General features: G+C 41.2%; 52 protein-coding genes and 1 other RNA gene. 18 read left to right on the top strand and 35 right to left on the bottom strand.

The annotated features are described in order from the left end of the window. Positions 1 to 355: 355 nt before the first annotated feature. From folE to I8751_RS05365, 5 genes are all read right to left on the bottom strand, one after another. Positions 356 to 1,009, bottom strand: coding sequence for a GTP cyclohydrolase I FolE (gene folE / locus I8751_RS05385; RefSeq protein WP_214438138.1), 654 nt, complete (start codon positions 1,007 to 1,009; stop codon positions 356 to 358). A 103-nt stretch (positions 1,010 to 1,112) separates the two neighbouring features. Further along, positions 1,113 to 2,141 carry a CobW family GTP-binding protein gene (locus I8751_RS05380; protein ID WP_214438201.1) on the bottom strand — a complete coding sequence of 343 codons (1,029 nt, stop codon included), beginning with the start codon at positions 2,139 to 2,141 and terminating at the stop codon, positions 1,113 to 1,115. Between the two features lie 445 nt (positions 2,142 to 2,586). Next, positions 2,587 to 3,828 (bottom strand): FAD-dependent oxidoreductase, encoded by a 1,242-nt coding sequence (locus tag I8751_RS05375; protein ID WP_214438200.1) that lies wholly within the window; start codon positions 3,826 to 3,828, stop codon positions 2,587 to 2,589. 86 nt (positions 3,829 to 3,914) lie between these two features. Then, a complete protein-coding gene (hemB, locus tag I8751_RS05370) occupies positions 3,915 to 4,916 on the bottom strand; it encodes a porphobilinogen synthase (RefSeq protein WP_214438199.1) in 1,002 nt (333 codons plus the stop codon). 240 nt (positions 4,917 to 5,156) lie between these two features. Continuing rightward, complete coding sequence (locus tag I8751_RS05365; RefSeq protein ID WP_214438137.1) at positions 5,157 to 6,074, bottom strand: AEC family transporter; 918 nt, start codon at positions 6,072 to 6,074, stop codon at positions 5,157 to 5,159. Positions 6,075 to 6,175: 101 nt separating this feature from the next. Here I8751_RS05365 and I8751_RS05360 point away from each other — a divergent pair, with 101 nt between their 5' ends. Beyond that, entirely contained in the window at positions 6,176 to 7,009 is an 834-nt protein-coding gene (locus I8751_RS05360) for a M15 family metallopeptidase (RefSeq protein ID WP_214438136.1), read from the top strand. Positions 7,010 to 7,177: 168 nt separating this feature from the next. On the opposite strand, the gene I8751_RS05355 is transcribed toward I8751_RS05360, so the two are convergent. Continuing rightward, a complete protein-coding gene (locus I8751_RS05355; RefSeq protein ID WP_214438135.1) occupies positions 7,178 to 8,710 on the bottom strand; it encodes an energy transducer TonB in 1,533 nt (510 codons plus the stop codon). A gap of 254 nt (positions 8,711 to 8,964) precedes the next feature. Between I8751_RS05355 and I8751_RS05350 the strand changes: the two genes are divergently transcribed. Together I8751_RS05350 and I8751_RS05345 are read left to right on the top strand one after the other, a co-directional pair. Further along, positions 8,965 to 9,618, top strand: coding sequence for a MotA/TolQ/ExbB proton channel family protein (locus I8751_RS05350; protein ID WP_214438134.1), 654 nt, complete (start codon positions 8,965 to 8,967; stop codon positions 9,616 to 9,618). Beyond that, complete coding sequence (locus I8751_RS05345; RefSeq protein WP_214438133.1) at positions 9,602 to 10,006, top strand: ExbD/TolR family protein; 405 nt, start codon at positions 9,602 to 9,604, stop codon at positions 10,004 to 10,006. The genes I8751_RS05350 and I8751_RS05345 overlap by 17 nt, the downstream gene beginning before the upstream one ends. 128 nt (positions 10,007 to 10,134) lie before the next feature. Here the strand turns inward: I8751_RS05345 and I8751_RS05340 are convergent, their stop codons facing one another. Next, entirely contained in the window at positions 10,135 to 11,382 is a 1,248-nt protein-coding gene (locus I8751_RS05340) for an ABC transporter substrate-binding protein (RefSeq protein ID WP_404800418.1), read from the bottom strand. A 239-nt stretch (positions 11,383 to 11,621) separates the two neighbouring features. On the opposite strand from I8751_RS05340, the gene I8751_RS05335 reads away from it, so the two are divergent. Beyond that, entirely contained in the window at positions 11,622 to 11,927 is a 306-nt protein-coding gene (locus I8751_RS05335; protein WP_214438197.1) for a DUF2281 domain-containing protein, read from the top strand. 4 nt (positions 11,928 to 11,931) lie between these two features. On the opposite strand, the gene I8751_RS05330 is transcribed toward I8751_RS05335, so the two are convergent. Beyond that, entirely contained in the window at positions 11,932 to 14,388 is a 2,457-nt protein-coding gene (locus I8751_RS05330; RefSeq protein ID WP_318780295.1) for a CHASE2 domain-containing protein, read from the bottom strand. After that, entirely contained in the window at positions 14,381 to 16,501 is a 2,121-nt protein-coding gene (locus tag I8751_RS05325) for an AAA-like domain-containing protein (RefSeq protein ID WP_404800419.1), read from the bottom strand. The genes I8751_RS05330 and I8751_RS05325 overlap by 8 nt, the downstream gene beginning before the upstream one ends. A gap of 401 nt (positions 16,502 to 16,902) precedes the next feature. On the opposite strand from I8751_RS05325, the gene I8751_RS05320 reads away from it, so the two are divergent. Together I8751_RS05320 and I8751_RS05315 are read left to right on the top strand one after the other, a co-directional pair. Then, complete coding sequence (locus I8751_RS05320; RefSeq protein WP_214438131.1) at positions 16,903 to 18,096, top strand: NAD(P)/FAD-dependent oxidoreductase; 1,194 nt, start codon at positions 16,903 to 16,905, stop codon at positions 18,094 to 18,096. An 80-nt stretch (positions 18,097 to 18,176) separates the two neighbouring features. Further along, the gene (locus tag I8751_RS05315) at positions 18,177 to 18,839 is read left to right on the top strand and encodes an HAD-IA family hydrolase (RefSeq protein WP_214438130.1); all 663 of its coding nucleotides are present in this window, start codon (positions 18,177 to 18,179) and stop codon (positions 18,837 to 18,839) included. A gap of 238 nt (positions 18,840 to 19,077) precedes the next feature. Here I8751_RS05315 and I8751_RS05310 read toward each other — a convergent pair whose 3' ends face one another. The 3 genes from I8751_RS05310 to I8751_RS05300 all read right to left on the bottom strand — a co-directional run bounded on the left by I8751_RS05310 (position 19,078) and on the right by I8751_RS05300 (position 22,794). Continuing rightward, on the bottom strand, positions 19,078 to 20,310 hold the full coding sequence (locus I8751_RS05310) for a molybdopterin molybdotransferase MoeA (RefSeq protein ID WP_214438129.1): 1,233 nt from the start codon (positions 20,308 to 20,310) through the stop codon (positions 19,078 to 19,080). Positions 20,311 to 20,779: 469 nt separating this feature from the next. Then, entirely contained in the window at positions 20,780 to 21,958 is a 1,179-nt protein-coding gene (locus I8751_RS05305) for a GNAT family N-acetyltransferase (protein ID WP_214438128.1), read from the bottom strand. A gap of 104 nt (positions 21,959 to 22,062) precedes the next feature. Continuing rightward, complete coding sequence (locus I8751_RS05300) at positions 22,063 to 22,794, bottom strand: RibD family protein (protein WP_214438127.1); 732 nt, start codon at positions 22,792 to 22,794, stop codon at positions 22,063 to 22,065. A 294-nt stretch (positions 22,795 to 23,088) separates the two neighbouring features. On the opposite strand from I8751_RS05300, the gene I8751_RS05295 reads away from it, so the two are divergent. Then, positions 23,089 to 25,185 carry an ATP-binding protein gene (locus I8751_RS05295; protein ID WP_214438126.1) on the top strand — a complete coding sequence of 699 codons (2,097 nt, stop codon included), beginning with the start codon at positions 23,089 to 23,091 and terminating at the stop codon, positions 25,183 to 25,185. Between the two features lie 170 nt (positions 25,186 to 25,355). Here I8751_RS05295 and I8751_RS05290 read toward each other — a convergent pair whose 3' ends face one another. The 9 genes from I8751_RS05290 to groL all read right to left on the bottom strand — a co-directional run bounded on the left by I8751_RS05290 (position 25,356) and on the right by groL (position 32,976). Further along, on the bottom strand, positions 25,356 to 25,733 hold the full coding sequence (locus I8751_RS05290; protein ID WP_214438125.1) for a type II toxin-antitoxin system VapC family toxin: 378 nt from the start codon (positions 25,731 to 25,733) through the stop codon (positions 25,356 to 25,358). Beyond that, positions 25,723 to 25,947, bottom strand: coding sequence for a hypothetical protein (locus I8751_RS05285; protein ID WP_214438124.1), 225 nt, complete (start codon positions 25,945 to 25,947; stop codon positions 25,723 to 25,725). Before I8751_RS05285 ends, I8751_RS05290 begins: the two co-directional genes overlap by 11 nt. A 121-nt stretch (positions 25,948 to 26,068) precedes the next feature. After that, positions 26,069 to 27,106 (bottom strand): Gfo/Idh/MocA family protein, encoded by a 1,038-nt coding sequence (locus tag I8751_RS05280; RefSeq protein WP_214438123.1) that lies wholly within the window; start codon positions 27,104 to 27,106, stop codon positions 26,069 to 26,071. Between the two features lie 53 nt (positions 27,107 to 27,159). Next, a complete protein-coding gene (locus I8751_RS05275; protein WP_214438122.1) occupies positions 27,160 to 27,537 on the bottom strand; it encodes a four helix bundle protein in 378 nt (125 codons plus the stop codon). Positions 27,538 to 27,616: 79 nt separating this feature from the next. After that, positions 27,617 to 28,336 carry a ribonuclease III gene (gene rnc / locus I8751_RS05270; protein WP_214438121.1) on the bottom strand — a complete coding sequence of 240 codons (720 nt, stop codon included), beginning with the start codon at positions 28,334 to 28,336 and terminating at the stop codon, positions 27,617 to 27,619. 208 nt (positions 28,337 to 28,544) lie between these two features. Then, an RNA gene (rnpB, locus tag I8751_RS05265) (RNase P RNA component class A) lies at positions 28,545 to 28,972 on the bottom strand. Between the two features lie 53 nt (positions 28,973 to 29,025). After that, positions 29,026 to 29,736: a hypothetical protein gene (locus I8751_RS05260; RefSeq protein WP_214438120.1), complete on the bottom strand. Its 711-nt coding sequence runs from the start codon at positions 29,734 to 29,736 to the stop codon at positions 29,026 to 29,028. A gap of 63 nt (positions 29,737 to 29,799) precedes the next feature. Then, positions 29,800 to 30,942 (bottom strand): magnesium/cobalt transporter CorA, encoded by a 1,143-nt coding sequence (gene corA / locus I8751_RS05255; RefSeq protein ID WP_214438195.1) that lies wholly within the window; start codon positions 30,940 to 30,942, stop codon positions 29,800 to 29,802. A gap of 363 nt (positions 30,943 to 31,305) precedes the next feature. Continuing rightward, a complete protein-coding gene (groL, locus tag I8751_RS05250; RefSeq protein ID WP_214438119.1) occupies positions 31,306 to 32,976 on the bottom strand; it encodes a chaperonin GroEL in 1,671 nt (556 codons plus the stop codon). 158 nt (positions 32,977 to 33,134) lie between these two features. Between groL and I8751_RS05245 the strand changes: the two genes are divergently transcribed. Further along, complete coding sequence (locus tag I8751_RS05245; RefSeq protein WP_214438118.1) at positions 33,135 to 34,217, top strand: MraY family glycosyltransferase; 1,083 nt, start codon at positions 33,135 to 33,137, stop codon at positions 34,215 to 34,217. A gap of 41 nt (positions 34,218 to 34,258) precedes the next feature. Here I8751_RS05245 and I8751_RS05240 read toward each other — a convergent pair whose 3' ends face one another. The 3 genes from I8751_RS05240 to fabG all read right to left on the bottom strand — a co-directional run bounded on the left by I8751_RS05240 (position 34,259) and on the right by fabG (position 37,102). Then, entirely contained in the window at positions 34,259 to 34,843 is a 585-nt protein-coding gene (locus I8751_RS05240; RefSeq protein WP_214438117.1) for a TetR/AcrR family transcriptional regulator, read from the bottom strand. 6 nt (positions 34,844 to 34,849) lie between these two features. Continuing rightward, positions 34,850 to 36,235, bottom strand: a complete 1,386-nt coding sequence (locus I8751_RS05235; protein ID WP_225893972.1) for a cytochrome P450 — start codon at positions 36,233 to 36,235, stop codon at positions 34,850 to 34,852. Between the two features lie 99 nt (positions 36,236 to 36,334). Beyond that, positions 36,335 to 37,102 carry a 3-oxoacyl-[acyl-carrier-protein] reductase gene (gene fabG, locus I8751_RS05230; RefSeq protein WP_214438116.1) on the bottom strand — a complete coding sequence of 256 codons (768 nt, stop codon included), beginning with the start codon at positions 37,100 to 37,102 and terminating at the stop codon, positions 36,335 to 36,337. Between the two features lie 247 nt (positions 37,103 to 37,349). On the opposite strand from fabG, the gene trxA reads away from it, so the two are divergent. Both trxA and I8751_RS05220 read left to right on the top strand, forming a co-directional pair. After that, positions 37,350 to 37,667 (top strand): thioredoxin, encoded by a 318-nt coding sequence (gene trxA / locus I8751_RS05225; RefSeq protein WP_214438193.1) that lies wholly within the window; start codon positions 37,350 to 37,352, stop codon positions 37,665 to 37,667. Between the two features lie 231 nt (positions 37,668 to 37,898). Further along, positions 37,899 to 38,063: a hypothetical protein gene (locus I8751_RS05220; RefSeq protein ID WP_214438115.1), complete on the top strand. Its 165-nt coding sequence runs from the start codon at positions 37,899 to 37,901 to the stop codon at positions 38,061 to 38,063. A 9-nt stretch (positions 38,064 to 38,072) separates the two neighbouring features. On the opposite strand, the gene prmA is transcribed toward I8751_RS05220, so the two are convergent. Together prmA and serA are read right to left on the bottom strand one after the other, a co-directional pair. Next, positions 38,073 to 38,993 carry a 50S ribosomal protein L11 methyltransferase gene (gene prmA, locus I8751_RS05215; protein ID WP_214438114.1) on the bottom strand — a complete coding sequence of 307 codons (921 nt, stop codon included), beginning with the start codon at positions 38,991 to 38,993 and terminating at the stop codon, positions 38,073 to 38,075. A 101-nt stretch (positions 38,994 to 39,094) separates the two neighbouring features. Further along, positions 39,095 to 40,675, bottom strand: a complete 1,581-nt coding sequence (gene serA / locus I8751_RS05210) for a phosphoglycerate dehydrogenase (RefSeq protein ID WP_214438113.1) — start codon at positions 40,673 to 40,675, stop codon at positions 39,095 to 39,097. A 952-nt stretch (positions 40,676 to 41,627) separates the two neighbouring features. Here serA and I8751_RS05205 point away from each other — a divergent pair. The 3 genes from I8751_RS05205 to I8751_RS05195 all read left to right on the top strand — a co-directional run bounded on the left by I8751_RS05205 (position 41,628) and on the right by I8751_RS05195 (position 44,541). After that, positions 41,628 to 42,359, top strand: coding sequence for a hypothetical protein (locus I8751_RS05205; RefSeq protein ID WP_214438112.1), 732 nt, complete (start codon positions 41,628 to 41,630; stop codon positions 42,357 to 42,359). Between the two features lie 141 nt (positions 42,360 to 42,500). Then, positions 42,501 to 43,268, top strand: coding sequence for a DUF1350 family protein (locus I8751_RS05200; protein WP_214438111.1), 768 nt, complete (start codon positions 42,501 to 42,503; stop codon positions 43,266 to 43,268). Positions 43,269 to 43,404: 136 nt separating this feature from the next. Beyond that, positions 43,405 to 44,541: a PP2C family protein-serine/threonine phosphatase gene (locus I8751_RS05195; RefSeq protein ID WP_214438110.1), complete on the top strand. Its 1,137-nt coding sequence runs from the start codon at positions 43,405 to 43,407 to the stop codon at positions 44,539 to 44,541. Here the strand turns inward: I8751_RS05195 and I8751_RS05190 are convergent, their stop codons facing one another. The 8 genes from I8751_RS05190 to I8751_RS05155 form a co-directional block, all read right to left on the bottom strand. Next, positions 44,542 to 44,874: an STAS domain-containing protein gene (locus I8751_RS05190; RefSeq protein ID WP_214438109.1), complete on the bottom strand. Its 333-nt coding sequence runs from the start codon at positions 44,872 to 44,874 to the stop codon at positions 44,542 to 44,544. Between the two features lie 365 nt (positions 44,875 to 45,239). Next, positions 45,240 to 46,988: a PAS domain-containing sensor histidine kinase gene (locus I8751_RS05185; RefSeq protein WP_225893971.1), complete on the bottom strand. Its 1,749-nt coding sequence runs from the start codon at positions 46,986 to 46,988 to the stop codon at positions 45,240 to 45,242. Positions 46,989 to 47,039: 51 nt separating this feature from the next. After that, positions 47,040 to 48,716, bottom strand: a complete 1,677-nt coding sequence (locus I8751_RS05180; protein WP_214438108.1) for a PAS domain S-box protein — start codon at positions 48,714 to 48,716, stop codon at positions 47,040 to 47,042. 262 nt (positions 48,717 to 48,978) lie between these two features. Continuing rightward, a complete protein-coding gene (locus I8751_RS05175) occupies positions 48,979 to 49,395 on the bottom strand; it encodes a putative toxin-antitoxin system toxin component, PIN family (protein ID WP_225893970.1) in 417 nt (138 codons plus the stop codon). Further along, positions 49,382 to 49,630, bottom strand: a complete 249-nt coding sequence (locus tag I8751_RS05170; protein ID WP_214438107.1) for a hypothetical protein — start codon at positions 49,628 to 49,630, stop codon at positions 49,382 to 49,384. The genes I8751_RS05175 and I8751_RS05170 overlap by 14 nt, the downstream gene beginning before the upstream one ends. Before the next feature lie 186 nt (positions 49,631 to 49,816). Next, complete coding sequence (gene grpE, locus I8751_RS05165; RefSeq protein ID WP_214438106.1) at positions 49,817 to 50,473, bottom strand: nucleotide exchange factor GrpE; 657 nt, start codon at positions 50,471 to 50,473, stop codon at positions 49,817 to 49,819. 120 nt (positions 50,474 to 50,593) lie between these two features. Continuing rightward, positions 50,594 to 51,085 carry a Dps family protein gene (locus I8751_RS05160; protein WP_214438105.1) on the bottom strand — a complete coding sequence of 164 codons (492 nt, stop codon included), beginning with the start codon at positions 51,083 to 51,085 and terminating at the stop codon, positions 50,594 to 50,596. A gap of 65 nt (positions 51,086 to 51,150) precedes the next feature. Next, positions 51,151 to 51,414, bottom strand: coding sequence for a ParB N-terminal domain-containing protein (locus tag I8751_RS05155; RefSeq protein ID WP_214438104.1), 264 nt, complete (start codon positions 51,412 to 51,414; stop codon positions 51,151 to 51,153). Between the two features lie 115 nt (positions 51,415 to 51,529). Here I8751_RS05155 and I8751_RS05150 point away from each other — a divergent pair, with 115 nt between their 5' ends. After that, positions 51,530 to 53,191: a SpoIID/LytB domain-containing protein gene (locus I8751_RS05150; RefSeq protein ID WP_214438103.1), complete on the top strand. Its 1,662-nt coding sequence runs from the start codon at positions 51,530 to 51,532 to the stop codon at positions 53,189 to 53,191. A 185-nt stretch (positions 53,192 to 53,376) separates the two neighbouring features. Here I8751_RS05150 and I8751_RS05145 read toward each other — a convergent pair whose 3' ends face one another. Beyond that, positions 53,377 to 53,673 (bottom strand): ferredoxin, encoded by a 297-nt coding sequence (locus tag I8751_RS05145; RefSeq protein ID WP_214438102.1) that lies wholly within the window; start codon positions 53,671 to 53,673, stop codon positions 53,377 to 53,379. Between the two features lie 306 nt (positions 53,674 to 53,979). Between I8751_RS05145 and I8751_RS05140 the strand changes: the two genes are divergently transcribed. The 4 genes from I8751_RS05140 (at position 53,980) to mltA (ending at position 57,443) form a co-directional block, all read left to right on the top strand. Continuing rightward, positions 53,980 to 54,996, top strand: a complete 1,017-nt coding sequence (locus tag I8751_RS05140) for a Gfo/Idh/MocA family protein (protein WP_214438101.1) — start codon at positions 53,980 to 53,982, stop codon at positions 54,994 to 54,996. Then, positions 54,996 to 55,766, top strand: a complete 771-nt coding sequence (gene map / locus I8751_RS05135; RefSeq protein WP_214438100.1) for a type I methionyl aminopeptidase — start codon at positions 54,996 to 54,998, stop codon at positions 55,764 to 55,766. The genes I8751_RS05140 and map overlap by 1 nt, the downstream gene beginning before the upstream one ends. Before the next feature lie 183 nt (positions 55,767 to 55,949). Beyond that, on the top strand, positions 55,950 to 56,204 hold the full coding sequence (locus I8751_RS05130) for a hypothetical protein (RefSeq protein ID WP_214438099.1): 255 nt from the start codon (positions 55,950 to 55,952) through the stop codon (positions 56,202 to 56,204). A 3-nt stretch (positions 56,205 to 56,207) separates the two neighbouring features. Further along, positions 56,208 to 57,443 carry a murein transglycosylase A gene (gene mltA, locus I8751_RS05125; protein WP_214438190.1) on the top strand — a complete coding sequence of 412 codons (1,236 nt, stop codon included), beginning with the start codon at positions 56,208 to 56,210 and terminating at the stop codon, positions 57,441 to 57,443. Positions 57,444 to 57,671: the final 228 nt, after the last annotated feature.

Below are 57,671 nucleotides of genomic sequence, written 5' to 3'. Positions count from 1 at the left end.
GAGAACAAGCTCTAAAGTCTCTTATTGTCTAGATTTTGTAATTCGTTTATGTACTAATCTAAGTAGCAATCGCTATATCATGTTCGGTAAATTACTTAAGATTAAGCTTCAATTTCAATCCTCTAATCAAAACCAAGTAAGCACATTTAATTTTGTATTTAAAATTACAGATTATTTTACTGAAGTATTTATAAATCAATAATTTGGTCATACAGCAGTTTTTATGTATTTAGACCCCATATTTCTTTATTTGCGCCTACTCTGCGAGTTCCGTCTTGGCGTATAATCCTTTGCGTCAAATCAAAAAGATGTGGTTTATTTACCTACAAACTGCTGCTTGAATATAGCCTTTTACTTAAGAGTGAAAATTAGTATTGTGTCGCACCAAATTCATAAACTCCTTACGAGTCCGCGCATCTTCCGCAAACACACCGCGCATGGCACTAGTGACAGTCCAAGAACCAGGTTTTTGCACGCCTCGCATCACCATACACATGTGGGTTGCTTCTATTACCACAGCAACACCTTGAGGTTTGAGTAAACCTTGTAACGCATCAGCAATTTGTAAAGTGAGACGTTCTTGCACTTGCAAACGCCGGGTATACATTTCACAAATACGGGCTATTTTAGATAATCCTATTACCTTACCATCAGGAATATAGGCAATATGAGCGCGGCCAATAATTGGCAAAATATGATGTTCGCAGGAGCTAAAAATATCAATATCCCGGACTAACACCATTTCATTAGCATCTTCTGTAAAAACTGCCCCATTTAGTAGTTCATCTAAAGATTCATGATATCCCTTGGTAAGAAACTGCAAAGCTTTGACAACTCGCTTGGGAGTATCTTTTAATCCTTCTCTCTCAGGATTTTCTCCTAATCCAATTAATAAAGTACGCACAGCCTGCAACATCTCTGTTTCAGTAACAGTTGGTAACTGCTGAGTAGATAAAGATGAAACCACTTGAGCAGCAGAATTTACATCGGGACGAATCGATAGAGTCATTATTTTTTATTTCATTGATTGGTATAGATTAATAAATTAGTTAATAGTCTAAGAGTTAGAAATGACTATTAACTAAATTAGACAATCACTTAACACTTTGTAATCATACCAAACATTCATTAAGTTGTGAGTAAATTTGACTAATATCTAACTTTTTACCAATAAAAACTGCTTGGTTTTTAGGTGGAGTCTGCCATTCATCAGCATGTAAGCTATAGCGAGGGCCACTCAGTTGAAAAATATGGCGCAGTTCACTATCACTAAACCACAAAATGCCCTTAGCCCGAAATACATCCTGTGGCATTTCTTCGATTAGAAATTTTTCAAATTTCTGAACATCAAATGGTCTATCAGTTTGGAAAGAAATCGAAACAAATCCATCATTCTCCAAATGATGTGAGTGATGTTCGTGATGATGGTCATGGTTATGATGGTGGTGTTCATGCTCGTGAGTATCTTTAGCATCATTGGCAATATACTCATCTGTTGGAGTTAAACCCACATCTAAAATTAATGGTAACGCCACTTCTCCATGTTTAGTGTGCAGAATTTTCGCACCATTTTTCATATCATGAATGAAATTTTCTACATTTTCTAGTTTTTCTGAAGTAACTAGGTCTGTTTTATTCAGAAGAATAATATCTCCATAAGTGATCTGTTTTAAAGCAGCTTCGCTCTCAAAATGAGCTTCATTAAATGTTTCAGAGTCTACTACAGTTATAATCGAATCAAGGTTTGTTAAATCCCTTAATTCTGTCCCCAAGAAAGTCAATATAATTGGCAAAGGGTCAGCAACACCAGTTGTTTCAATGACTAGATAATCAATACGGTCTTCTCGTTCTAAAACTCGATAAACTGCATCAACCAAATTATCATTGATAGTACAACAAATACAACCATTAGTAAGTTCGACCATATCTTGGTCTACAGAAATTAGTAATTGGCTGTCTATGTTAATGTCACCAAACTCATTTACAAGTACGGCAACTTTTAAATCTTGTTTATTTTTGAGGATTTGATTTAAAAGTGTAGTTTTACCACTGCCTAAAAATCCTGTAATAATGGTAACAGGCATTCCTTTTTTAGGAATATCAAAACTTGGGTTTGAAGTTAACGCCGTGAGTTGAGTCATAATCAATTCAAACTTTCCTAAGTTTCAAATTTTTAGTAGTCGTTAGTAATTGCTAGCAGTAAGTTTTTAAAAGTCATACTAACTAATAATTATTTCTATCGGGTGGAGATGTAATCCGCAGCAGAATACCTTTTTGTAAAACTTCTGGTCGTTCTTGTCGCACTACAATGCCATGATGACTGGCATAATATTATTCAGAAAATTGCAGTATGGCATTAGTACTTTCTAGTAGTAATCAATCACCAAACATTAGACTGAATTTTATTGAGTAGTTAAAGACAATGAAAATCATTATCATTATAACGCAAAAAAAGTTTGATAGTGCAACCTGGATGAAAAAAAGATAGAAGTTTTTACTTTAAGTACATTATTTAGATGATTGCAATGCAAGTCACTATAGAACTGACGTATGAAAACGAAAAATCAAGGGTTTGAGTATTTTTGGTTAGCCTGCTTGTACTCTGCTAAACGTGTAGGAAAGAGCTACACTTGGCTTGACAATCGCTGGGACGATTTTTTCACAAGCCATTCTCGCGCCCGATAAATTCCGTGCTGTTGGCCCGACAAGCATTGCAGCCAAGCCACCCATGATAAATAATTCACAACCAGGCCAACGCAGACAAGTATCTAAAACTGGTAAACCTTTAACAATTTTGATGGGGTAAGTAGCTAAAATATCTTTTAGCAAAGGTTCCGTGGTGACATCGAATTTAGTGCCAGTCGAAAGCCAAATGTAGTCACACTCATGCTGACTATCATCACTACATTCCACGCGCCAATTTTCATTTAACCATTCGGCTTTGACTACTTGACAATTTTCGTCAATTCTGATGTTACCATGACGTATCTGTTGCCGTAATTGGGTAGCGATCGCAGGTGTCATCGAGCCACCATTTCTAGCTTGCTGAATCATCATTACCCGTTGCCCCCAATCAGATTGAGCAAAAAAATCTTTCAGATACTTTGGCCCTAACCAACCCGGTTCAGCGTCAAATAACTTTTCTACTAATTGCCGCCGAATCATCAAATGCACCTTTGCACCACGAGAAATAGCACCCACTGCCAAATGTCCGCTTGTCAAACCGCCGCCCACAATCAATACTCTCTTAGCCATCAACTGTAATTTTCGTAAATCAATAGTTTGTGAGTGGCAAAGTCTATCTTGTGGGTAGGCTGTCTGAATCTGGTTTACCCAATCAGGTATTTGAATTTGAGCGCTACCCGTTGCTAACACTACCCGCCGTGCAATGACTTTTTGCCCATCTTGCAAGCAGAGGCAAAAGCGAGGACGCAAATGATGAGGTAAGGGTTCAATACTCTTAACTGCCAAAGGAATAACTTGCTCTTGCAGCTGCCAAACTCGAATCACATCCTGGCAAAAATCCTCAAATAGTTGTGTCCCTGGTAAGTCATAGGGAGGAAATAACTCATCAAGACGAGATTGGGCAAATTTCCTTAAAGCAAAAGGGTTTGGGTCGGGATGGTGGACGGCAGGGGAGCGTAAACTAGGGATTTCCAAAGCTTTAAATTGGTGTTCCCATTGACTCATCCATCTGCCACTAGGATCAAATACTAAAAATTTCCCCCTAATTCTTTGCCGTTTTTGCAACAGATGGGTAGTCAAGGTTAAAGCATGAGGCCCAGCACCAATAATCGCTAGGTCAATTTTTGCAGGGATAATGGTCATACTAATTCGTAATTCGTAATTCGTAATTAAGGCATAGAGAAAAAGACTTGATAGGGAATACTCTTTTGTCTTTCTCATCCCGTCAGCTAAATCAACATCAAAGCTACTTGTTTGGCAAAGTAAGTCAAAATTAAATCTGCGCCTGCGCGTTTCATGCTAGTTAAGCTTTCCAAAATTACCTGTTTTTCGTCAATCCAACCCATCTGGGCAGCGGCTTTAATCATGGCGTACTCGCCGCTAACGTTGTATGCCGCAACTGGTAAATTTGTAGCTTCTTTTACCCGGTGTATTATGTCTAAGTAAGCTAAAGCAGGTTTGACCATGACGATATCTGCACCTTCGGCAATATCTTGTTCAATCTCTTTTAAAGCTTCTTTGGCGTTAGCTGCATCCATTTGATAAGTCTTTTTATCGCCAAATTTGGGGGCAGAATCCAACGCATCACGAAAGGGGCCATAATAGGCAGAGGCGTATTTTGCAGAGTACGCTAGAATCCCGACGTTAATATAACCTTCTGCATTTAAAGCTTGGCGAATTGCGCCGACTCTACCATCCATCATGTCAGAAGGTGCAACGAAATCTGCACCAGATGCGGCTTGAGACAGTGCCATTTTTACTAACACTTCTACTGTCGGGTCATTTAGGATAGTCCCTTTTTCATCTACTAAACCATCATGACCATGAGTGGTGAAAGGGTCAAGGGCAACATCGGTAATCACAAGAATGTTTGGGAGTGCTTGTTTAATGGCTTTGACGGTTTGCTGTACTAATCCCTCTGGGTTGTAGCTTTCTGTACCTGTGTCGTCTTTTTTATTTTCGGGGATAACGGGGAATAGTGCGATCGCATTAATTCCTAACTCAGAGACTTCTGCTATTTCTTTGAGCAATAAATTTAAAGAATATCGATAACACCCTGGCATAGAGGAGATTTCTACTTTTTGCCCCTCCCCTTCGGTAACAAACATAGGATAAATCAAGTCATCTACGCTCAGAGTCGTTTCCCGCACCATCCGCCGTAGTGTTGTAGTGCGACGTAGACGACGGGGACGTTGGAACGGCTTGTCGGTAGTTGAAGAAGCAGGCAACATAGAACTTAAATTAAAATGATAATCATTATTGTAATGCTTCACAGGGATGTGTGTGAAGTAGCGAGCGATCGCCAACGCCCTCCATCAGTTGGGGAATATTGTCAAACTCTCAGTAATTCCTATATCGGTATCTGCGGATCTTGATGCATAAGGGGACGCAACCCATTTAACCCGGCTGCAATTGATTGCAATTAGTGTTTTAGTTATTTGGTTATTAGGGTTGATTTAGGAACTTTTAAATTAAAACAGCCATAGCCAAACTGGCAAAGTAACCAGCAATAGCATAGCCCCTCCTGCCAAAGCAGTAACTGCTAAGTCCCGATCCAGATTAAAGGTTTCGGCAATTACCAATGTGCCAAATGCAGGAGGCATTGCCATCTGTAATACCATTACCTGGGCAGCGGAACCAGTCACACCAAAAAGTGGTAAAGCAATGCCAATAATTAAGGGAACTAGAAGCATTTTAATTGCCAAAACTGTGCCTACCTGTGGTAATTTGTACCAAGAATTGAGCTTTGAAAGTCGCATTCCAATTAACACTAAAGATAAAGCAACAACACTCCAACCCATTTTTTCTAGAGAGAATTCAACTATATTAGGCATCATCAATTGTCGCAGTACCAAGCCAAAGCCGAAACTCCACAAGGCAGGATTAATTAAGATTGCTTGAGCAATTTGCCTAAAATTGCCAATACTCCCGCCAAAATGAGATGCTAGTGCCACACCCAAGCCGTAAGTTCCAAATAGTGATCCTAGTAAATCGTAGAATAAGGCCCAGCCAAAGTATTCTTTTCCTATCATTGCTAAAGTAATGGGAAAACCCAGATAACCTGTGTTACCCACCATTGCAGCTAAAATCAAACTACCTTGAGTTGGTTTTTGAGGAGTAGTATTTGTGAAATAGACTTGCCCTTTAATTCCTAGCCAAGCCAAAAACGCCCCTAGTAAAATAGCTAAATAAGCGATCGCAGGTGCAATCCAAATCTGCCCCGACAAATCGGCTTGCCGTAAAAAAGCTACGATGCTTATAGGTACTCCCACCCAGAAAAGAAATTGACCTAAACGAGTGGGAACTGCGGTAGGTAGTTTGCGTCCCAAAAGAAATCCTACTAGGACTAATCCCACCAGCTTGACGTATAGTTCTAAGAGATTTGTCAAGATTGCGCCTAAGAATTACAGATGTAAAATGTTACCTGTGATGTTTATTTTTTCCAGTCTACAATTTGTAATGGATATTGAACAAAAGTAGGAGTTGACCTTTGAATAAAGTTGGTTTTTCTGGACAACCGCAAAATTCATCGAGTAGCCCTGGTGACGAGATTCCGGTGGCTTTACGCGATACTCCTGATACAGCATCTAAAATACGATTGCAACCTCTAGTTTTGCTGGTAGGGGGACTAGCAGGGTTTGTTGTGCTGGCTGTAGTTAGTGGTTTTTTGTTTTTCGCCATTGCACCGAAAAAAACAACCGATTCTCCAACTTCGCTAACTCCTTCTGCTACTGTACCAACCTTAAAACCTAGTAATTCTGCCAACCCCCCAGGTAATAAGGACGATGTTATTTTGGGACACTTAGCGTATCCAGAAGCACCTGAGTCAGAACTAGCACCAATTACCGCAGATGGGCGAATTAAAATGCGAAAAACTGCTGCCGAAAAGTTTCGGGCGATGGTGCAAACGGCACGCAGTGCGGGTGTAATTTTAATACCAATTTCTGGCTTTCGCTCCGTGAAAGATCAGGAGCCGTTGTTTTTTGGCATTGGACAAGAGCGAAATCAGACTCCAGCCGAACGAGCTGCTGTCAGCGCTCCTCCTGGTCATAGTGAACATCACACAGGTTACGCTGTCGACATTGGAGATGGAGCAGTACCAGCAACTAATCTGCAAACTAACTTTGACAATACCAAAGCTTATAGATGGCTACAAACAAATGCAGCCCGTTTTGGCTTTGAATTATCGTTTCCCCAAAATAATGCTCAAGGCGTGAGTTATGAGCCTTGGCACTGGCGTTATGTGGGCGATCGCGATAGCTTAGAAATGTTCTATAAAGCTAAAAATTTACAGCCCGCTAAAATACCTCAATCACAGCCTTGATGTATTAAGAAAGTTGGCGGTAAAAAATCAAACTATGTTAAATAATGTAAAAAAATAGATCAGATTGTACTAAGGGCTAAGCCATTTTTTGTAAAGCCCTGCTGGCATAGCTGCACTTACCGCGTAGCATCTTATAGAGAAGAGAGGACTAAAGTCCTCACTACAAAACTATTCATTTTTATTCCCAGTCGAAGCAGGAGCATCTGATGATGACGGCTGAGATTGCTGTTGAGAACGACGCAAACTATTTCGCAACTTGTTTTGACTTGAAGATGGGGCTGGCTCTGTCCTCCGCCGTCGCCGATTTTCAGTTGGTTTTGGTTGGGTTGATGAATTATTAGTCACAGGTTTAGGTCTCACTCGACGTAGAGATTCTCTGACATTTCTCTGTGGAGTACGGGGTTTTGACTCTGTGGGTTTTGCTGTCGCTGCACTAGGTGCAGGTGTAGATTGCCTCTGCCTAACTCTAGGTGGTCTAGGGGTTTCTGGAGGAACATCCATAATAGTTGATGTCGTTGCCCGCCGTCTGCGTCTTGGAGTTTCCTCTGCTGAATTTGTATTTGCAGTTGCTGCTTGTTGTTTTTTCTCTTGTGCTGCCCGTTGTTTTCTCTCTTGTGCTTGTCGTCTTCTTTGTTCTTGGAGTTCACGGTGTCGCCGAGAACCTTCAATAGCATATTCAGTAGAAATTGACACTCCCTGTCTACCACCAGTAGCAGGTTTTAATTTCCAACTGCGTGCTTGCCTGATAGTCTCTTCATCTAAGGCACTGTTGCCACTGGAATTAACAACACGCACATTGGTAACATTACCTTTAGCATCGGTATCAACAGCTACCTCAACTTTACCTTCGATTCCTCGTCGTCTAGCTGATTCTGGATACTTGGTACCGCATTCACGGCAAGCTGCGCGGCCATTCCCTGAACCTGAAGAATTGCCATTACTTGATGGTGTTTCTATTTTAGCCGGGCTTGGTGCTGTAGATATTGTCCCACTGCTTCTTGGCCGTCTATTACTAGTACTTGAATTTACAGCAGTGTTAGAGCCTGTGCTACTACCTTGATTAGACTCAACTGCATTAGTATTATTACTGCTTCCTTCAGTAGCTCTAGAGTTTCTCAATCCATTCAACAACCCTGTCAATTTTTCACTACTTTGGTTGACCGTTGGAGACGACTGCTGGGTACTGGTAGATTCAGATGTTAGTACTTGAGGAGATGTGGCTGCTGGTTGTGGTTGTGTAGTTGATTCTTGATTTTGGACTGGAGGCGCTTTGGCTGCTGGTTGTGGTTGTGTAGTTGGTTCTTGATTTTGAACTGGGGCTGTTTCTAATTTCAGAGGCTGTTTCTGTTCAATGACAGGGGGTTTAAAAGGAGTTGGAGTGATTGCTTGATTTTGGGGTTGAGGTATGATTGCCGTTTCATTTGTATTACTAGTATTTTCAGCAACCTTTGCTGAAGAAGTTTCTGTTTCTTGTTTGATCTCATCTGGTGGCTTTTCTATTTCTAAAGTCGGAGAATCAATTATCGTCACTTCTATTGGTTCATCTTCTACTTCAGGCATTCTTCTCCCAAGATTAAATATACCTAGGGAAAGTACGCCGATATGCAAGGCTAGCGAACCAATCAGACTGTAAATCAGAAAAGACTTAATAGTCTCAGCTTCTTTGGAACGCTGTTCAACAGCTATGCCTGAAAAGGTCATAATTTATTGCAACCTAATCTTAGTAACCTAGACATACTAAAATGCTTAGATAGAAATATCAAGTAATCGATAATCACCTAATTAGGTTCCATAAACCAAAATAAAATCTCTAGAGAGCCTTGATTGGTAATCCTCTCAAGACAAATAATTGAAAAACATTTGCATAATACTTTACAGACTCTTGACAAAGAGTGTCAATTTACATCAGGATTTCTGGTAATCTGTCTGTTATTGATTCATTAATGAGGCTTTAAATGGGAATTAATAATCTGTTTACAGCTGGCGGCGTGGTGATGTTGCCGCTGCTGGGGTTTTCTGTGTTGGCGGTGGCCCTAATTATTGAGCGTATCAGGTTTTGGGTCAGAATCAATAACCGTCAAAGCCGTGTGGTCAGAGAGGTATTGAATCTCTATCGGCTAGAAAACGTAGTTGGTGCAATAGATAAATTACGGCAAAATGCAGATTTACCCCTGGCACGCATTTTTTTGGCAGCATTGGAATTAGAAGAACCGAATCCAGAAGAATTTCGTTTGGCATTAGAAAGTGAAGCCCAAGCTGAGATTCCTTTACTCAAACGCTTTCAAAATATCTTTGAGACAATAATTGGTTTAGCTCCATTATTGGGTTTGTTAGGTACAGTCTTAGGTTTGATTACTTCCTTTGCATCGTTAGATATTGGTGATGTGGGAGGTACAAAAACAGCAGGTGTGACTGCTGGGATTAGTGAAGCTTTGGTATCCACAGCATCAGGATTAGTAGTTGCTATATTTACACTTTTATTTGCCAACTCCTTTCGGGGATTGTATGTACGTCAAATAGCACTGATTCAGGAGTATGGGGGACAACTAGAGTTACTTTACCGCCGTCGCTACGAACGAGGAGAGAAAAGTTATGCGTCTACCAGATGAAGCAGATATACCAACGCAGATCAACATTGTGCCAATGATTGATGTGATATTTGCGATTTTGACGTTTTTTATCATGTCTACGCTGTTTTTAACTAGGTCGGAAGGATTGCCAGTGAATTTACCGCAAGCGGCAACAGCAAAACAACAGCAAGTTTCTACTAAAGTTACGGTAACAGTAGATGACAAAGGACAGGTAAGCCTGAATCGCCAACCAATTCAGATTAATAATTTAACCAAGCAAGTAGAGGCTTTAATTGGCTCTGACTCAGAAGCTTTAGTGATTATTAATGCTGATGCTAAAGTTGGTCACGGTCAAGTAGTAGAGATAATGGATAGGTTACGTCAGGTAAAAGGGGCAAAATTAGCGATCGCCACCCAAAAGCCTTAAATTAAAAGTTGTCAGTTGTCAGTTGTCAGTTGCTAGTTGTTTTTGCTCCACTGACCACTGACTACTGACCACTGACTACTAACCACTAACCACTGACAAAACCCTATCCCACAAGTGGTGTGGAGTTTTTATTCCATTGCTTTAATTTGCTGATTTGCTGCTGTTTGCGCTCTTTGCATTGCCTGCTGTAATGGTTGTTGCCCTAACAAGGCGCTGACAAATTGATTATCAAAGTTATTGACGATCGCAGTTGGATACTTTCCTACCTGCCAAGGTGTAGCATAATCTATTCCGGCTACCAAAGGCGATCGCAAGGAGTCTTTGTCATAACCCAACTTCTGAGCTACCGATTTACGTGTTGGCAATGCAAACCCTGTCCCTGTCCATTTTTGCATTCCGGCTTTACCAGTAAGGTAAGAAATTAATTCCCAGGCTGCTGCTTTGTGTTGTGATTGTTTATTCATCACGTAGGCAACTGTAAAGACCATTGTACCTTTTTTATTATTAATGGTTGGTATTTCTGCGGTAGCAAACTTGAGTTGAGGAAAGGTTTCTTGGAGGTAAGGAATTGCCCAGTTACCTTCAATGACCATTGCCACCTTACTTTGACCAAACATTTCACTACCTGAGTTAGTTCCAACATCAGATTTTTGGGCAGAGGTACGGTCTTTTTTATACTGGTCTACCACTAACTGTAATCCTTGCAAAGCGGCTGGACTGGCAAAAGCAGCATTACCGTTTTGGTCTACCACTTGCCCACCAAAAGCTATAATTTTGTAAGCTTGACGCGCTAATTCTGGGCTGACACCAAAGCCGTATCTGTTCAGTTTGCCTGTTAATTGTTGGGAATAATTGCGTAGTTCATCCCAAGTAGTCGGCGGATTACTCAAACCAGCAGCAGCGAAAGCTGTTTGGTTATAAAACAATGCGAGGGTGGAATAGTCTTTAGGCAAACCATAGATTTGGTTTTGGTATTTGAAACTGTTTAGTAGGGTAGGCTCAAAGTCTGCTAAATCAAATTTTGGGGTGATGTAAGCATCTAAGGGTTCTAGAACATTTTGGCTCATTAAAAAAGGAGCTTCTAAGGCATCGAGATAAAAAACATCGGGAGCAGCCTCTCCAACCAAACGGGTTTTGATGACATCCATGTATTGGTCGGAAATCACTTCATATTTGACTTTGATTGTGGGATGTTGCGCTTCAAAGTCTTGTAATACTTGTTTTAATAGTTTTTGCTCCACCGGGGAACCTCCCCAACCACTGAGTTTGATGGTAGTTGCGGTGGGGGCTGATAATTGTAGGCTATGGCAAGCAATAATAGTAATTGCGATCGCAATTACTAGTCCCAAAAATTTCAATACATTCTTTGTGATCACAAACTAATGTAAAGTCTCTTTTACCTTACTTGTAACGGTTTTTCCAGCGATTTAAAGTATACTTTTGTAGCTCCTAATTCCTAGCCTACGACATTTTTCACATACCCTACTTATTTAATAATCTGGCATTGCTGAAAGAGTGATGAATTTTTGCCAAGGCGAAAATCCGGTTGATTGGGGACTTTGTGATAATGGAAGATAAAGCTATTTCCGTTTCCCTACAACATCAATATATTCCTATGAGTATCAAAGAACTTTTACTACAAGAAATTGAATCTTCTCCCGATTTCCTCCTAGAAGAAACTCTTGATTTTCTACGCTTTTTGAAAACCAAGCAAAAAACAGCAGATTCAGATACTCTAGCTCAACCAGAAGAAAACCCGACAGACAGTTCTCAACTACCTTACCATCCAGCTTCCGGCCGTTCCATCCTCAGACACGCAGGCACTTGGGCAGGTGATGACTTCGATGAGTGTCTTCAGGCTGTTTATGCGACTCGTGGTAAAGCCAAGTTCGATTATGACTTAAATCCTTATCAACTATAATAATTTATTTATTGGGCTTATGAGATTTTCCATCGCGTCTGCTAGTAGTAGCTTCATTTTGTTCGATATACTCGGTAATTAGCCGCGCCATCACGTCTGTCATATCTTCACCCCTCAATCTACAGGCAGTTTTGAACTGATAACGTAGTAATTCACTGATCTTGAGTTGCTGTTCTTTCTGTAGTGTGATCTGCGATGCTACTACACTCACACTTGTAACCGCCATTGCTATCATTGATGGAATTAGAGGTATCCAACCAGATAGCATAAAGAAGATAAGGCAAATTATATATAGGCTTGCTGTAGCCCCTCCTGTAGCTATTAGCCAATATAATGTTCTTTGCAAGCGCCATGTTAACAACCCCCCTACCAAAGACCAGCCCCAGACCCATAAGAATACACCCCACTCAGGCCAGTACCAGATTAAAGGTCGCCCATCCAGCACTGTACTAAGAAGCTGACTAGCTATCTGTGCATGGATTAAGACAGCTGGCATTCTAGCTGGTTGCTCTGCTGAAGCGCTATAGGGTGTATATAATCCCGGATGTAAACTGGCAGCATTTATGCCAATAATTACTAGCCGATCTTTCACCCAATTGGGATTGAGTTGATTGTTTAGGACTTGTGTGAGAGTGACTTGCTGGGCTAGGCGATCGCTTTGGCGGTAATTTAAGAGTATTTGATAACCACGAGCATCTAGACCCTTGTAGCTACCAGAATTTGGTTCGAGAGTTTGGAAGGTAATTTTACCTAAATTAAAATTATCTGCTGCATAAGGAAAATCTATTTCTAAACCTTGTTTTTCTAGATAACTAACTGCTGTTAAAGCTGCAAATGAAAATGAGGTTGTACATTTGTTATCTGTAGAGTGGGCAAATAATAAAGCACGGCGAACAATTTGGTCTACCTGGCTATCAGGAATCAAATCGCTATAGCCTATATTGCCTTGATTAAAATTAGGCGGCGGAGGAATTTCTGATCTGCCTGCACTGCTTAACAAGCAGGTGCTAATGATGTTATTTTGATTTTTTAGACCTGTGGCCAAATTTTTTTGTTCTGGTCTATAAAGATTTAGACCAATGACACGGGGCTGATAAGACTCTAATTTTAATAACAGCTGATTAATTATGGTGTCTGACAGAGGCCATTTCTCGCGTGCTAGATCCTCTTCAGTAATAGTGACTAGTAAAATACGAGGGTCAAGTGGTTCTACAGGACGCGATCGCAGCATCTGATCATAAGCTTTTAATTCCCAAGCTTGTAGCACTCCCAATTGCCGCATCGCCAGAGTCAAAAGTGTTACTACTACACTTATAAGAACAAGCCTCTGCGGTGACAACATCTTTAAAGGAACTGGCAGATGTTGTTTCAGCCATTTATCATTAAATACTGTCCCATATATTAAATTGCGTAAACGTAACCTAGAGTTCTCTACGCGCACGATACCTGAAAGTTTTAAGTGGGACTTAACCACCGACTGTTTTTCATCAATGATGATGTGCTTTCCAGAAATGATTTCGCGGTATATATTCAAAACACCAAATAGATTGGGTGCCCTTTTGGTCAACATATCGCGCACAAACTGTAAGTTATTGTCTCGCTCACTCATCCCACCAAAGAATGTGCTGCTAACAACCTTATCAACATCTTTCTCATTAATATTCAGTCGTGGCGACTTAGCTAATTTTTCCCTATCCCCTAAATTTGTCACCAAAGCACCACAAAGACGCTGCGTTAAATAAGGATGCCCCCCCGTCCACTTCAACACCCACCGCAAAACTTGTCTAGCCTCATCATCCGGTAAACCCAAACCCTCAGCCAGGGGTAAAGCTTCCTCAAAGGTAAAATCAGTCAAATCCACCCGCGTCCCAATATTAAACGGCGTGCGTTTGGCATCCCTAATCAAATCACCAGGAGTGGCGACTCCCATCAACACAAAAGACAAACGGTTAAATTCGACATTAGTTGCACGGGCAACATAGAGATAACGAATTGCTGTAAAAAAATCATCTGTAAAATCTAAGCTGAGGGTGGAATCAATTTCATCCACAAACACCACTATTTGCCCCTCAACTTCAGCCAATAACACCTGCTCAAAAAATAACGTTAATCGTTGCGAAACCCCTAAATGCTCGTGTTCTTGCCACCAACTCACCACATCCGTATCCAACATGAGTTGGTCATCTAACTTCACCAAAAAGCCAAAATACCACTGTTCGGCGGTGACATTTGCCCCCAATTCCTGGAGGTCAACAATCACCGCTTTAATGCCCTCTGCTGTCAAGGTTTGAGCAGTGCGTACCATCAAACTCGACTTACCCATCTGGCGCGGCGTAAGAACATAAGTAAAAATTGCCGACCGACATAAACCCAACAGTTCCTCATCAGCTTGGCGGGGAATGTAAACACCACCCCCAGCCTGCACCGTCCCGCCTACAGTGTAAATAGTTGGTTCACCCACGCAGATTCTCCCGAAAATAATCGGCATAAAGTTGACAACGCGGCAAAACTATACGCCCCTGTCGCCGCACTAAACCCGCACCCCGCAACCGAAAGAAAACGCCTTCATCTTCGCAAGTCTGCTGACGAATTACCTGAAGCATCCCTTGCACTAATTCTGGTTTGTTATGTAACCGAAACAGATGATTTCGTAGATGATTACTAAAAGGGCCTTTATCCGCCGTAGCATGAGCAAATACCTCAGCACTAGAGAGGCGCTGGCTGGCAATTTCGTAGAGTGCCAAGCGCACCAAATAAGGATGTCCATTTAGTAACGCCATTAATTGCCGTTCTTCACTGGGATTGAGGGGGGAACCATGACGACGATTCAGGTCAGCTACCTGTAAGGCTGTAAAATCTTCTAAGTCAATTACTTGCCCTACATTAAAGGGCGACTGGTTAAGATTATCAATTAATTGATAAGGTTCTGTGGAAGTCACCAACGCTAAATCTAGTTGCTTCCATACCAAATTAGTAGCGCGGCTATTGTGCCAACTCCGCAGCATCCCGAAAAAATCTGAGCGAAAATCAGTATCAAATACCCTTTCCACTTCATCCATTGCCAAAACCAGAGGGTTGCCAAACTCTTTTAATAAATAACGACCTACATAACGAGTGCAACGCTGGCTATTACCCAAAGGCATATCCCAATACTGCTCAACTTTATCTGTCATGTCCAATTCATCAGTTAACCAAATGCAGAACTGACGAAAAAACAGGTCAGCATTAGTTAAAGCTGCTTTGTCAAACAATTGAAAATCCAGCAAAGCCACCTGCTTGCCAGCATTCACCGCAGTTTCAATGGTGCGAATTAACAGGGAACTCTTGCCCATTTGCCGCGGCCCTTTAATGGTGATTGTCACACCACGACGCTCAATTGTCTGGAGGGCTAAGGCATCAGAGGCACGTTCTACGTAAAAATCAGATTGACAGTCCATCGTCCCTGATGGCATTTCCAAGCAATCTGGCTGTGCTGAAGCAAAAGGTTGAGGGAGAGTTGACGGTTCACTAATTTGCAGTAAATCAGTTTTAGATTTCTCCTCACTAATCGTCAATGTCCCCCCAGAGACAGCCTGCTTTAATTCATCAATCAGGCGCGGCGTATCTGCTGCATCTTGCCAAAATGCCCAATTAATATGATTTAAATAGGCGCTCAAAGGATACTGAAAAGGCTGGCGATAAGCCAAACGCACCGGCAGAATCACAGGTTTTCCGTCCTGCATTTGGGCTAAATTATGCGCCATCTTAATTTCCGCCTCCACCATCTCACTGTGAACTGAATGAGATGACAGAAAAATAATCAGAAAATCCGCTTGACTAATTTCTGCTTCGATGCGTTCAGCCCAATGCGTACCTACAGACATGGTTTGGTCGATAAAGACTTGATGCTGTGGGGAAAGCGCTTGAAAAACTTGCAGCGCCACGGCTTCATCTGGTTCGGCATGACGCTTGTAGCTGATAAAGATCCGTTTAGTTTGTGGTTTCGGTTCAGCTTGTGGTAAATGATGTCTGCGTTTCAATACCGGGGTGGCAGATTCTGGAATACTCTCTAAATCAATCGCCAGACAACCAAACTCGTAAGCATCCTCATAAGACCTACCCGCCCCTAATGCATCATAAAACCCGACGGCAAACTTAATCGCTGCGCGATCGCCAATTGCCCGATTCATGCCCACTACATAATTAATCTGTTGATGAATCGCTTCGGCTTGCACTTCACTGTAACAGGCGTTTAAGACAATACACTCAATTTTGTTCTGAAATAACTTAAACAATCTAGTCAGTGACTCTGTACTCACTGGTTGCAATTGCCCAGCGTTATTTTCCAAAGCCAAACCTTTATTTCCTCCCCCATGTCCCGAAAAATGGACAATCTCCGGCTCATAATCTAAAAGGGCGCGACGCAAATCGTCAGGACGCACTGCCCATTTTGTGATAATTTCAAACTGTTCGCGAATTTTGGCACGTTCCAACCCTGCCTGAATTTCCCGGACTTCTTCATCCAAGCGCAGCTTTTCCGTATTCGTGGGATTTGCTGATAAAATCAGAATTTTTTTCACGGTGTTATCAACAATTTCACGTAGGGTTTTGATCTGCGTACAGTTCTCTGCCCAATACTATACGAATAATTACTGATAACACAATATAAATGCGAGTAGCACAAAAGGGTGAAATATTCACAGATTTGCGAAAATATTCAACTTTACTTGCTGTTTTCATCATGCTGTATTAAGGCAAGAGACGCGATAAATCGCCGTCTCTACAAAGCTGTAGGGTGTGTTGTCGCATTCAAGGTGCGTTACCCTACTGGCGTGGCAAGGCTAAAATGATGCTTGCGTAACTCCCGGAAATCTTAAACTCGTCAACGATCGCCTACGCCTCATAATTTTAAAACTTTCAGAGGTTGTTAAAATCCGTCCACAATCATTAGAGTGAAGTTAGTAGCCTTGGTGGGATTAACAGTCCTAAAGAAACGATGACCCAACAAACAGAAAGAATTTGTATCCTTGGTGGAGGCTTTGGTGGTCTCTACACTGCCTTGCGTCTAAGTCAGTTACCTTGGGAATCTCCACAAAAGCCCGAAATTGTCCTGGTAGATCAAAGCGATCGCTTTTTATTTTCTCCTTTACTTTATGAATTACTCACAGGTGAATTGCAAACCTGGGAAATTGCCCCACCTTTTGAAGAACTTTTAGAAGGCACTGGTATACGTTTTTATCAAGCAGTTGTGTCTGGAATTGACATTGACCAAAAACGAGTTTATTTACAAGATGGGCCGGAAATTCCCTACGACCGATTAGTGTTGGCTTTGGGCGGAGAAACACCACTAGATATGGTACCTGGAGCCACATCCTACGCCCATCCCTTCCGTAGTATTACTGATGCCTATCGTTTAGAAGAACGCCTGCGAGTATTAGAAGAATCTGACGCAGAGAAAATTCGGGTGGCAATTGTTGGGGCTGGTTATAGTGGCGTGGAATTAGCTTGTAAACTGGCGGACAGGCTAGGAGAAAGAGGGCGCTTTCGATTAATTGAAATCAGTGACCAAATCTTGCGAACTTCCCCAGAATTTAACCGTGAAGCAGCTAAAAAAGCTTTAGAAGCTAAGGGTGTGTTTCTGGATTTAGAAACCAAAGTGGAATCAATTGCGGCAGATACCATCTCCCTAGAATACAAAAATCAGGTAGATACAATTCCCGTAGATTTGGTAATTTGGACTGTAGGAGTACGAGTTGCTCCTGTAGTGCGATCGCTACCTTTTAAGCAAAACCAACGTGGTCAAATCAGCACTACACCTACTTTGCAAGTCCTTGACCATCCCGAAATCTTTGCTTTGGGAGATTTAGCAGATTGTCTAGATGCTGAGGGTCAGCAAATACCCGCCACAGCCCAAGCAGCCTTTCAACAAGCTGATTATGCAGCTTGGAATATCTGGGCAAGTCTTACTAATCGCCCCTTATTACCCTTCCGCTATCAACAGTTAGGAGAAATGATGGCACTGGGTACAGACAACGCCACCCTGACTGGTTTAGGAATTAAACTAGACGGTTCTTTAGCTTATGTCGCCCGTCGTCTTGCCTACTTATATCGGATGCCAACTTTAGATCATCAGCTCAAAGTTGGTTTTAATTGGCTAGTCCGTCCTATTATAGATACACTTTCTCAGTAGCAGATAGTGTGCCCTGATCTCGGAAACTCTCTCACAAGCCAAAATCTCAAATCCGACATTTGTAAATCATAAAAAGTTTGATGGAACGACCGAAAGTTATTCTTGTAGATGCTGTGGGTACACTCTTCGGAGTCAAAGGCAGCGTGGGTGAAGTTTATAGTCAGATAGCCCAAGAATTTGATGTTGAAGTTGCACCCGAAATATTAAATACAACATTTATCGAAAGTTTTAAAGCAGCACCACCGCCAATCTTTCTAGATGCCGAAGCACAAGATATTCCCCAACGGGAGTTTGATTGGTGGCAAATAATTGCCTTGAACACTTTCGAAAGTGCGGGTGTTCTTAAGCAATTTTCCGATTTTTCGGCTTTTTTCAGCGAACTTTACATACACTTTGGCACTGCCCAACCGTGGTTTATTTATCCCGATGTCTTACCATCTTTAGTAGATTGGCAGCGTTCAGGAATTGAACTAGGGATACTCTCTAATTTCGATTCTCGAATTTATTCAGTATTACAAAGCTTAGGACTAAGCCACTACTTCAAATCCATCACCATTTCTACCCAAGCACGTGCAGCTAAACCAGATCCTCAAATTTTTGCCATTGCTTTAGAAAAACATAACTGTCCACCTGAGGCAGCATGGCATATTGGTGACAGTATTGTAGAAGATTATCAAGGAGCTAAAGCCGCTGGACTTAGAGGCATTTGGATCAATCGAAATAAAGTACAACCAGGCAGTTAATAATTATTGGGAGACGCAAAGAAACGGTAGTATCCCACACCTAATTTGGTAAAAATGCCGAACGACTATAAGTCGCGGCTATTAAGAAAAGAACAAAGCCTGCCTAAGCAGGCTATATATACAGTCTTGTTATGGTTAAAAAGTGTACTTATTACGCTCAACCGAGAAACGCTGTATATTAGTTCGCGCAGGCTGACTTAGTTTGTGTAGCGCCAGACTTCCAGTCTGAGATGCTACGTTAAATTTTACACACTAATACTTGTTCTCCTGACGAAATTAATACTTTACCCACTGGTAGAACAGCTAAAGCATTGGTTTGAGCTAAATTAATTAAATTGCCGGAACTGTGACTACCAGAGGCTTGATAAAATTCGTAAAGTCCATCAATTAAATGTAAACAACCCCAAGTGTAAGTTTCAAACTTACCATTTGAGCGCAATTCATCATGCGATCGCACCAGCAAAAACTCTAATTCTCCACCTTGAGCAAGTCCAGACAGTTTTTTGATGGTTGGTTGCACAAACCGCCAAAATGTTACTAAAGCAGAAGCGGGATTTCCTGGCAAACCAAAATACAACACTGAGTTGTATGTAGGAAAATTAGCCACAGTCAGGGGTTTGCCAGGTTTCATCGCCACAGATCGAATGTGAATTTTTGCTTTTAGGGATTCCAGAATTTTGTCAACATAGTCATAATCACCTACCGAAACCCCCCCAGAAGAAAGAACTATATCGGCATTAGCTATGGCATGGGCAATAATTTCTTGCAGGACAACCGGATCATCTTTTACAATACCTAACAATAAAGGTTCTGCTCCGCTTTCCTTCACCAAAGTTGCTAAAGCATACTGATTAGAATCGACAATTTGACCAGGTTGGAGTGGTTGTTCAGCTGTGACTAACTCGTCACCAGTAGAAAAAATTGCTACCCGTGGACGACGGTAAACACATAATTGGGGACATTGTGCCGCAGCTAACACAGCAATGTTCTGGGCAGTTAACTTAATTCCTGCTGGTAGTAGTTGAGTTCCAGCTTGGTAGAAAGCAGCCTTATGTCTGACAAATTCTTGCGGTTTGGGCGCATTGAGGATGAAAACACGGTTTTCCTCTTGGCGTGTCTTCTCTTGCATAATTACAGTATCCGCCTCTGCTGGCATCACCGCACCCGTGAAAATTCGTGCGGCTTGTCCTGGCTGAATCGTAAACTGGGGTTGATATCCTGCGGGAATCTCTTCTACAATTTCCAAAACCGCTGGTTGGGCGCTACTAGAGTGCTGTACATCTTCGTAGCGTACTGCATAGCCATCCATTGCCGAATTATCCCAATGAGGAAAATCCAACGAACTAGTGACAGGCGTTGCCAAAATGCGATCGCTTGCTGCCCATAAATCTACAATTTCTGTATCCTGCTGTTCATCCAACGGTTGTACTAAATTTAAAATAATTGCTTCTGCATCCTTGACTGACAGCATAGTGAATAGCCTTAGACTTGAGTATTTAATTTTGTCAGTTGTTAGTTGTTAGTTGTTAGTTGTCAGTGATGCACTGACTTGTACTGATACTAAGTTGCATTCAGAAATAGTATCTAGAAATGGGGCATTGCTTATCTATCTGAACCCTGAGTTACTATCTTTGAGCGCAACTCGGTATGAGTTTCGACACTTCGGTAAGCTCAGTGCATCGCTACGCGGAAATAGAGCGAAGTCGAGATTCAACTGCCGCGCAGCCGAAGTAGCTTGTCGTAAAGCCTGCGGCATAGCTACGCTTAACGCGGAGCGTCTCGTAGAGAAGTGTTGCCAGTTGTTTTAGTCTGATTTAATACCCACACCATAAACTTTATTAATAACCACTAACCACTAACCACTGACCACTGACCACTAACCACTAACCACTAACCACTAACCACTAACTACTGACAAAACTCTACCTATAATAGAGTTTTTATTTTTCTTTCTGATTAAAAGGCAACTCTGCATTCATCGCGTCAATTTCTTGCTGTTCGAGTTGATTTACTTCTTGAATATAGGGACGGAGAATTTTTGCTAAACGATTGTTATAAAAGCGGTGCAGACTGTGATTAGGCATTGCAGGAAAACCGCGACGTTTTTTGTGACGACCTCCTGCACCGGGATCAAAACTTTCAATCCCGTTAGCGATCGCCCACTCAATCGGTGCATAATAACAAGCATCAAAATGTAAGCAATCTATTTCTTGGAAACTACCCCAATAGCGTCCATATAATCTGTCTCCTTTGAATAAACAAAAAGACATACCAACAGGTTGACGATTATCTTGTTCGTGATATGCAGCAAAAAACAACACCCGATGGCGATAATCACTATGCAGTTGCTCAAAAAATTGTTTTGTTAAGTACTTGCTACCCCACCAGCCAAATTTATCACAAGTATCAGCATAGAATTGGTACATCAAAGAAAACAAAGACTTAGGAATTTCATCCCCAGTCACCGCTTGCAGTCGTAAACCGACTTTCTCAACTGCTTTACGTTCCCGCTTAATATTGCGGCGTTGATTGGCGTTAAACAATGCTAAGTAATCATCAAATGTTTGAAAACCTAGGTTTTCCCAAATATAACTGTGATGTAACCAACTAGTAAAACCCTGTCGTTCCAGCACTGGTCGCCATTCGGGATCAACATAGAGAAAATGACATCCAGAAATTCGATGTTTAGCGCAAAAAGTATCTATTTCATGCACCATCAACGCTGTAATTTCATCTTCATCTTCCCCTGGAGCAATTAAAAATCGATAACCTTCAGCAGGGGTAAACGGTGTCATTCCCAACAGTTTAGGGTAGTATTGTATGCCGAGGCGATCGGCTAACTCCGCCCATTGGTGATCGAACACAAATTCACCGTAGCTATGTCCTTTGAGATAAAGTGGAGCTATTGCTATCAGTGTTCTATCTCGCCACAGTGTCAAGTGATTTGGCAACCAGCCAGTTTTAGCAGTAGCACTTTGTGAAGTTTCTAAATGATTTAGCCACTGCCATTCTAAAAACGGAGTTTTTAGAGGGATTGCTAAAGCATCCCAGGCATCTTGGGGTACTTCGGCGATTTTGTTGATCCAAACGGTAGAGTATCTAGGCTTAAGTTGTTCCATGTCAGGGGAGCAGGGGAAGCAAGGGGGAATTTACAGTAACCTCTTCCCTGCCCCTCCGCCTTCTTCCCATTTCCAATTCCCTTATTTAAGGTAATCTAATCTGCTTATCGTTGCAGACGATAATGCAGGAAGACTTCTTGCTCGATTGTCTCAACTTCTAAAAGCTGGAGTCGGGGAGCTAATTCCCCAAGAAATCCTTGACCTTCTACTGGTGTGGGTGCAGTAGCACCACCTAAGATCAAAGGGCAGACAGTAAGCCATAATTCATCAATCAAATCTAATTCAAGCATAGAGGCTACTAATTCACCACCGCCTAGTACCGCTAAGCGTGTTATATGTATAGATGCCAGATGTTGCAAAGCAGCCAAAGTGTCGATTTTACCTGTTGGTGTTTCAAAAACCAAAATCTGCTCAAATTTTGCAGGACATTCCTGTGCGGAGGTTTCCCTAGTGCCAATAAGTGTCTGTTCGTGTTCTTGCCAATAGTGCGCCCCCGCTGTGTTCGTAAGTAACCAGCGTCTGATTGGTTGCTGAAAAAAGTAAATTTCCGGATTGAGGTTAGCCGATTGTGTAATCACTATATGAATCGGCTGGGTGGGTTTACCCTCCTGTATTCGATGTTGCAGCAGAACTGGTTGTGATACGGCAAGTGTTGTACCGTAGGCACGGAGAGTGCCAGCACCTAACAAAACGGCATCAGAAGTAGCGATTTGTTTTTCGAGATGTGCCTTATCAGCCCCTGAGCCAAACCGAGCAGGCGATCGTTTAAAATCTGCTATCTTGCCATCTGCACTCATTGCCAAAATTACTGTGGTGTGAGGACGATGTTGCTCCATCTGGTTGGTTTGATAGTTTGGATATTTTCCTTGCTAGTGTGTTAATTTCAAAAAAATCTTTGCCTGCAAATTAACTTTTACTGTTTTCATCACTGTATCTATATGCAACATAAGTCACTTTCATCTCTAACCTATGCAATTTTTGGTATAGCATGTTTCTTTTCACATCTTAAACACTTGATATTGTTAGGGGCTGACAACAAAATCTTCATAACTTAAGAAAATGTCTCCTTTAAGTAGGTTTAATTGCATATCTTTGGTGTTGTGGTTTGCAGATGCGAAGTGAGACAATAGATGGCTAAGCCCCGTCAATCATCCTTTCGTCGTATTTTAGTAACAAGAATTTTGCTGTTGTTTGTCCCAGTGTTATTTATAGGACAAATTGTAGCTTTAAATAAGGCGCGTTCCAGCCTGTTAACAACTGCTCGTCAAAATCTCACAGAAAGCGCCGTCACTAAAGGTGAGAAGATAGTTAGTGCGATCGCTAGCCTCAAAACTAACTTGTTAATTGCCAGTCGAACAGCAGTTGTTCAGTCTGGATCACCTACAGAAGTACAAGAATATTTGACTCAACTAGCAGAAATGCCAACTTATGTTGATATTGACTGCTTACAATTAACTAATGTGCAAAATGGCAATGTTATTGCCAGTACCTGTGGCGATAAGGCAATTACAGACTTAAAATTACCTGTTCCTAGTGACGGGATTGATGTTAAGACAATACTACCATCCAAGTCAGGAATAACTGGTCAACAGAATCCACGGAGCCAACTGCAAGTAGTATTATGTGTACCAGTATACAATAAAGCTGGAAAATTGCAGTATGCTTTGAGTCTTAAGTCATCACTGTACAAGCAAACTAAAAATGGGCCAGGATCACTCGCAGGCTCGATGTTAGTAATTGCTGAGGATGGCACAATCCTCGCCCATCCGTCAATAGAACGAGTGGGAAGTAATATTCAAAAACATCCAGACGCTTCTCGACTTCAAAGCGTCGTTAAAAATGCGATTGCTAGGCGCAATAATTCGATCAATTTAACTTTTCAAGAAAATAGAGAATTTGTCGCTGGTTATACGACTATTGCCAATCCAGTTACACAACAACAGGGACAAAAATGGATACTTTTAGCTGTTACAAGTGTAGATAATGCTTTGCTAGGTTTAGAGGAAATAAAACTTATTCTTATCGTTTTGACAGTTGGTTTAATTGGTGCGAGTTTGTTGGCATCGCTTTGTTTGGCTCCTTACCTAGCACGTCCTGTAGAAGAACTGCGAGATTATGCTCTAAATATTCATAGCCACCACACCGCACAACCGATACCCCACAACTTCAGTATTCGGGAATTCAATCAACTGGCACAAGCACTAGATCAAATGGTTGAGAGACTTAAAGCTTGGGCAGAAGAATTAGAAATCGCTTGGAAAGAAGCCAAAACTGCTAACCAAGTCAAAAGTCAGTTTTTAGCCACAACTTCTCATGAATTGAGAAACCCATTAAATATTATTATTAACTGTGTACGTCTGGTTCAAGATGGCTTGTGCGATAGCCGAGAAGAAGAAATGGAGTTTCTCAAGCGTGCAGATGAAACAGCGATTCATTTACTAAGTATTATTAACGATTTGCTTGATATTTCCAAAATTGAAGCAGGTAAGCTCTCAGTAGTTTTAGAACTTATTGACTTGCGGCAATTATTGCAAGATGTCATTAATTTACAATCAGTCAATGTTCAAAAGAAAGGCTTACAGTTAAAAATTGACTTTGGTGATGAGCCAATTTTCGTGAAGGCGGACGCAGCAAAATTAAAACAGGTATTAATTAATATTATCGGTAATGCAACTAAGTTCACCGATGACGGAAGCATCACGATCGCTACAGAAATTAAATACACTGATGATGCAAAATCCCAGGTGATTATTAGTATTACAGATACAGGCTTAGGAATTGAGCCTGCCCAACAACACAAATTATTTCGTCCATTTGTCATGGTAGATGGTGGTACTACACGTAAGGTTGAAGGTACAGGGCTAGGGCTAGCTATTTCACGAAACTTGATTGAACTGATGGGAGGTAGCATTACTCTTGAAAGTGCAGGTCTAAATCTAGGCACAATAGTCAAGATTGTTTTGCCTTTGATTGATATCTCTCCTTTACCTGCATCAATAGAGAAAGAGGGTTTAGAAAATTTAGGTTCCTACCCTACCACTTTAGAAGACTCACTTCAAGACAATTCCACCAAAGTCGGTGAATCTAATAAAACGGAGTTCAATGGAGACAGTTGTGAGTCTTCACTTGAGGAAAACACTTATGAAGTGAGTTTCATACAGCAGCAAGATACTCTTCCAAGCCTTTCATCTGGAAGAACTTGTGCTAAGAAAAAAGGCGAAAGGTAGGGTGTTATTTAAAATACCTAATTTATACTCGTCGTAGCGATCGCACGCTGAAATGAGTGTTGGTTAATTAAACTAAGTGCGATACGCTTTTGGGGTTTTAGGAAAAGTTGTAATAGCAAAGTGCTGACTTCTCAGTTTGCTTTTTGGTTGTTTGGAGTAGAGTGCGATATTTACCAGTTAATAACTATCAAACTCACCACCTTTGTGAATTCCTGATCGGCAGTTACTAAATTAGCTCCAGCTTGAAGTGCAGTGGAAGCAATAATCGCATCTGGAAGTTTTACCCTATATTGCAAGCGAGTTTGAATAATCTGTTTGATTAATAAATTATTGCTAGCTAGCAAATTAATTATCTCTACACGTTTGAGAAACTGTTCAAATAGCTGCCGATCATCTTCAGTCAGTCCAGAAAAGGCGAGAAATTCAATTTGGCTAATGATAGAAATTCCAACCCAATCAGCGTTTTGTAATAATGTAACCAACGTTGCAGAGCCTTGTAATAGAGCGATGATAGCATTTGTGTCGAGGAGATAACGTTTACCATTCATCCCGTAATACCCTCTGCATTGCTACATTATCACCCTCCCAGCTTAAACCTCCTGCTAAATCCGAAAAATCGTAGGATTTCTCTTTTAGATTTTCTGGGATACTAGGGTTTAAAACTATAACTACATCAACAGTCCCAGCCGATAATTCTGTAGGTATATCAAGATGTAAATTTCCTGATGCATCAATTACTGCCGCTAGCTTTAAAACTTTCATATTTTAATAATCTATATATATTTATTTTTAATTATAAGTAAGATCGCACACTGCAAGGAGCATTGCTTATATCACAAGCCAGAGCGAACGTATCTAAATATTAAACATTGATGATTAAGTATTAGTCCCTTAAAAAAACAGCTTGGCCGCCTTGGTTAAGAGATGCTGTTAGAGCAGAGAGAATCTCTACTAATTCTGTGCCCACCCAACCAGATGAAATCACTGGAGGAGTATTCTTGAGAATACAGGTAATAAAGCGATCGCAAACCCGCTGCAAAGGTTCACCTGCTTCTAATTCCAACACTTCTCGCCTTTGATTCACGGGCAAAAATTGATTTCCCTGAGATTCAAATTCACCATGTAGCAAAGTCAAAGGCGAAGATGGCAACATTTCATCAAAAATCAAGCTGCCAAGGTTGCCCACAACTGCAAGCCGTCGTTGTTTATCGGGATTGAGCCAGCAAAGGTGAATATGTGCTTGAAAGTTATTTGGATATGTCAGTGTTACCCATACTAAGTCCGCCAAGCCTGATGGAAAATTGGTAAGTTCCCCACTCTTGTTTTCTTGTAACCAAACCTGACCACTTGCCTGTACTTTCACTGGTATTTGACCCAGCCAATTGTTAAAAATAGCAATATCGTGAATTGCTAAGTCCCAGAGGGCATCGACATCTTGTCGGACTGGCCCTAAATGGGTGCGGGTAGCATAGCCGTAACGTAAATTGCCTAATTTGCCTGCCTGAACTACAGCTTGCCCTTGTTCAACCGCTGGGTGAAATAAATAAGTGTGGTCAACCATTAGGATTAAATGTTGTTGTTCTGCCAATTGGCAAAGTTCCTGACATTCCTCTGAGTCCAGAGTTAAGGGCTTTTCTGCCAAAACATGGTATCCCTGTTTCAGAGCGTCCTTAACTAAAGCATAGTGGGTTGTAGCTGGAGTTGCGATCGCCACTGCTGTCAGTTCTGGCAATTGTTGCAATGACTCCCACTGTGTTGTCAATAATATACTTTCATCTAAGTTAAACTGCTGCTTAACCGCCGCCAATTTTTCTGGATGCGGATCTACTACTGCTACTACACTTACTTGAGAATGTGCCAAAAAGTTCCGCAGCAAATGCACTCCCCAACGCCCAACCCCGATAACTGCGATTTTAATCATTTGTTAATAGTTTAGTTGTTAGTGGTCAGTTGTCAGTTGTCAGTTGTCAGTTGTCAGTCTTTTTTTTCTGGAATATTGCCGATAGATTTTAGGTAAGCGTTTAACTTGGGTGAAAGTTCATCAACGATTGGTTTGAGCTTATTTACTTGCTGTTGTGTCAGCAAATTGCGGGTATAAGCTCTTCGCAACCAATATCCTGTTTCATTTAAAGAGCCTCTGGCAATCCTGACAAAGCGTCGATTATCTTGATAGTTATACCGACCACTGCCCTCTGCTATATTTGCACCAATACTATCAACAGAACGAACAATTTGTTTACCAACTGTATCTTTGGCAAATTGTTCCCATTTGCCAACAATGTTCCAAATCTCATCAGCAAGACTCTCGGCAAGTTGGTAAACCCGCAAATTCTCAAAATCAGACTTTACCATCTCCCACCACTAACAACTGACCACTGACAACTGACCACTGACATAAACATGATTATCAGCAATCAACTGTCTTTTGAGTTCAGGGATTATTCTGATTAGCAATACCTAAAAAAGCTACTTTGGCAGCAGCTTGTTCAGCGGCTTTAATTGAGCGTCCTTTACCTTCACCTAGTTTGTTGTCGTGTAGCCACACTTCAGCGAAAAAACGCTCTAGAGTGCGGTTAGTTTGATTGACTTCTGCGACCCGGTATTCAGGTAAAACTTTAAAGTGTGCTTGAGTCCATTCTTGTAGAGCAGCTTTGTAGTTCAGTCTAGCCGGATCGAGGCGAATTTCTGTTGTTAGTTTTTGAAAGTGCGGGTCTAGCCAGGGGCGAATGAGTTCTAGGTTATTGGTGCTGAGATAAAGCGCGCCCAAAATAGCTTCAAAAGCATCTGCCAATCTTGACTCTTGACCAACTTTATCGCTGGTAGCACTGCCAGCGACGAGCAAGTATAACTCTAAACCATATTCTCTTGCCAATTGAGCGAGGATGCGATCGCTCACTAATACCGAACGAATTGCTGCAAAATCCCCAACTTGACAATCGGGATATTTTTCCCACAACACAACAGCCGCCGCTAATCGCACCACAGCATCACCTACAAACTCCAACTGTTCATAGTTTGCTGATTCAGACACAGTGGGATGAGTCAACGCCAAATCTAGTAGATCCCACTTAACAGGCGCTCCTTTTGGCAGACCTAATTTTCTAACTAAGCTTTCGAGTTGTCGCTGACGGCGTGGATAAACAAGTGTCATCAAGTCGGATGGGGGAATGGGGAGCAGGGAGCAGGAAGCAGGGTAAGTAAAGAAAAGAACTTCTAATACCAATTCGCAATTCGCAATTCGCAATTAAAGAACTTAGATGCAGCAAAGTTTTCAGGGTTTACATCTGTATCAGATTTTTCGTGAAATGGTATAATTCCTAACTTTTAATTTTTGATTTTTGATTCAGTTTAAAAAAAGGGGAGAGAGTTGGACATAAGCCGGGTTCTGTTCTCATAAGTGATTTTCAACACTTTTGAGGGCGATTATCTATCTGGGACGCTTGTTACCAAACGCCTCTAGCGGCTCTATGCTATGGAACTGGTAAAAGACCAACCATAGTTCCTATGACCTTGCTCCCAACCGGGGTTTACCGAGCCAGCGCCTCTCGACGCTGCTGGTGCGCTCTTACCGCACCTTTGCACCCTTACCAGAAACAATTAAAAATGCAAAATTAAAAATTAAAAATTAGTTATCTTACATTTTTAATTGTCCTGGCGGTATCTTTCTGTGGCACTATCCTCACGATCGCTCGCACTGGACGTTATCCAGCAAGTTTGGTCTTTCGGGAGTCCGGACTTTCCTCAAACCAGTTATCATAACTGATCTGCAATCGCCTGCGCCTACTCTCTCCCTATTTCCAGTGTAATCTTGGATGGCATAATCTGTCTTTGTGGTACGGATCACTTCTTTTTATTCCAGGGTAAGGCGTAAGTCCAAAGTAATTTTTTGACAGTGAAAGGGCAATTGATAATGTATACAGGAGGTATGTTGATACCCACAGGTAAACCTACACGCGTCTCAGCGATTCTAATCACCAGCTGGAGTGAAAATTCCAACTCATTTCTTCTATTCATAAAGTCGTTGTACAGCTTTTTTTGCGACTTTTTCAGCCCGGTGATATCAAGTAACGGGGAAGTAGGTTTGTAAATTGCAGATACTGGGTCACGCTCAAAAACATTCTCTGCTGTTACTGCCTCTGAAAGTGTTTTTTTGGGCGCAATCAGACTCGGAACTTGTGGTACACCTAAGTCACGAGTCAAACCTGGTGATTTCCGAATAACTCGACGTGATTGCTTAGTGGTTTCAAATACTAAAGTACTACTATCCCAATCAACATATATAGCAAGATTGTCAGATTTATTTTCAATACTAATTAATAATTCCTTTAGTTCCTCTTCGGGTTTTCCTAGCGAATACGAGGCATTGAGTTTAAAAGAAATTCCAATCTGATCTTGAAGATTTTGTTCTTTGAGTTGATCTTCGACGGTTGCTTTCTTATACGCAAACTTTACTTGATCGTCGATGGATTCAACCATGAGATTAAAGACGTAAGAAACGCCAATAATATAAAGCGTCAAAACCACTAAATTTTGGTCGCTATTTCCTCTCATACTTCAGGATATTAACTCCCTGTACTATTTTTGTAAATTAGATTCATTGAATATCCACTATTTTTAATCACGCTTGATACCTGAAGAATTTTTGAGCCAGCCTCGTCGCCAAAAAAAGAATAGTAACCCACCTGCGATCGCTCCCATAACTGCCAAGCAAATTGGGTAGCCCCAATACCAATTCAGTTCAGGCATATTGTATGGTGATTTTTCGGTATTGAAATTCATACCATAAATTCCAGCAACAAAAGTTAGTGGAATAAAGATTGAAGAAACAACGGTTAGCAGCTTCATAATTTCATTCATTTTATTACTGACTGCCGACAAGTACACATCCATCAGCCCAGATGAAAGTTCTCGGTAAGTTTCCACCATGTCCATTACTTGTACTGCATGGTCATAACAATCCCGCAAATACATTCGTACCTCATCGTTAATCAGTCCACTGCCATCTCTAATCAAGGTACTAATTGCATCCCGTTGAGGCCAAATAGCGCGGCGTAGTTGTAGTAATTCTCGCCTGATTTGATAAATTTGTTGTAATGTTTGCCGCGTCGGCTTAAATATGACTTCTTCCTCTAATTCTTCAAGTCGCTCGCTGTAAAGTTCCAGAACTGGAAAAAAACCATCAATAATTGCATCTAAAAGAACGTAGGCTAAATAATCGGTTCCTTGTTTGCGAATGATACCTTTGTTTCGCTCAATTCTTACCCTTACACTTTCCAGACAATCATGCTCTGGTTCTTCTTGTACTGTCAACAAGTAATTTTGCCCCAACACTAAACTCACTTGCTCACTGTAAAAACCGTAGGTTCTTTCTTTGGGAACTACCATCCGGGCAATTATTAGTAATTGGTCTTCGTAATCTTCAATTTTAGGACGTTCTCCCATATTGACTACATCTTCTAAAACCAACGGATGTAAATCGAAAACTTTACCCAATCTTTCTAAAATATCTTTATTACCTAAACCTTGGACATCCACCCAAGAAACAGATTGTGTATCCAAATAAGGTATACATTCCTCTGGAGTTTCTACTTGTTTGCGGATGAAGTTGTTTGGTTGATAGTCAATCAAATAAATTGTGGGATAATCAGCATTTTCATCAACTATAATAGTCCCTGGCATAGTTCCAGGTTCATGATAAAAGTCTTTTTTATATAATTTTTTTACAGCTTTGGGAATGCGACCAATTTTTTTTACCATACTTCTTGTCATACATTTTTACCTAATAGTTTTAGTTGTTAGTTGTCAGTGGTTAGTTGTCAGTTGTCAGTGGTTAGTGGTTAGTTGCCAGTGGTCAGTGGTTAGTTGTTATTCTTCTTACTTCCCTTGCTTCCCTGCTCCCTGATACCAATTCTCTAAAATCCGGCAATACATTCAAACTCCGAAACCCATGCTATAACAGGCTTTATTTATTACGAATTACGTTAGCGCAGCGGTAGCGAGTCCGCGAGCGTCATTACGAATTACGAATCGGTATCACCTCTGCATCAGTAATGGTATAAAAAAACAGTTTGCCGCGGCAAGGCAAACTGTTTACAAAGTATTTACATAGAGAAGCAAAGGTTAGAACATACCGCCCATGCCACCCATGCCACCCATGCCGCCCATGCCACCCATGCCGCCCATGCCACCCATGTCAGGCGCAGCGGCAGATTTTTTCTCAGGTTTTTCCACGACAATGGCTTCGGTAGTTAAGACCATACCAGCAATAGAAGCAGCATTTTGCAAAGCTGAACGTACGACTTTTGCTGGGTCGATAATACCAGCAGCAATTAAGTCTTCAAATTCCCCAGTAGCAGCGTTATAACCGATGTTAAAATCGCTGTCCTTAACCTGGGAGACAATCACAGAACCTTCAGCACCAGCGTTGTCTGCTATTTGGCGTAAGGGAGCTTCCAGCGATCGCCTCACAATATCTGCCCCAATCTTTTCTTCTTCGTCGAGGCCTTGTTTAATTGCTTCGACTTTCGTAGCTAAATGAATTAGGGTTGTTCCACCACCGGGAACAATACCTTCTTCTACAGCGGCTTTAGTTGCATTCAGTGCGTCTTCAATCCGCAGTTTACGGTCTTTGAGTTCGGTTTCTGTGGCTGCACCAACTTTAATTACTGCTACGCCGCCAGCTAGTTTGGCAATGCGTTCTTGCAGTTTTTCTTTATCGTAGTCTGAATCAGTTTCTTCTAATTGCTTACGAATTTGACCAATCCGCTTTTGAATTTCTGGCTTGGTGGTACCACCAGCTACGATTGTGGTGCTTTCTTTGTCAATATTAATTTTTTGGGCGGTTCCCAACATTTCTAAAGATGCGGTATCCAGGCTTAAACCGATTTCTTCAGAAATCATCTGCCCGTCGGTAAGGATCGCAATATCTTGTAACAAAGCTTTGCGGCGATCGCCAAATCCTGGTGCTTTGATTGCAGCAACAGCAAGCACACCCCGCGCTTTGTTCACTACCAAAGTTGCCAAAGCGTCTCCTTCAACATCTTCAGCAATAATTAGCAAAGGTTGACCCAAACGGGCAACTTTTTCTAATACAGGCACTAAATCCTGGATGCTGCTGATTTTCTTATCGGTAATCAGAATGCGGGCATTTTCAAATTCAACTATCTGCCGTTCATTGTTGGTGATGAAGTAGGGAGATATATAACCTCTGTCAATCTGCATCCCTTCAACTACTTCTAGTTCGGTTGTGAGGGATTTAGATTCTTCAACAGTGATTACACCATCTTTAGTGACTTTCTCCATAGCTTCGGCCAGCATCTGGCCGACTTCTTCATCGTTACCAGCTGAGACGGTGGCAACCTGAGCGATCGCACTTCCTTCTATTGGCTTTGCTACATTGGCAATTTCCAGCACCAATGCTTCGACGGTTTTGTCGATTCCCCGCTTTAAGCTGATTGGGTTGCTACCAGCTGCGACGTTTTTTAAACCTTCTCTAATTAAGGATTGGGCTAAAACCGTGGCAGTAGTAGTACCATCCCCAGCAATATCTTTGGTTCTGGATGCCACTTCTTGGATGAGTCTTGCACCAGTATTTTCTAAAGGATCTTCTAATTCAATTTCTTTGGCAACAGTGATACCATCATTAACAATTTGAGGGGCACCATATTTTTTTTCTAAAAGGACGTTACGGCCTTTTGGCCCCAAAGTGATTTTGACTGCATCAGCAAGGGCGTTAACACCACGTTCTAGTGCCCGCCGGGATTCTTCATCAAAAGAAATAATTTTCGCCATCTTTCATCTCTCTAGCGCTTCCATTAGACAATTTAGCACTCACAGGTTAAGAGTGCTAATCACCCAAGCAGTTCAGATTATAAATGGAAATCGAAAAAATTGATTAATATACAATTGATGCTCATGTAGGATACTGGCAGTCATGGTTGAATTGGGGGATGAATCTATACAACTCCCTTAGGTCTCTTGGTATTGCCGAACCTAGCGGCACCGGCTGGTTGGCAGTGGTATTTACGTTACTTTTGGCTTGCCTGGTAACGTGGCGTTTGATTCCGACAGTACGCAAATTTGCCTTACGAGTGGGTTGGGCTGACCAACCAAATGCCCGCAGGCTCAATAGAGAACCCTTGCCAAATGCAGGGGGATTGGCTATTTACGCGGGAGTAATTGCCGCATTAATATTAGCTAGCCTCTTGCGACCTATTGAACTGCAAAGTGTATTAGCTCAGGTGCTGACTATTTTACTAGGAGGTTCCATCCTAGTGCTTGTCGGCTTTATTGATGACCAGTTCGGCTTACCTCCCTCGGTTCGCTTGTGGACGCAAATTCTCACGGCTTTGTTACTATTTGCTAATGGCATCAGTATCGAAGTTAGTGTAGGCACGCCCATCGACTCAATTTTCTCGATGGCGTTAACGGTATTGTGGGTAGTAGGTATTACCAACGCCATCAATTTGATGGATGGTATGGATGGATTAGCGGGCGGAGTTAGTTTTATCACTGCTATGAGTTTGTTAGCAGTTTCAGCCCAATTTCCCAATAAAGCCGCAGCTACCTTAGTTTTGGCAGCTTTAGGGGGTTCGGCGCTGGGGTTTTTGCGGCATAACTTCCACCCGTCACGGATCATTATGGGTGATGCTGGGGCGTACTTCTTCGGCTACACACTAGCTGCAACCAGTATTTTAGGCGACTTGCAGGTGACTACAGTCTTTTCTTTGGTGCCGACAGTTTTATTTCTGTTATTGCCAGTCCTAGACACTACTCAAGTTTTTGTCAGGCGGCTGTTAGCAGGAAAAAACCCCCTCAGTACCCCAGGTAAAGATCACTTACATCATCGTTTACTAGCTTGGGGTTTATCTCAGCGCCATGCTGCATTTACCCTTTGGGGAATTACTTTAATGTGCAATTTGCTAGCGATGACAGCACGAGGTATGTCTTTGGTAGTGATACTTACCACTGCCAGTAGCATTATTATCCTTTTAGGTTTAACAATCTGGCAAAGGATACGCCAACAGTCCTGAGTTAAAAGTTTGTGATTTTCAGTTCATGAAACTTCAAAAAATTATTTGTAACACCATTGCTTAATGAACCAATCAATAACCATACATAGCTTTTCTTCTTCAGGCTCATAATACTTTTCTGTTGTGGCAAGTGGGAAAAAATAACCAATAGAGTACAAAAATACTTCTATATCTCGCTCTAAATCATCGATATGAAACAGATTTGTCTGAATTCCTTCTTGTAGAATTGCCAACACATTTTTCCTAACTCGATTACTTTGTTCTTCGTGTAACCGTGGTTGCAAGCGAATTACTGTTCGAGCAAGTTCGGCAGCGTGAGAGCCACTGATACGGCTATCTTTAACTGCACGAAAGCGGTTGATAATGTAAGTCTTGAGTTTTTCATTCGGAGGATTTTGTGAACTTAAAATTTTCTCGGCATCTGCTAAATGTATCTGGGCATAGTTTTCAGCAGTTGCAATCAAAATCTCATCTTTGTTTTTAAAATACAAGTACAGCGTCCCCACAGCTATACCGGCATCCTTAGCAATTTCTTGCATCGTCGTTTTTTGAATCCCGTATTTGCGAAGACGCTGTTTTGCTGCATTCAAAATGGCTTCTTTTTTTGCTGCATCCAGCCTTTGCATGATGACTTAACTTTTTTTCCGCACTTTAACTTTAATGCCATATTTCGGTCGCAGGGTAAAGGTGGCATCTGGCTCGACGGATTGATGAGAAACTAATTCAATGTGAAAACGTTGGAAAATAAATGCCATAATAATCGTTGCTTCCATTAAGGCAAAGCTCTTACCAATACAAATTCTTTGACCTGCACCAAATGGAAAATAAGCAAATTTTGGTCTTTGATTCACTTTTTCTGGTAAAAAACGATCCGGATCAAACTGGTCTGGATTTTCCCAAAACTCCGGATGGCGGTGAATGATGAATTGAGCAATGTTGATAATTGTACCTTTGGGGATGAAATAATCCTGAATTTCGTCGTCTTCTAGAGCCACCCTCGGTAGTCCCCAACTTGGAGGATAGAGGCGCATGGATTCATCAAAAATTCGCCGGGTATATTGCAATTGTGGCAGTTTCTCAATGGTGGGACTGCTGCCATTCAAAACAGTTTGCAATTCATCCTGCATATTAGCGGCTACATTCGGATGTTTTCCTAAAAGATACCAAGTCCATGAAAGTGCAGAGGCTACGGTTTCATGTCCCGCAGTTAGCAAGGTAATCACTTCATCTTGAAGTTGTTTGTTAGTCATTCCTTCCCCAGTCATTTCATCCTGCGCTGCTAAAAGCATAGATAATAAGTCATGAGTATTCAGCGGATTGTGACGACGGAAATTTATAATATCTAAAACAGCTCGATCTAAAATTTGCTTTGCCCGACGGAACCTAAGATTACGAGATGTTGGCATCCATAATGGTTCTGTCCAAACATTATTCATTTTGTAGCTAACGTACTCAAGGGCCTCACGAAAAGCTAAACCCAAAGTGCTAGATTCTACACTAATATCCTTACTAAACAAGGCTAGACCGACAATTTTCAAAGTTAAGCGCATCATTTCAGGTACGATGTCAATAACTCGGTTATCTGGTTTCTGCTCCCATTCTTCAAGGAAAGATTCAGTGCAACTCACCATCACAGAACTAAGATTTTCCAGATATTTTTGATGAAATGCAGGTTGCATTAAGCGACGATGCTTGAGCCAGAAATCTCCTTCACTGGTTAGAATGCTTTGACCCACCATTAGACCCATTGACTTGTTAAATAAATCTGGCTTGCTATAACGTTCTTGGTGAGTAGACAACATGTGTTCTGCATAATTTACATGAGCAGCAAGATAAAAGGTATAACCTGGTATAACTGGCAAGCGTACTAAGTTTCCATGTTCTTGCCACATCTGACTCAAGTAGCTGAGAGGGTCTTGTTGAACTTCTCTTAACGCAAATAGCAGATATGCACGTGGCCCTGGCGGTAACTGACAGTTGGGCTTTCTTGTTGTTTGGGTTGAAGATAATTCAGACATAGACATTCCTCCAAAAATGAATAATAAATGATAATATTCATTATTCATTTTAATACCAAGTAGAGATGTTTGACAAAACATCTCTACTATGTAACTCGTTTACGCCATCACCATACCGCCATCGACATTAAAAACTTGTCCGGTGATATAGGCAGCTGCGGGGTCAGCGGCGAGGAAACGCACCATACCAGCGACTTCTTCTGGTTGACCGTAGCGGCCTAGGGGGATGTACTTAAGAATATCTTCAGTGTTGCTGAGATTGCTGGTCATGTCTGTGGTGATAAAGCCAGGAGCAACAGCGTTAACGGTAATACCACGAGAAGATAGTTCTTTAGCAACGGTTTTAGTAAAACCAATGACACCTGCTTTTGCAGCGCTGTAGTTAGCTTGACCAGGATTGCCCATTTGTCCTGCGACGGAGGCAATGTTGATAATTCGCCCGGAACGTTGCTTGAGCATAACTTTACTGGCAGCACGGGTGCATAGAAAAACACCAGTGAGATTGAGATCAATTACGGCTTGCCAATCTTCAGGCTTCATGCGTAAAAGTAGAGTGTCGCGGGTGATACCTGCATTGTTGATTAAAATATCAATACGTTTGAACTTATCCATAACGGTGTTCAACATTGCATCCACTTGACTGGCTTGAGAAACATCTGCTTGTAAAGCTAAAGCCTGACCACCTGCTTGTGTGATTTCTGCTACGACATTATCGGCAGCAGTACTAGAATTCGCATAATTGACAACTACATTGGCTCCTTGTGTAGCTAATTCTAGTGCGATCGCTCTTCCAATTCCCCGTGAAGCACCTGTTACCAGTGCTACTTGTCCTCGTAACTTTTGCAAATTTTCACTTAAAGCTTCCATTAATTTTTCCTTAACTTTTTAAATCACCGCGCTAATTATCTTATGGTGATTCGTACCTAGAACTTACTAGGATTTTGAATTTTAAATTTAAATCTTAGTCAATGGTGACACTAACCTCAATTAGGCATCTGTGCTTTTGAAATGAGTAAGAAGATTAAGCAACAATAAAAACAAAATAATGTTGTACCTATTCCATGAAGCACACATTACTATTGAAATCAAACAAAAGAAAATTGGTGTGTGTCACATGGCTACTAAAAAACAATTCAACAGCTTTGAAGAGATGCTATCTGGTTCTGATGTACCTGTTTTAGTAGATTTTTACGCTGACTGGTGCGGCCCTTGTCAGATGATGGTGCCGATTTTAGAGCAAGTCAATGCACAAATGCAAGATCGCTTACGTATTGTAAAAATTGACACTGAAAAATACGCAGAATTAGCTAGTCAGTATCAGATTCACGCTTTACCAACCTTGGTACTATTTAAGCAAGGTCAGCCAGTGGATCGAATTGAGGGTGTAATGCAAGCACCACAGTTAGTACAACATCTACAAATGATTATTTAAGCTGCGATTTAAAATATGAGGTTCCCCGCCCTACAAGTGCATTGAGGCGGGGAATCTTTTAGTCCTAACATGGTTCAGATCCTATTTGTTCAACTGAGTGCAATTCCCAGCACATAAAACATTAAGTAAACATTAAGTATATTTACTTATAAGCCTTGAGACAGTAGTTTAGAAATTGAGACTACTGCATTGTATAGATATAAGAAAGAAAATTGACTACCAATACAAGTTATGTATAAACAGCAAAAACCGCCTAATCAGGTCAGAATCTGGGGAAATATTGACTTTGATAAGGTGAAAAATAGAATAGATCATGTCACTTACCAAATTCATCAGGTTCTACAAAAGTACGAAATTCCCAAACAAACTGGTAACTCAGACCAAAGAAACAATTAGGTGATTTGCTCAAGAACGCCGCACATTTAAGCAACACCATTCTTTTCTCTTCCAAAGGGTAGCAACAACCCAACCATTTTTTTCTAAAGCATCAGCAACAGCTGCGGATTGTTCTAGTAGAATGCCGCTGAAGATAGCCCAAGTACTGGGTTTTGCGATCGCACTCATTTCTGGAACTAACTCAATAATTACATGAGCCAAAATATTGCAGACAATACCATCTACTGGTTGAGAAACTAGTCTCTTCACCATGTCTACACTACCTTCTGCTGGGATCAATCGTTCGGGGCTAATGTCATTGAGGGCGCGATTACTGAAAGTCGATTGCACCGCCAAAGGATCAGTGTCCACTGCATAGACTTTCTCTGCTCCCAGCAACACTGCCCCAATCGAAAGGATACCAGAACCACAACCAATATCTGCAATTACTAAAGGTTCTGACTGACCGCCAGAAGCAACAAAAGATTGAGGTACTGAACTCAAGCGCATTTCCAAAGATTCTAAACATAGCTGAGTAGTGGCATGATTGCCAGTACCAAATGCTACACCGGGATCAAGGTGAATTACTAACCTGTCTGAGCTTTCTGGTAATGGTAGCCAGGCGGGGTTAATCAAAAAGCGATCGCCTATTTCTTGGGGGTGCCAATATTGTTTCCAGCTAGTTGCCCAATCTTCCTCATCAATTAAATGCCACTGCAGGCTGGGAGTAGACAACCCCACACAAAGAGCATCTTGACGCAACCACAGCGATAGGGCTGCCAAATCTAGTAGCTGTGTTTGAAAACTTGGTAAATAAGCCTTTACAAGACAAGAATTTCCTTTGCTTTCGCTAGCTGTACCACGGCTACCAAAATCTTCCAATCGCCAAAAGATAGAATCTTCTAGCGCTGGTTCACATAAAATCTCTAGTTCCCACCAAGTGTTTGCCATATCTGAAGTATGAAGAATAAGGGGGAAGGGTAAAAACCAAGACCAATTGTGGAGCAAGTAGCTGGCGACCTGTTGATTCCTTTACCCTTTACCCCTCTTATTTATAGTGTTACTGTATACGCATCTCGAATCCCAGGCACTTTGACAATCTCATCTAAGATGCCATCGGGTAAGGGATCATCAATGCTGAGAGCCATTACCGCATCACCACGGACAATTTTACGCCCTACTTGCATACTAGCAATGTTGACGTTGAAACTGCCAAGTAGAGAACCGAGTTTGCCGATGATTCCTGGCATATCGCGGTGCAGGGTAAACACCATATATTTGCTTGGCGGAACGTTAATTGGGAAACCGTCAACGTCAGTTAGGTGAATTTCCTTGTCGCCCAGTAAAGCACCTGTAACCGAGTGAGTACCTAAAGTACCTGTGGCTTCTAAATGCAATGAACCAGCATAGTCACGAGCTGAGGCATCGCGGGTTTCAATTACCCTAATTCCTCGTTCTTTAGCTTCTATGTTGGCATTAACGTAATTTACTCGTTCCCGTAGGGCTTGGTAAAGTAGACCTTTAAGAGATGCGATTACCAAAGGCTGACTTTTGTTCGTTGCCAGTTCGCCTTGCAGTCGGACGTTGAGTAATTCCACTCTACCGCCAGCTAGCTGTCCTACCAAGTTACCCAAGGTTTCTGCCAGCTGCATATAGGGTTTGAGTTCTTCCAAGACATCGGGGCCGAGTCCGGGAATGTTGACTGCTGAACGTGCGGGTAGTCCTAAAAGAACATCGCGAATTTGTTCGGCAACATCTATGGCCACATTGACTTGAGCTTCTGTGGTGGAGGCTCCCAAATGAGGGGTGAGGATGACTTCTTTACCGAGCGATCGCAATTCTGATTCGCCCAGTGGTTCAGTCTCAAACACATCTAAGGCCGCGCCGCCGATTTTACCTGCTTTAATTGCTGCTGCTAAAGCTGTTTCTTCAATGATGCCACCACGAGCGCAGTTAATAATCCGAGCAGTGGGTTTCATCTTACCCAAGGTGACAGAATTGATTAAGTGAGTGGTTTCAGAAGTTTTGGGGATGTGTAGTGTAATATAGTCTGCTTGCTGGAATAACAAATCTAATTCCACCAGCTGACAGCCAATTTGTTCAGCTCGTTCTGTAGAAATAAAGGGATCATAAGCGAGTAGTTTCATTCCCATAGCTTTAGCCACAGCGGCTACATGGGAGCCAATTTTACCCAAGCCAACAATACCCAGAGTTTTCTTATAAACCTCTGCACCAACAAAGCTGTTGCGATCCCACGCGCCGCGTTTTACTGAAGCGTTAGCATCAGGGATGTGACGAGACAAAGCCAACATCATGGCCAGAGCGTGTTCTGCGGCGGCAATGGTGTTACCTTCTGGAGAATTGACAACTACAATTCCTCGGCGTGTGGCTGCGGGAACATCCACATTATCCACACCCACACCAGCACGACCGATGATTTTTAACTGTGTACCAGCATCAATAATTTCTTGGGTGACGCGCGTACCAGAACGAATCATTAGCGCGTCGTAATCGCCAATAATTTCTATCAGTTCCGCTGGTTTTAGACCTGTTTTGACATCTACGCTAGCAACTTGCGAAAGAATGTCAATTCCAGCCTGGTCAATGGTGTCGGAGACGAGAACCTTGGACATGATTACTTCATTATTTAAAGTTACAGGTTTTGCTGCACAAGACTTTTTAGTTTAGTCTTTATCTGTCGCAATTCAGCAAAAATTATTCGTTTTAATATCGACTTAACCTTCACTTACGCCTAGTGCTGATAGGATCACAGTACCAGTTAAAGGGTTGGTGTGGCGATGCCTCCTCGCATTTGAAGGCGAGTGACTGTTTGTACCACCTTTTGGTAAATATAAACCATGAGTAGCACCCAGAAGCTATATATTTATTAATAGTTAAGAGTTACCAAAGTTTCTGAGAATTAAGCAGCTTTTTGACTATGAGTGTGAGCGATCGCATCTTTGGCTGGGCTCAGGTTTGAGTTTAAGCAGTTGCTAGCTGCCTCAAAAAATAAGTACGCTAGTCAAGTATCTACTAAATCGTTGTAGCTGCTTAATAATACTTGCAGTATTACTCAGTTTCAGCGAAATAGTAATTGGTAGCAGATAAAACTTGCTTATAAAGATAATTTGCGTGCATTTCTCAGGAAATAAATTTGTTGTTACTTAGTGGTTCAAAACTCTCAATTCGTAATAACAAGATGTTTAGATAAAATCCAAGAAGCGATCAACGCATACAGATCTGAGTCATACCTAACATAGCAATTCTTATCTGAAGTTTATTAGTATAGTTTAGTATAAAATTTATCCATTCAAGTAGTACTACTCATTCACCAGTATCCTGCTATGAATAATTGGTTTGGATAATTACCTGTTATGAATTTTTATATGATTAGCCTGTTTGATAATGTTTATTTCACATGAGTTATGGACTATAAATAATCTAGGATTTAGGTATCATATCGTACATAATTATTTTTTGTTTGAAATTATTAACTCAATTAAAATTTTTGCACAAAATGCCTATATATTTACCAATCCATAAATTTGATTGCTATATTGTATTAAACTAATTTTTCTGGCAAAAATGGGTAAAGCTGTGCGTAATGATTTACATGGCTTAGAGATTAGTCAAAAAGAACTGCAAAAACTGACTAACTTGCCTGTGAAAGATGAACTAATAATCATTAGTAATCCTCTGAAAGAAATTGTAAAAAAAACTGTAGAAAAAATCAAGGGTTCTGAAGGAGCTACTGTAATTTTCCTAGGTTTTTCTACATTTATTTTTAGTTACCTTGTCTTCGATATTATTATTAAATTGTTTGCGACATGGGTGACAGTTCCATCTTGGATATTGTTAATTGTCTTATGTTTTTGGGGCGGAGGTGTTACACAAATTATTTTATATTTTTGGTGGAAAAAGAGATTGAAAATACTTAAAACTAGTATGACAAGCTCTTTGCAAACTCTTTTACATGATGTTGATAGATATAATGCCGTTATTAAAGCAATAGATATTAATGACCAAATAGAAGAAGCGGGTAATCCCGGAGTCAGCATTAAAGAAAGAGAGAGAGTTATCGAAGCATTACAACTTACAAAAACTGATTTAGTACGTGCTTTAAAAACTGAAAGAATTTTAAGAGAGAATAAGAGTTTTATCCTGCGGAATACAGAGTTATTTGACAACAATTTAGCAACTTTAACAGCAATGCAAGTTACTGAACAGGCTACTGAACATGGACGTTTACTCAATGAAGCATTGCAGATTGCATTAGATGTGCAATATGAAATGAAAAGGTTGCAGAATCAGGGCTAAAACTCATACATTGGTTACATAAAGACAAATCTAGAGCCAAAAATATTCTTTGGCTCAGCATAGCTTTTTTCACGAAGCATCACAACGTTGCAATCCACGGTCTAACATAAAGTAATCTAAATAAAGCGATCGCCTGTAGGCATGGACTGGAAAGAAATTAGAGGTAATTGGGTACTAATTCCCCGCAATCCCATCGGTATCATCCATTTTTTGGGAGGTGCGTTTGTCGCTACAGCGCCCCACCTGACTTACCGCTGGTTATTAGAACAGTTGGCGAATAAGGGGTATGTAATCATTGCTACGCCTTTTGTCAATACTTTGGATCATATTGCGATCGCTAAATCTGTATTGCTGAACTTTGATCGCACTATAGAACGATTACACGATTCCACAGCATTACGCAAGCTCTACCTCCCCGTTTACGGCGTTGGACACAGCATGGGTTGCAAACTCCATCTGCTCATCGGGAGCCTTTTCCCTGTAGAGCGTGCAGGCAATATTTTAATATCTTTTAATAATTATGCTGCTAGGGATGCTATCCCTTTGGTAGAACAGCTTAATTCTACTTTGGCAATTGAGTTTACTCCCTCACCACTAGAAACCAACCAGCTTGTACAAGAACGTTATCACATCCGTCGTAACTTATTAATCAAATTCAATAACGATACTATCGACCAATCAGCAGTGTTAACCAAAATTTTACAAGAACGCTTTTCTGAGATGGTGACAGCGCAAACTTTACCAGGAACTCATACCACACCTTTAGGTCAAGACATCAAATGGCAAACAGGTACATCATTCACCCCCTTCGATGCTTTTGGGCAATGGTTCAAGCAAGAAGTATACCGCGACTTGAACCAGCTAAGGCACACCATCCTCTTATGGCTTAATCCTCTTTCGCCACCATAATTTTTATGATGATCAAAGTTTATTAGGTAGGTAATTCAAAATGGGTTAGTAGTTTGTAATGATCCTACTAACCCATTAACCATTAAAATGTTTTCTATTTTATATATCAATTTATTAATTTTTACTATAATCGTCCATGTTCAAAATACTAGTGATTGATGATGATATTTCAATACAAATATTTCTCAAAAGGCTATTAGAAAAGCAAGGTTATTTAGTAGTTACTGCTAATGATGGAAACGAAGGCATTGCCCAGGTAATGTCTTATAATCCAGCATTAATTATTTGTGATTGGATCATGCCAGGTTTGAATGGTCTTGAAGTCTGTAACTATATCAAAACAGACCCAAATTTATCTACAATATTTTTTATTTTATTAACATCTTTAGATTCTGTGGCCGATCGCGTCAAAGGCTTAGACGCTGGTGCTGATGATTTTATCTCTAAACCCATTGAGCAAAATGAATTAAAAGCAAGGGTCAGAGCAGGATTACGCCTACATCAATTAAGCCGAGATTTACAAACTCAAAAGTTGCTTTTAGAAACAGAACTAGCAGAAGCAGCAGAATATGTGCGATCGCTTCTACCTCTACCTGCAACTGAACCCTTCAGCATTAATTCTAGATTCATTCCTTCGCGCCAACTCGGCGGCGATTGTTTCGATTATTACTGGCTAGATTCCGAATATCTGGCAGTATACCTGTTAGATACTGCGGGACATGGACTCAAAGCCACTCTCCCCTCTATTTCGGTACTGAACCTGCTGCGCTCTCGCGCCCTCAAAGATCTAGATTACTATCAACCTAGTGATGTCCTCAGAGCGCTAAATGAAACTTTCCAAATGAATTATCAAAATGACAAATATTTTACTATCTGGTACGGTGTTTATAACCGAGTCAAGCGTCAGTTAATTTACGCAAGTGCAGGCCATCCCCCTGCAATATTGATATCTGGTAAATCTCCCAAAAATACTAAAGTGCAACTGTTAAGAACCCCAGGTATGCCAGTTGGTATGTTTACAGAGGCAAAATATGTTGATGCCTATTGCCAAGTTGAAAAATTTAGCAATCTTTATATTTTTAGTGATGGTGCTTACGAACTTACTAAATCAGATGGCACACTTTGGAGTTTGGATGCTTTTATCCAGATATTAGTTAGCTTACAGCATACTGTTGATTGCCAACTCGATCAGGTACTGAATTACCTTATCGCTTTGAACTCCAAAGAAGCTTTTGAAGATGATTTATCAATCCTGCAAATTAAATTTGATTAATTAGTTTTTAGAAAGCAAAACCTGATTGAAATCATCTTGAGTGGGAAATATTTCAAATACTTTATCCATACCAGTTAGTTCAAATAATATTCTTACTTGTTCATTAATGGAGCAAAGAACCAGCTTTGTATCTGCGGCCCGTAGTGTTTTGAATGCTAACACTAGCGCACCCAAGGCTGAACTATCCATAAAGCTTACATCTTGACAATCCACTAACACAGTTTTTGCGCCGCTTTCTATGAGGTTAGTAATATTCTGTCGTAATTCCTGAGAATTAGTAGTATTGACAATTCCACTGAGTTTAATAACTTTAACTTGCATTTGCTGATTCATAATATACGGGTAACGATTTGCTGTAAAATAATGTGTCGATTTTTATCGTATTATATACCACATAGTCATTTTTGGAAAAAGCGACTCAAAATGAAAGCCATGAATTATTAATTACTAAATGATGCATAACAAATACTAATCATTAATTAATTAGCGAATATTTAATTTACGTAAAATTCCAAATACAAAAAAATTAAATTATTTACTCATATTATATTTTTAATAAATTAATTATTCATAAATGTTGAAATTTAAATCAGTAAATTAAGAACCAAACTATAGCCTGTTTTCATTAAAAGTTTTTGTATCAGCAGTAGCAAATTCGGTTAAAACTTTCATAATTACGAATTATAAATTGGTATAGCTCAGTCTTGACGTAGAGGAATAGTAATTACAAACTCAGTTCCACTTCCTAATTGCGAAATACATTCTAAGGAGCCACCATGTTTTTGACAGATAATTTGGTAGCTAATAGAAAGTCCCATACCAGTACCTTTGCCAATGAGCTTAGTAGTAAAAAAAGGTTCAAATAATCGCTTTTTAACTACTTCTGGGATACCTATGCCGTTATCGGCAATACAAATCTGTACTTGATTTGATTTTAGTAGTTGGGTACGAATGTGAATCTGCGGATTATTAGTGGTCAGTTGTCCGTTGTCAGTTGTTTTTTCGTTAACTACTGGATACTGACTTTTGGAGTTCTCAGCCGTCTGGGTCGGTAAACCTTCCTCCAGCAATGACGATTCTAAAGCATTGATCGCATTCGCCAAAATATTCATAAATACTTGGTTGAGTTGACCAGCATAACATTCCACCAAAGGCAGATCGCTATATTTTTTAATAATTTGAATAGAGCAGCGGTTAGGTGTAGCTTTAATGCGATGTTCTAGAATCATCAGGGTACTATCGATTCCTTCATGGATATTTACCTCTTTCATTTCGGCCTCATCCATGCGAGAAATAGTGCGTAGGGACACAACAATATCTCGAATGCGCTGTGCCCCAATTTTCATCGAATTAAGGATTTGGGGCAGATCCTCAATCAGAAATTCTAGGTCTATTTCTTTTGCTAATTCTTGAATGGACAGTGGAGGATCAAGATATTGTTGCTGGTATAGTTGCACCAACTCTAGTAGATCTTGGGTATAGTCGTTAGCATGGGCAAGATTGCCATAAATGAAGTTCACAGGGTTGTTAATTTCATGGGCAACACCCGCTACTAGTTGCCCTAACCCTGACATCTTTTCACTTTGGACAAGCTGCATTTGAGTCTGCTGGAGTTCCTGGATTGCTGTTTCTAAATCTTCTTTCTGCTGTTTTAGCTGATTTTCTATTTGTTTGCGCTCAGTAATATTAAATGTAGTTCCTACTAATCGGTAAATTTTATTTTCACTATCTTTGAGTGGATTAATTGTAGTTAACCACCAACTTTCTTGATTGTGAAAAGTTAGGCACTCTTCATAATTAATGGGGGTATCTACTTCTAGGCATTTTAAATATCTTTTACGTACTGCTGCACCTTCAACAGCACCATGTATAGACTCTGGTGGTTTCCCAATTACATCTAGGCTGCTTATACCAGTGGCACGCTCTGTGGCTGGGTTCCAACCTGTAAAACAAAAATCGCCATCTTCTAAAACATCTACAACAAATATGCTGTGTTCCGAGCCATCATAAACACTACGTAAAAATTGTTCTTTCTCCTGTAGTTGTGTTTCTACCCGTTTAAGCTCTGTGATGTCAGTAATTGCACCAACCACACCGATATTTTGACCTGTGGAGTCTTTTAAAGAATATGACCTCAGAAAAGTCTGCATAATCCGACCATTAAGAGATTGTTGCTCAACTTCACCTCTCCAATATTGGCCTGAAATAGTAGCCTGCCAAATCTGTTGGGCAACTGCTGAATTAGTGAAAACAGCAGAAACACCACCAAAATCGATGAAGTCCTGCACTGTTTCGCACTCATATAATTTGCAAAATGCTGGATTCTGGTAGATGTGATTACCTGTGGCATCTGCTATGGCAATGGCATCACTGGAACTTTCCACAGCTTGCTTGTAAAGCATGAGATTTTGCTCAGCTTGCTTGCGCTCTGTGATGTCAAGCACCATTGCCGCAATACTAATTACTTCGCCATTTTCAGCTACTAAAGGGTTGTTATATCATTCACAGATAATTGTTTTATTGTCTTTTGTGAGATTCTCGTTGACACTCAAAATTTCTCCTTGGGGATTCAAGAGACTAACCATTACTTGATCGACATGTTTTTTGGCGATCGCCGACACTAAAAACCCAAAATGACGACCCAGAACTTCACTTTTGCTATATCCAAAAATCTTTTCCGCCGCCGAATTCCATTCTTGAATCTCAAGTTTAGTATTCCATTCAATTACACCTATTGGTGTTTGTTGAATTAAAAGCGCTAATCTTTGCTGCGAAGCCTTCAGTTCTGCTGCTGCGTGTTGCCGTTCAATAATTTCAGTCTGTAGCGCTTCATTGCTTTGTACTAGTTGTTTTGTCCGTTCATCTACTTGTTTTTCCAGTTCTGCAAAAGCTTGCTGGAGTGCTGCTTCTGCCTGTTTCAGCCGAGTTACATCCATGATCAGACCATCCCAAATAATTGCCCCATCTGCTTGTAGTTCTGGGCGGGATGCAGCTTGCAACCATTTGATTCGTCCAGTGGGTAAAACAATTCGTCCTTCCCATTGCCAAGGTTCTAAAGTTTGAGCAGAAGCTGCGATCGCTTGTTCAAAATCCTGACGTTCGTCTGGATGCACAATTAAAATGATTAAATTAGGATCAGCTTGAATTTGTTCTGGTGTTAACCCGTACAACTCATAAGAGCCGGAATTAATATATGGCAAGGATATTGAGCCATCAGGATGCAACATAAATTGGTAGAGCATCCCCGGTACATTTGCCGAGAGCTTCTGCAATTTTGCCTCACTATGACGTAGAGCTTCTTCTGTCAGTTTGCGCTTGGTGATATCTTCATAAGTCCCAAGAATGCCGACTACATCACCCTGAGCATTGCATAGTGGAATTTTATTGGTATTCATCCAAGATTGCTGGCCATTAGAATGCTGCTGAGTTCGGATGATTTCCACTTCTGGGATGCCTGATTCCATTATTCGGCGATCGCATTGTCGATACCAGTCAGCCTCTGCTTTTTTGCCAGGCAAATCATAGTCACTAAGTCCTACAATATTCTCTGGTGAATCTAGCCTTGCTACTTGGGCAAATTTTCGGTTGCAGCCCAAATAAACTGAGTCAAGGTCTTTCCAAAAAATTAATTGGGGGATGTTATCGATGACTAATTGCAGCAGTTGTCTTGAGTGACGCAGTTCAGCTTCTACCTGTTTAGACTGTGTGATGTTCTGCGTTAGGTCTCGAATACTACCGACCAAAAATTGATTATCTGCACTATCTTTAAACAAACATTTTTTAGTAGAGATAAAGTGTGTCACGCCCTGAGCATCAGTCAAAGATTCTTCATTTTCATTAGTCATACCTGTTATAAAAACAAGCTCATCTTTTTCCCAAAACACATCAGCTTCCGCTTTTGGAAAAAAATCATAATCTGACTTGCCAATTAATTCTTCTCGTTTCAGTCCTAAGAAATTACAGCAGGCATCATTGAGCAATACCCAACAATGTTGGCGGTCTTTAACAAAAATTGGATCTTCTGTACCGTTGATGATCTGGAGTAAAAAGGCAGCAGAGAAATTTTCTTGGGGAGCCACTCCGTTGTAAGAAATGGCGTGATTTCCCAGTGGACAATTACTGGCGAGTTCCTTTCGCTCATCGCAGAACTCATTGATTTTGTTGTCCTTTGGCATGTCCAAAATCCTGTTTGTAAGTGTTTTAGCCTCCGATGACTGGAGGTTAGATGCATCATCACTTAAAGAAAAGTTCTCTGAAGCGATCGCCTCTGCTGTTTTAGTATTCCCAATGTCCTTGATTTTTCAACAGAACCAAAAAACCTATTTAGGTATAAAAATCCCGAAACGGAGAAATCACCCATTCACCCCAACCACTAACTTGAAATTTGGCAGGGTTTACGTCTTGACGAGCCTTCTATTAGGTATAGGGTAATTCATCCTAGTTCTTTGCCAAAAATTCTTGAACAGTCAAAATCTCAATACCTCTCCAGGGTTTTAGCACTAGCAGATCATCATCTCCGGTCACAATACATTCTGCTTTTCCACTGACTGCTAATTCCAGATATTTGTTATCTTTGGGATCTCGACATTCATTAATCTTTTCAGTCACGTCAATAAATTGAGCGTTTTCTGTTAAATATTCCAGAAATTCTTGCCGCCTTTCTTTGGTAAGATATTTATCAAATTTGGGACGGTATAAAACCTCTTCTAACTCCGATAAGACATTATTTGATAATACGATAACGCCAATATCCTGAGCTTTATCTAATGCCTGACGTGGCTTGCTTTGACTAAACAAAAAAGCACTAATCAGCACATTTGTATCAAATACGAACCGTCGATTATTCATCATCATTCAAAATCGATTCTAAGATTGCAGGCGTTAAACCTCGCTCTTGTGCTTCAAGACTTGCTTTATCCATCGTCCTTCTCAGGCGTGCGATGGACTCAAGTCTCGGAGTTGTAAATTGAGAGTGCATAATTGCCGCAATCTTAAGTTGCAATTGTTCTCGTTCGTCTTCAGTGGCATTGCGGTATGCTTGTGCTACTTCAGACGGCACTTTGATGGTAATTTCTTCTTTAGTAATCATGGTCTGTTCGCTTCCATAATTTCTCCTCTTTAATCATGTTACTTCCTCGGCTCAGAGTTGGATTTGAGAGCCAATTTTTGTTTGAACGATTAAATCAGATTGTGGTACAGATTTAACATGCGCCTTCCTTGGAGACTCATACAGAGGCACGATTTATTGCGTCTGATAAGACCTTCAAGTAGGGGACTATGTTACAGGACTGACTTTGGCTCGATAAAGTAATTTTTCACCTTGAAGGTAGCCAATGTATCGCACCTTGACTAATTCACCGGGTTGTGCAGTACCTTCTATCAATTGATGCAATTGCGGATCATAAGGCAGCTCTACTCCCACGGGTGCGATCGCTTCCACTCCCCAAGTCTGCAAGAGTCTTTCTAGGGGTTTTTGCACCAATGGCAATATTTTGACCGCTGCTAACTGCGGATTTTCTTGTGCTTTCTGGGCTGCTGTCGGCCATTGCAATAATAAAGATTCTAGGAGTTGCAAACTTGAATGCTGAAATTGTTGCTGCAATAACTCTCGCTGTTGTTCTAGCGCCAGTTGCGATCGCTGGTACTCTATTTTTAAGTCTGCAATCTCTTGTAATAATTCTTGATTTGGTGCTATTTTCTCTTCTACCAAATTTACAGTTGAAAAAGTTGCTATCAACTCACTCAATGGCACTTTTAAAACTGACGACAGTTTGAGCAGTATATCTACCCGCATCTGCTCTAGCTTTCCCCGCCGCAATTGCAAAATTTGATGCTCTGAGACACCAGCAGCGCGACTCAGAGCTTTAAAACTAGAAATATCCACGCGTTGCATTAAAATTTGCAACTTCTTGGTCAAATCAGAATTGGGCATGGGGCAATTAAGAAGAATTGGGGCAGGGTGCAGAGGGGGATGAAGAGGCAGAAGTGCAAACGGGCAACGAGAGGTTACTGTCAATTCCCCCTTGCTCCCCAGCTCCCTGCCCCCTGCCTCTTATTCTTCCAGTAAACTTCTCAACATCCAAGCAGTTTTTTCGTGGACTTGCATCCGCTGAGTTAATAAATCAGCTGTGGGTTCGTCGTTCACTTCTTCGACTACAGGAAAAATAGACCGTGCAGTTCGCACTACGGCTTCTTGCCCTTCTACTAGTAAGCTGATCATTTCTTTAGCTTTAGGAACTCCAGGTGTTTCTGGAATCGAACTCAGCTTGGCATATTCGCTGTAGGTTCCCGGTGCGGGATAACCAAGCGCTCTAATCCTCTCGGCAATCAAATCAACTGCTAAGGCTAGTTCTGTATACTGGGTCTCAAACATCAGGTGCAGTGTTTGGAACATTGGCCCTGTAACGTTCCAATGAAAGTTATGAGTTTTTAGATACAGTGTGTAAGTGTCAGCTAACAGGCGAGATAGCCCCTCGGCAATTTTAGCTCTGCTTGCTTCATCTATACCAATATTTACATTTTTGACTGTTGCTTGAGATGACATAATTTTCTCCTAATGGGTTGTATGTTAGTAGTCAGTTGTTTCTTTTTTTTTCAATGATCATTAGCTTACGCTAAGTGCATTTTCAAAACGCTACGATTAGCTTTGCGGACTCTGGCTAAAATGGTTTCTTTGCCTAAACGCTGGCAAGCTTCATACCGATGGCAACCAGAAAAGCCATAATATTGTCCATCTACTTCTAGGACATCAATGGGTTCTTGCTGTCCAATCGCTGCAATTGATTCCATGAGGTCTTCTACCTTATTTGGATCGTTTGCACGGGGCAACGGGCGTTTAATTTGATTTAATGGAATTTCTTGGACTCTAACCATAATAGAGTTGACCCAACTAGTTCTGTTTTGTATCTCTAAATAAATCATAGTCATTATGACTTCGTTTTGCAACTTTTTTAGGAGCAAAACTGGTAATGGTATCATTGGAGCGTTCATGCGACAAAACCACTACGCTACAAAGCAACTGGAAAATCCGCCCCACCGCCGCATTCAGGGGCGAAATCAGGTCATGAGATTTTCGTTATGGCGTTTTTCTTACACTGTAGTGACGACATTTTGCTTGTTGGGACTGACGGCAGCATCTGGGCCTGAGAACAATCTCAAGGATGTGGAACTGAAAATTGGAATTGTGCAGCGGTTTGGAGAGAAACCCACAGCCAAGTTACAACTAGAACCCACTAAGGGCGATCGCCTCAGGCTAAAATTCAAATTAGGCAACAAACAACAGACTTTAGTTACTGCAAACCCCGTCAAGCTAGAAACGGTAATGCAAGCTTTACCGCAACCTGCTGTTGAGGAAGTAGTCGTTTTAGGTATTTACCGTACCTTTGAAACAGCTGAAGACAGTGCTAATAAATGGCGCGCACAGGGAATAGAAGTGGAAATAGCCCAACCAGAACGCTGGCAAGTTTGGGCAAAGCGAGATGTATACAATACTCCTTTACTGCGACGCTTATTATTCCAGAGCGTACAAGCTATAGAGAAAAATACGGCATATATTGATACCAAAATACTGCAACAAGTGCCACGAATAAATTGGGTGGTGAACGATAAACGTTACAACCTAAATTCTCTAGAAATTAGCACCGATAAAAACTTGATTCGGGTAAATAAAAGCGACAAGCCAGAAAATGCTCGTCTTTACGCAGGACAACTAAATTTACAGCCAAATGCCTACGGTACTTACACTTTAGTTAATCAAGTACCGTTAGAAACTTATTTGCGCGGGGTTGTACCTCATGAAATTGGCCCAAATGCGCCAGTAGCAGCAGTAGAAGCTCAAGCAATTCTGGCGAGAACTTATGCTTTGAGGAATTTGCGCAGATTTGCCATAGATGACTATCAATTATGTGCTGACACTCACTGCCAAGTTTATTATGGGCTGAATGGAACAGTTGCTAAAACAGACAAGGCGATCGCGGCAACTAGAAGTATGGTATTAACATACAACAACCAGCTAGTAGATGCGCTGTATTCTTCTACCACTGGTGGTGTTACCGCGTCTTTCAGTGATATCTGGAATGGTGAAGATCGTCCTTATTTGCGCCCAGTAGTTGATGCTCCTACTAATCTTTGGAATTTGTCTAAGCAAAATCTAGCAAATGAAAAGAATTTTCAGAAGTTTATTACAATGCAGCAAGGGTTTAATGAAAGCAAATGGGACATGTTCCGTTGGCAAAAAGAAACTAGCCTAGAAGATATCACCAAAGTTTTGCAGAAATTTTTGCGAGTCAAAAATAGTCCCTATGCCAAATTTAAAAATGTTGAAGCGATGGCTATAGTCAAGCGCAGTCAAAGTGGACGCATTCTCGAACTTGCGGTGAAAACTGATATTGGCACTTTTACTCTACATAAAGACGAAGTGCGTAGTGCCTTTACAGCCCCTGTTAGTACACTTTTTTACATAGAACCTTTAAATAAAGGTAAACCTAATCTATGGGGATTTGCTTTTATTGGTGGTGGATTAGGACATGGAGTCGGCTTGAGTCAAACCGGCGCTCAAAATTTAGCTAATCTAGGTTGGTCAAGCCCCAAAATTCTTCAGTTTTATTATCCTGGCACTCAAATTAAACTTCTTAGCAACGAGATGTTATGAACATTTAACAACAAAGCAGGAACACTAGATGTTAGTGTTCCTGTTTGGCGTTAAATTCAGACTTTTTGCCAAAGCAGACTGAAAAAGCACATATAGCAAAGAGGAGTTTTCCTCTAGACGTGCTATTTCCATTTCTACAACATTAGTCACTCTTGTAAGAAGTTTAGACCTGAAAAGCCTGACTCTTAGTAGAGTTCTTCTTCTTTATGAGTTTGGATTGTGACATCAGAGGTTGGATAGGCAACACAGGTCAATACATATCCAGCTTCAATTTGATCATCGTCTAAGAATGACTGGTCAGACTGGTCAACAGTACCCGACACTAATTTACCAGCACAGGTCGAGCAAGCACCAGCACGGCAAGAGAAGGGTAGATCCAGTCCCTGTTCTTCGGCAGCGTCTAAAATATATTCATCATCAGGAACTTCAATTGTATTTTCAGCTCCTTCACCATCGATTAATGTCACTTTGTAAGTGGCCATTTAGTAATCCTCTCTTTTGCAAACGGCAGTATTAAGTTATCTCAAAGCAAAGCCTACGGCTGCTCTTATGTAAGCCGTCGGTTCAAATTCACTTCAATTCTGATACTACGAGAAAAATTAAACGATGTAACTGGAAATCGACCGCGATTAGTAATGAAATTTAGTTACTAGATAATCATAAGTTTCTTTTATGTGTTTAACGGACTAAGAGTCCTGTTATGAGAAAAAACTATATATAGACAAAATGTTGACAAAACAATGTGAATTTTTTAGAGATCACATTGTCAAAAACACAACTGTAAGATCATGTATAATTCAGAAGCAGCTTGGGAAAAAGCAACAGTGCGGGTAGGCTTGATTGGAACTGGATATGCAGCAAAACTACGAGCAGAGGCGTTGCTGCATGACGAGCGATCGCATCTGGTTGCAATTGCTGGTCATACATTAGAAAAAACAACAGCCTTTGCCAAAGAATACCAAACCGAAGTATTGAGTTCTTGGCAACAGCTAGTGGAACGCGAAGATTTAGATTTGGTAGTGATATCCACAATTAATCGTGATCATGGAGCGATCGCTCATGCAGCCCTCTCTCAAGGAAAGCACGTAGTTGTAGAATATCCCTTGTCTTTTGATGTCAAGGAAGCGGAAGAACTGATTGCCTTAGCTAAAATCCAAAATAAACTACTACACGTCGAACATATAGAACTTTTAGGTGGTATACATCAAGCCTTGAAGCAGCACTTAGCCAAAATTGGCGATGTATTTTATGTCCGCTACAGCACCATCAAACCCCAAAATCCTGCACCCCGGAAGTGGACTTATAACCATGAGCTTTTTGGTTTTCCCTTGATTGGTGCTATTTCTCGATTGCATCGTCTTAACGATTTGTTTGGTAAAGTATTTACTGTTAACTGTCACCAACGATACTGGGAAATAGAACCAGAATATTACCAAACCTGTTTCTGCACTAGTGAACTTTGCTTTACCAGTGGACTTTTAGCCCAAGTAGTCTATGGCAAAGGTGAAACGATTTGGCAATCAGAACGGAAGTTTGAAGTTCACGGCGAAAAGGGTGGTTTAATTTTTGATGGTGAGACAGGATATTTTATCCAGCCAGGAGAGACAACACCGATAGAAGTTAGTACTCGTCGGGGTTTATTTGCTAAAGATACGAGTATGGTACTAGATCATCTTTTTGATGGCGCGCCTTTATATGTAACCCCAGAAGAGAGTTTGTATACCCTAAAGGTTGCTGATGCCGCCCAAAGAGCTGCACAGACAGGGTTAACTATATTTATGGCAGATACTTTAGATCAGAGTTAATGAAAACCGAACCAATTGTTATTTTATCCACACGAGAACTAGACAAAATGCGTCAGGCTGGACGCTTGGCTGCCAAACTTTTACAATATCTCGAACCTCTTGTGAAGCCTGGGGTTAGCACTCTGCAACTTAATGATGCAGCCGAACAGTGGACGCAGGCACATAAAGCAAAAAGCGCGCCTCTAGGCTATAAAGGTTTTCCCAAGTCAATTTGCACCAGTGTGAATGAGGTCGTCTGTCATGGTATTCCTAATGCCAAGCAGATCCTGAAAGAGGGTGACATTATCAATATTGATGTCACACCCATTGTTGATGGCTACCACGGCGATACATCCAAGACGTTTCTTGTTGGTGTCCCTTCCCCAAAAGCGAAAAAGTTGGTGGAAGTGACTGAGGAATGTCTCCGTTTAGGTATTGCTGAGGTAAAACCAGGGGGACGTATTGGAGACATTGGTGCAGCCATTCAAGAATATGCTGAAGCACAAGGCTTCTCTGTAGTGCGAGATTTCGTCGGACACGGCGTTAGCAATATTTTCCACACTGCGCCGGATATTCCTCATTATGGTATCCGCGATAAAGGCAAGCGTCTGCGACCAGGAATGGTTTTTACCATCGAACCGATGATTAATGAAGGCACTTACGAAGTTGAGGTGCTGAATGATGGGTGGACTGCTGTCACACGCGATCGCCTGCTTTCGGCTCAATTTGAGCATACCGTGGCTGTCACAGAAGATGGCGTGGAAATTCTGACTTTACCAGAAGGTAATTAATAAGGGTTTGCTCAAAAAATTGCTGGGAACTGGTGAAAGCATTGGCCGTCTAGAGTGAAAGGAACCATGAGTTATAAATTAAAAACTCTTACCAAGCTGATCTTGCTCCCGTATGCTTACCCTTTTCATTTTGGGGTGACGCGGTTAACAATAGGTTGAATATGTTTTAAATGATTCAATCTTATGCCTAGAACTCCGAATGAATACTCTGTATTCCTCCTTTTGGAAAGTGGTCATCGTGAAGAAATCCGTTTTCCGACGATTCAGGAATTTCAGAAATGGTATAGTGGCGAACTTGTACCCAAGTCTGCTTCTAACGACTTTATTAGCGTACCGATCAAGAACATTCAAGGAGAGTATATGGTTATACGTCCTTCTCGAATTGTCGCCATCCGAGTAGAACCAGTTTTTAGCTCTAGTGTTGAAAGATTCAACTAAATGATGAGAAAAACCCTTGCTCTAGTTTCCTTAAGTCTGGGAATTACCCTTGTAAATACAATCTGGTCAGCTGTTGCTCAGGTTCCTTTACCATTGCCAATACCGACGACTAGTCCTGAGATCACGCCGCCACCACAGCCACCACTTAAACCTCTCAACTTAGGAACAGGCTGTACTCCTATACATGTTTGTTTGGGTTGGGACGAGCAAATTTGGGGTCAAAGAGGTAAACCCGGCGATCGCCAAGCTTTGTTGACTGCGATTGACAACAGTCTGGGTTACTTGACAAAGAGTAGTGCGATCGCAGCGTATCAAAACTATCCTGTCAAAGGAATTACAATTGATCGGGTGCGGCGGAGTTTGGTACGTTTCCGGCAATTAGTTGTTAGTTCTAAATCTCCAGCACAACTGCAAGCTGCTGTCCGTCGAGAGTTTGTTTTTTACAAATCTGTAGGCAACGATGGCAAGGGTACTGTTAAGTTTACTGCTTACTACGAACCCGTTTATACTGCTAGCCGTGTAAAAACCTCAGTATACAAGTATCCTCTTTATCGATTACCGCCAAACTTTGAGCAATGGCCTAAACCCCATCCCAAAAGAATTGATTTAGAAGGGACAGATGGCTTACTAGGAGATAAGAGCCAGTTGCGCGGTTTAGAGATGCTGTGGTTCCGCGATCGCCTAGATCCATATATGGTACAAATCCAAGGTTCTGCTCAAATTCAGTTAACCGATGGCAAAAAAACATCCATTGGCTATGCAGGTGGCACAGATTACCCCTGGACTAGTATCGGTAAAGAACTAGCAAAAGATGGCAAACTACCACTAGCACAATTGACAATGCCACGTTTGATTAGTTACTTTCAACAACAGCCGCAGGAGTTGAGTAATTATCTACCGCGTTGGGAACGGTTTGTTTTCTTCAAAGAAACTAACGGTAGACAAGCTACTGGTAGTATTAATGTGCCAGTCACACCAGAGCGTTCCATTGCTACAGATAAAGCTCTCATGCCTCCAGGTGCCCTAGCGCTGGTTCATACTTCATTTCCCTATCCTGCCAGTGCTGGACGGCTGGAGTATCGGACTGTGAGCCGCTTTGTACTAGATCAAGATACAGGTAGTGCTATCAAAGGCCCTGGACGAGTAGATTATTTTATGGGATCTGGCAAATTAGCAGGCGATCGCGCCGGGATCACAGGCGGTAATGGTTCACTGTATTATTTACTACTCAAAAAATAGTTAATCAAGTGTAAAGTAAAGGCTAAAAATTTATCATGAGGCATTGGGTATTGGTCACTTTTTCCCATGCCCCATGCCCAATACTTCGGCTTGCTTCTCTGCGAGAGGCTGCGCCAACGACTGCACTCAGCAACCGGAGCAGGGGGAGCAAGAAGAGGGGGAAAAGGTTAAAGGATGAAGAAACAAACCCTTTAACCCTGCCCCTTATCCCCAAAGGGGGCCCCACCT

It is taken from the genome of Atlanticothrix silvestris CENA357 (genome assembly GCF_016056295.1).
GTDB lineage: Bacteria > Cyanobacteriota > Cyanobacteriia > Cyanobacteriales > Nostocaceae > Atlanticothrix > Atlanticothrix silvestris.
Note: the sequence above shows the minus strand (reverse complement) of the source record. Positions and strands in the feature narration are given on the sequence as shown.

Bases quoted from the DNA above. Each gene is read 5' to 3' on its own strand.
- folE (WP_214438138.1), bottom strand. From the start codon at position 1,009: ATGACTCTATCGATTCGTCCCGATGTAAATTCTGCTGCTCAAGTGGTT.
- I8751_RS05380 (WP_214438201.1), bottom strand. From the start codon at position 2,141: ATGACTCAACTCACGGCGTTAACTTCAAACCCAAGTTTTGATATTCCT.
- I8751_RS05375 (WP_214438200.1), bottom strand. From the start codon at position 3,828: ATGACCATTATCCCTGCAAAAATTGACCTAGCGATTATTGGTGCTGGG.
- hemB (WP_214438199.1), bottom strand. From the start codon at position 4,916: ATGTTGCCTGCTTCTTCAACTACCGACAAGCCGTTCCAACGTCCCCGT.
- I8751_RS05355 (WP_214438135.1), bottom strand. From the start codon at position 8,710: ATGACCTTTTCAGGCATAGCTGTTGAACAGCGTTCCAAAGAAGCTGAG.
- I8751_RS05350 (WP_214438134.1), top strand. From the start codon at position 8,965: ATGGGAATTAATAATCTGTTTACAGCTGGCGGCGTGGTGATGTTGCCG.
- I8751_RS05345 (WP_214438133.1), top strand. From the start codon at position 9,602: ATGCGTCTACCAGATGAAGCAGATATACCAACGCAGATCAACATTGTG.
- I8751_RS05335 (WP_214438197.1), top strand. From the start codon at position 11,622: ATGAGTATCAAAGAACTTTTACTACAAGAAATTGAATCTTCTCCCGAT.
- I8751_RS05320 (WP_214438131.1), top strand. From the start codon at position 16,903: ATGACCCAACAAACAGAAAGAATTTGTATCCTTGGTGGAGGCTTTGGT.
- I8751_RS05315 (WP_214438130.1), top strand. From the start codon at position 18,177: ATGGAACGACCGAAAGTTATTCTTGTAGATGCTGTGGGTACACTCTTC.
- I8751_RS05310 (WP_214438129.1), bottom strand. From the start codon at position 20,310: ATGCTGTCAGTCAAGGATGCAGAAGCAATTATTTTAAATTTAGTACAA.
- I8751_RS05305 (WP_214438128.1), bottom strand. From the start codon at position 21,958: ATGGAACAACTTAAGCCTAGATACTCTACCGTTTGGATCAACAAAATC.
- I8751_RS05300 (WP_214438127.1), bottom strand. From the start codon at position 22,794: ATGGAGCAACATCGTCCTCACACCACAGTAATTTTGGCAATGAGTGCA.
- I8751_RS05295 (WP_214438126.1), top strand. From the start codon at position 23,089: ATGGCTAAGCCCCGTCAATCATCCTTTCGTCGTATTTTAGTAACAAGA.
- I8751_RS05290 (WP_214438125.1), bottom strand. From the start codon at position 25,733: ATGAATGGTAAACGTTATCTCCTCGACACAAATGCTATCATCGCTCTA.
- I8751_RS05285 (WP_214438124.1), bottom strand. From the start codon at position 25,947: ATGAAAGTTTTAAAGCTAGCGGCAGTAATTGATGCATCAGGAAATTTA.
- I8751_RS05280 (WP_214438123.1), bottom strand. From the start codon at position 27,106: ATGATTAAAATCGCAGTTATCGGGGTTGGGCGTTGGGGAGTGCATTTG.
- I8751_RS05275 (WP_214438122.1), bottom strand. From the start codon at position 27,537: ATGGTAAAGTCTGATTTTGAGAATTTGCGGGTTTACCAACTTGCCGAG.
- rnc (WP_214438121.1), bottom strand. From the start codon at position 28,336: ATGACACTTGTTTATCCACGCCGTCAGCGACAACTCGAAAGCTTAGTT.
- I8751_RS05260 (WP_214438120.1), bottom strand. From the start codon at position 29,736: ATGAGAGGAAATAGCGACCAAAATTTAGTGGTTTTGACGCTTTATATT.
- corA (WP_214438195.1), bottom strand. From the start codon at position 30,942: ATGGTAAAAAAAATTGGTCGCATTCCCAAAGCTGTAAAAAAATTATAT.
- groL (WP_214438119.1), bottom strand. From the start codon at position 32,976: ATGGCGAAAATTATTTCTTTTGATGAAGAATCCCGGCGGGCACTAGAA.
- I8751_RS05245 (WP_214438118.1), top strand. From the start codon at position 33,135: ATGAATCTATACAACTCCCTTAGGTCTCTTGGTATTGCCGAACCTAGC.
- I8751_RS05240 (WP_214438117.1), bottom strand. From the start codon at position 34,843: ATGCAAAGGCTGGATGCAGCAAAAAAAGAAGCCATTTTGAATGCAGCA.
- I8751_RS05235 (WP_225893972.1), bottom strand. From the start codon at position 36,235: ATGTCTGAATTATCTTCAACCCAAACAACAAGAAAGCCCAACTGTCAG.
- fabG (WP_214438116.1), bottom strand. From the start codon at position 37,102: ATGGAAGCTTTAAGTGAAAATTTGCAAAAGTTACGAGGACAAGTAGCA.
- trxA (WP_214438193.1), top strand. From the start codon at position 37,350: ATGGCTACTAAAAAACAATTCAACAGCTTTGAAGAGATGCTATCTGGT.
- I8751_RS05220 (WP_214438115.1), top strand. From the start codon at position 37,899: ATGTATAAACAGCAAAAACCGCCTAATCAGGTCAGAATCTGGGGAAAT.
- prmA (WP_214438114.1), bottom strand. From the start codon at position 38,993: ATGGCAAACACTTGGTGGGAACTAGAGATTTTATGTGAACCAGCGCTA.
- serA (WP_214438113.1), bottom strand. From the start codon at position 40,675: ATGTCCAAGGTTCTCGTCTCCGACACCATTGACCAGGCTGGAATTGAC.
- I8751_RS05205 (WP_214438112.1), top strand. From the start codon at position 41,628: ATGGGTAAAGCTGTGCGTAATGATTTACATGGCTTAGAGATTAGTCAA.
- I8751_RS05200 (WP_214438111.1), top strand. From the start codon at position 42,501: ATGGACTGGAAAGAAATTAGAGGTAATTGGGTACTAATTCCCCGCAAT.
- I8751_RS05195 (WP_214438110.1), top strand. From the start codon at position 43,405: ATGTTCAAAATACTAGTGATTGATGATGATATTTCAATACAAATATTT.
- I8751_RS05190 (WP_214438109.1), bottom strand. From the start codon at position 44,874: ATGAATCAGCAAATGCAAGTTAAAGTTATTAAACTCAGTGGAATTGTC.
- I8751_RS05185 (WP_225893971.1), bottom strand. From the start codon at position 46,988: ATGGTGCTTGACATCACAGAGCGCAAGCAAGCTGAGCAAAATCTCATG.
- I8751_RS05180 (WP_214438108.1), bottom strand. From the start codon at position 48,716: ATGCCAAAGGACAACAAAATCAATGAGTTCTGCGATGAGCGAAAGGAA.
- I8751_RS05175 (WP_225893970.1), bottom strand. From the start codon at position 49,395: ATGATGATGAATAATCGACGGTTCGTATTTGATACAAATGTGCTGATT.
- I8751_RS05170 (WP_214438107.1), bottom strand. From the start codon at position 49,630: ATGATTACTAAAGAAGAAATTACCATCAAAGTGCCGTCTGAAGTAGCA.
- grpE (WP_214438106.1), bottom strand. From the start codon at position 50,473: ATGCCCAATTCTGATTTGACCAAGAAGTTGCAAATTTTAATGCAACGC.
- I8751_RS05160 (WP_214438105.1), bottom strand. From the start codon at position 51,085: ATGTCATCTCAAGCAACAGTCAAAAATGTAAATATTGGTATAGATGAA.
- I8751_RS05155 (WP_214438104.1), bottom strand. From the start codon at position 51,414: ATGGTTAGAGTCCAAGAAATTCCATTAAATCAAATTAAACGCCCGTTG.
- I8751_RS05150 (WP_214438103.1), top strand. From the start codon at position 51,530: ATGCGACAAAACCACTACGCTACAAAGCAACTGGAAAATCCGCCCCAC.
- I8751_RS05145 (WP_214438102.1), bottom strand. From the start codon at position 53,673: ATGGCCACTTACAAAGTGACATTAATCGATGGTGAAGGAGCTGAAAAT.
- I8751_RS05140 (WP_214438101.1), top strand. From the start codon at position 53,980: ATGTATAATTCAGAAGCAGCTTGGGAAAAAGCAACAGTGCGGGTAGGC.
- map (WP_214438100.1), top strand. From the start codon at position 54,996: ATGAAAACCGAACCAATTGTTATTTTATCCACACGAGAACTAGACAAA.
- I8751_RS05130 (WP_214438099.1), top strand. From the start codon at position 55,950: ATGCCTAGAACTCCGAATGAATACTCTGTATTCCTCCTTTTGGAAAGT.
- mltA (WP_214438190.1), top strand. From the start codon at position 56,208: ATGAGAAAAACCCTTGCTCTAGTTTCCTTAAGTCTGGGAATTACCCTT.